This is a genomic window from Stenotrophomonas sp. 1L-E-5-B-C3 (assembly GCF_057292075.1).
The window spans coordinates 1-54,693 of the sequence record NZ_JBXAWS010000009.1 but is presented as its reverse complement, the minus strand read 5'-3'; the positions used below and the strand labels follow the sequence as shown (position 1 = coordinate 54,693).

Sequence of the window (54,693 nt, the reverse complement as noted above, 5' to 3'; positions counted from 1 at the left end):
AAGGCGCGCCGCCGCCGGAAGAGGGTGGTGCTGCCCTGATGCTGAAGGAAGGCCTGTTCGCCGACTTCAAGCCGGAAGCCGTGTTCGGCCTGCACGTCTTCTCCAGCGTGCAGGCTGGGCAGATCGCCGTGCGTGGTGGCCCGTTGATGGCGGCTTCGGATCGTTTCGGGATTAAGGTGATCGGTCGGCAGACGCATGGCTCGGCGCCGTGGAATGGTGTTGATCCGATCGTGGCCACCGCCGACCTGGTCGGCACCGCGCAGACCATCGTCAGCCGCCGCGCCAACCTGTCCAAGCAGCCGGCGGTACTGACCTTCGGCGCGATCAACGGCGGCATCCGCTACAACATCATTCCCGATGAAGTGGAGATGGTCGGCACCATCCGCACCTTCGATGAAGGCATGCGCCAGCAGATCTTCGCCGACCTGCGCAACGTGGCCGAGCACACTGCCGCCGCGCACGGTGCCAAGGCGGTGACCGACATCTACGAGTCTGAAGGCAACCCGGCCACGGTGAACGACCCGGCGCTGACCGCGAAGATGCTGCCGAGCCTGCAGGCGGTGGTGGGCAAGGACAACGTGTACGAGCCGCCGCTGCAGATGGGCGCGGAGGATTTCTCGCTGTACGCGAAGGAAGTGCCGGGGATGTTCTTCTTCGTCGGTTCGACCAGCGTGGGCATCGATCCGGCGACGGCACCGGCGAACCATTCACCGAAGTTCCTGTTGGACGAGAAGGCGTTGGATGTCGGGTTGCGGGCGTTGCTGCAGGTGAGCCTGGATTACTTGAACGGTGCCGGCACTCCTGCGGGGTGAGGGTTTCCGGCAGGGCTTGCAGCCCTGCACCCGCCGAAGCAACGGCAACGTCAGCGGCAAAAGCGGTGCTGGATTTCTGCTGGTTGGGCAGGGCGGTGTGGGCCTGCAGGACACGCCGTAAACCCGTCCATGGGGGCTCGATGGCGCCATCCATGGCGCCAACGGTCCTGCAGGCCCACATCGCCCCGCCCCCGACAGGTTCACGCGGCTGTTGGTGCCCGCTGCTGTTGGTGGGTGCCGACCGTTGGTCGGCACGGCGGACGTCATGAATGTCTGAAGCGTCTGCTTTTGATTTTGATTTTTCTGATCTTTCCCGTGGTGGCGCGGGAAATTGTCCGTGGCCGGGAGGGTGGGTTGGCTGGGGGCGTGAGCCGCATGGGCCCGAGGCGTGCCTCGGGCGGGTTGGGCAGGACGCCCAACCCCGGTCTTGCCGTGTGCGCAGGAAAGCGCACACGAGCAAGCGGCGACCGAGCTTACATGGACGTACTTGCAGCGGCCCCCAGCCAACCCACCCTCCCGGCCGATCCCGAGATCGTGCCCTGAACCACCACGGAGGGGCTCCGCCGTTGGCCGAGCAGGCCGAAGGCCCGCCTTCCGCGCGATACAATAAGCAGCATGAATACCCCCCAGGATTCCAGCCTCGGTCGCGAGGTCAGTTACCCGTCGCAGTACGATCCCGGCCTGCTGTTTCCCATCCCGCGCAGCGGTGCCCGCGCCGAGATCGGCCTCGATGACGCCGCGCTGCCGTTCGTCGGCCATGACCGCTGGCATGCCTTCGAGCTGAGCTGGCTCGACCCGCGTGGCAAGCCGCAGGTCGCCGTCGCTACCGTGCAGGTGCCGTGCACCTCGCCGCGGCTGATCGAATCGAAGTCGTTCAAGCTGTACCTCAACTCCCTCAACAGCACCCGCATCGACAGCGCCGAAGCACTGCGCGAACGCCTGGTGACCGATCTGTCGGCGTGTGCCGGTGCGCCGGTCCAGGTCGCGTTCGGTTTGCCGGGCCTGCGCGAGACGCCGCTGGGCGAATCCATCGACGGGCTGGAGGTGGACATCGACTGCTACGGCCCGCCGCAGGCGGACTTCCTTGCGGCTGATACCAGCCAGGTGGTGGAGGAGACGCTGGTCTCGGCACTGCTGAAGTCGAACTGCCCGGTGACCGGCCAGCCGGACTGGGCCACGGTCAGCCTGCGTTACTGCGGGCCGAAGATCGATCGCGCGGGCCTGCTGCGCTATCTGGTCAGCTACCGCGAACACGCCGAGTTCCACGAGCAGTGCGTTGAGCGGATCTTCAGCGAAGTGTCCGCGCGCTGCCAGCCGCAATGGCTGGAGGTGGAGGCCCGCTATACCCGTCGTGGTGGCCTGGACATCAACCCCTGGCGCGCCAGCCCTGGCATCGCCGCCCCGGCTGCGACCTACCGCGAACTGCGCCAGTAACCGCCGCAGGCGGTTACGGGTAGTGCCGGCCGCTGGCCGGCAACCGCGTGGAACCCGCGTGCAGGCCAAGCCGGCCAGCGGCCGGCACTACCGTGGTGCCGCTCTGTCACAGGTAGCGCCGGGCCATGCCCGGCGAGCGCAGCGGCCAGAGCCAAAGCCGCCGGGCATGGCCCGGCGCTACCGCTTGAGACCCGATTGTTCAGCCGTCCCGGGGGCGGCTTCACATCTGCACCATCCCCATTTAACAACCTCCATGGCACCGTGCGAACCACGTAGTCATGCAGACGGGAGTTGTGGATGAGTACCGAGAAGAAAGCCGATTTCTCCGGCGTCAGTGGCAGTGTCGACAGTACCGCCGAGCAGGTGCCGAAGGCGGACTTCTCTGGCGTCAGCGCTTCGGTGGACAGCACCGCAGACGTCGTCAGCGGCGGCACCTACACCGTGCAGAAGGGTGACTCGTTGTCGAAGATCGCCAAGCAGCATCTGGGCGACGCCAATGCCTGGAAGAAGATCTTCGAAGCCAATCGCGATGTGCTTGACGACCCGGACAAGATCTTCCCGGGCCAGACCCTGAAACTGCCGCCGAAGTAAGCCGGCCGAATGCCGTCCGACAATCCCTGGGAGGAACCCCGAATGATCAAGACCACCCCGCTCCAGACCGCCCTGATCGCCGCCCTGCTGGGCAGCGTTGCCTTGGTTGGTTGCAAGAAGAAAGAAGAGTCGACCGACAGCAATGCCGCGCCCGCCGCAACCGCTCCGGCCGAGCCGGCACCGGCGCCGATGACCGGCGCACCGCCGCCGATGGCTGAGGCCGCTGCTGTCAGCGTCTCGGCGGTCACCGTGGGCAAGACCGCTGCCGCCGACAAGTCGGTTGCAACGGCGGCACTGTTCGCTCCGAAGGATGACGTCATCGTCTCGGTCAAGACCGACGGTGCCGCCAACAACGTGAATGTCGGCGCCAAGCTGACCTTCCAGGACGGCCAAGTGGCCGGCGAACAGAACGCGACCCTGAACACCAGCGGTGCGGAAACCACCAACGTCACCTTCAAGAATGCAAAGGGCTGGCCGGCCGGCAAGTACCGCGCCGAAGTCACCGTCGATGGCAAGGCGGCCGGAACGCCGCAGGAGTTCGAGGTCAAGTAAGTCCTGCCGACTCTCTCCCGGCAGGGCTCACGATGGACGCAGCCGCGAGGCTGCGTCTTTTTTTTGCGCGATGGCGGAGTCTCATCCACGCGTGGCGTGGATCTACTGAAACGGCGGGTTCTTTCTCATCCACGCATGACGTGGGTCTGATGGGAACGCATCATCGCCGCACAAGCCCGGCCGAACGAATCACTGCGTTGCAGTACCGGCGCGTATGGCGCGGCTTTGCCCCGCGCGGCTGAAAACGCGACAATGCAGGGGTTTCCCCGCCGCGCGCCCACCCTGACGGCGGCGGGGGAAGTGACACGGTTGCACGTGGCCCGGCGCTGGCGCCGGCCTTCCCCTGAGCATTGCTACAGAGTCCAAGTCCCCCATGTCCAAGATCCTCTACACGCTGACCGACGAAGCACCGTTCCTGGCCACCCAGTCGCTGCTGCCGATCGTCGACGCCTATACCTCCACCGCCGGCATCGCGGTGGAAACCCGTGACATCTCGCTGTCCGGCCGCATCCTGTCGCTGTTCCCGGAACTGCTGAGCGACGCGCAGAAGGTCAGCGACGACCTGGCCGAGCTGGGCCAGCTGGCGACCACCCCGGACGCCAACATCATCAAGCTGCCGAACATCTCCGCCTCGGTGCCGCAGCTGAAGGCGGCCATCAAGGAACTGCAGGACCAGGGCTATCCGCTGCCGGATTACCCGGAAACCCCGGCTGACGACCAGCAGCGCGACTACAAGGCGCGCTATGACAAGGTCAAGGGCAGCGCGGTGAACCCGGTGCTGCGCGAAGGCAACTCCGACCGCCGCGCACCGCTGTCGGTGAAGAACTATGCGCGCAAGCACCCGCACCGCATGGGCGCCTGGGCGTCGGATTCGAAGTCGCACGTCGCGCACATGGCCGCCGGTGATTTCTACGGCAGCGAAAAGTCGGCCACCCTGGCCAACGCCGGTGCGCTGAAGATCACCTTCCACGGCAAGGACGGCAGCACCGTCGTGCTGAAGGAAAAGACCGCGGTGAAGGCGGGCGAGATCGTCGACGCCGCCGTCATGAGCCGCAAGGCACTGGCCGCCTTCATCGGCGAGCAGATCGCCGATGCAAAGGCCCAGGGCGTGCTGTTCTCGCTGCACCTGAAGGCGACCATGATGAAGGTCTCCGACCCGATCATGTTCGGCGTGGCGGTCAACGAGTTCTACAAGGACGTGCTGGCCAAGCACGCCGACGCGCTGAAGCAGGCCGGTTTCGATGCGAACAACGGCATCGGTGACCTGGCCGCACGCCTGCCGTCGCTGCCGGAAGCCACCCGCGCTGCGATCGAAGCCGACCTCGCCGCCGAGTACGCACAGCGTCCGGGCGTGGCCATGGTCAACTCGGACAAGGGCATCACCAACCTGCACGTGCCGAGCGACGTGATCGTCGACGCCTCGATGCCGGCGATGATCCGCGACTCCGGCAAGATGTGGAACGCCGAAGGCAAGCTGCAGGACACCAAGGCGGTCATTCCCGATCGCTGCTACGCCGGCGTGTACCAGGCCGTCATCGACGACTGCAAGGCGCACGGTGCGTTCAATCCGGCCACCATGGGCTCGGTGCCGAACGTCGGCCTGATGGCACAGAAGGCCGAAGAGTACGGCTCGCACGACAAGACCTTCCAGATCGCCGCCGACGGCGTGGTCAAGGTCACCGATGATGCCGGCACCGTGGTGTTCGAGCACGCCGTGGAAGCCGGTGACATCTGGCGCATGTGCCAGACCAAGGACGCGCCGATCCAGGACTGGGTCAAGCTGGCCGTCGAACGCGCCCGCCTGAGCAGCACCCCGGCCGTGTTCTGGCTGGATGCCGCCCGCGCCCACGACGCGCAGGTCATCGCAAAGGTCGAGCAGTACCTGAAGGACCACGACACCAGCGGCCTGGATATCCGCATCCTGCCGCCGGTGGAAGCCACCGCGTTCTCGCTGGACCGTATCCGCAAGGGCGAGGACACCATCTCGGTGACCGGCAACGTGCTGCGTGACTACCTGACCGACCTGTTCCCGATCATGGAACTGGGCACCAGCGCCAAGATGCTGTCGATCGTGCCGCTGATGGCCGGTGGCGGCCTGTTCGAGACCGGCGCCGGTGGTTCGGCCCCGAAGCACGTGCAGCAGTTCGTTGAAGAGGACTACCTGCGCTGGGATTCGCTGGGTGAGTTCCTGGCCCTGGCCGCGTCGCTGGAACACCTGGGCAACCGCTACGACAACGCTGCCGCCCGCGTGCTGGCCAAGGCGCTGGATGAAGCCAACGGCCAGTTCCTGGACAACGACAAGTCGCCGTCGCGCAAGCTGGGTGGCATCGACAACCGCGGCAGCCACTTCTACATCGCGCTGTACTGGGCGCAGGCCCTGGCCGCGCAGGACGAAGACGCCGCACTGAAGGCCCGCTTCGCCCCGCTGGCCAAGGCGCTGACCGACAACGAGCAGAAGATCGTTGACGAGCTGATCGCGGTGCAGGGCAAGGCCGTGGACATCGGCGGCTACTACCGCCCGGACGTGGCCAAGGCCGCGGCCGCAATGCGCCCGAGTGCGACCTTCAACGCCGCACTGGAGCAGCTGCGCGGCTGATCCATCGCCGCTCGGCCGTGACACAGGAACCCGCGCTTCGGCGCGGGTTTTTTTGCGGGCCGCGGTGGGCTCTGGGGTCGGATCCCTCTGCACCGCAGAGGGCTCTGACCCCAGCCGGAAAGCGTGACATCCATCGGCTGTCGGAATGCCGTCAAAGGGGCATGAAACTTGCCCACGATAGCCGTCGCAGAACCGATAAGAGTGAATCTGCAAGCGCCCTCGATCTGAGCAGTCGATCACGACGGCCGCCGTTGGCGATGCCCTAGCCTTGGCGACGCGAGACCACCGGGGAGGTGGTCGCACGGGGAACACCGATGGCACGCGTGCTGGTAGTGGGAACCGACATCCAGGGTGAGCACGCCCTGTTGCAGCGGCTGCGGTTGGCCTCGGCCTTGCCCGATGGCCAGATCCGCCGCAGCCAGGACCTGGACGACTGTGACCTGCTGGTCATCCGCGATACCCCGGCGCTGCGCAATGCGGCCCAGCGCATGCGCCAGCAACGCCCGCGCCTGCAGTGCTGGATCGAGGACCTGGGTGGCCAGCTGCGTGACGGCGATGGCCACCAGGATGTACTTGATGACGGTGCCATCGGCCGCGCATTGCGCGGCATGCAGTTGGCAGTGGAGCCCCTGGCCATGCACGCACCTGCACCGATCCGCCTGGCCGATGGCGCGCATGCCATCACCCGCCTGCTGCGCGAACGCTTGCCGCTGCGGCAGGGACAGGCCTTGCTCGGCGATGCCGGCGAGCCCTTGCTGCTGATGGATCTGGAACACGACCAGGCGGTGCTGCTGCAGGAGCCGGCGGCCGCCCTCGTGGAACGTCTTGCCGATGGCTTCGAACGCCTGCAGCTGGATGCGTTGACGCCGGCGCGCCTGCAGGCGCTGGCCGGCGAGCGGCCGCGCCAACCGCTGCGGCCGCTGTTGTGGCAATGGGCGCAGCGCAGCCGCCATTGGCAGGTGCTGGATGAACGCCTGCGCAGCGCGTCGGTGAAGCTGCTGCGCTGGCCGGATTTCCGCGTGCTGGGGCACGACCACGATGGCTTCCGCCTGTGCTCGTTGCTGCTCAAGCGCGCGTGCACGGTTGAAGAGTGCGCGATGCTGCTCGAGCTGCCGGCTGCGGCGGTGCGCGATTTCATCCATGCCGCCTACCTGTGCGGCTATGCACAGCTGCAGCTGGCGCCGGCCGCACCGGTAATGTCGATGCGCAGCAACGGAACCGATAGCGGCCTGTTGGCCCGCTTGTGGCGGCACCTGCGCGGGGGCGAGCGCAATGCGTGAGCACAAGGTGGTGGTGCTGGGCGGGATGGGCAGCGGCAAGTCGACCCTGGTGCGCAGTATTGCCGCCGGTGCGGTGATCGACACCGACGTTGCCAACAGTGACCGTATGGGTGCGGACAAGGCCTCGACCACCGTAGCGCTGGACTATGCCGATATCGACCTGCCCAACGGCGAGCGCCTGCGACTGTACGGAACGCCTGGGCAGCAACGTTTTGATTTCCTGTGGCCGATCCTGTTGCAGGGCGCGCGTGGTGCGGTGCTGCTGCTGGATGCGCGCCGCGCGGGCGTGGCGGCCGAGCTGGACGCCTACCTGCAGGTGCTGCGGCCCTTCGCAGGTGGGCTGGCGCTGGTGGTGGCAGTGACTCACCTCGACCAGATGCCGGATGCGTTGCTGGACGATTGGAGTGCCCGCGCCAGCCTGGACGACCAACCGCTGCCGCTGCTGGCGGTGGATGCCCGCGACCGCGAACAGGGATTGCTGCTGATGGATGTGCTGATGAGCGAAATGGAAGCGCACGCGCTGGTGGTTGCGCATGGCTGACGGGCAGGCGGCGGTACTGCCTGATGCCGGCCAGCGAGAGCGCCTGCAGCCCTTGCTGCAGGATCTGCTGCAGCGTGTTGAAGGCGTGCGCACGGTCGTGCTGGCCAGCGTCGATGGTTTTGCGCTGGTGAGTGCCGGTGCCGAAGGGCGCGGCGAGCGGCTGGCGGCGATGACCAGCGCGATGCTGGCGCTGGCCGCGGCAGTTGGCCGCGAACTGCTGCTGGGCGATCTGCAGACGCTGATGCTGGAAGCGGCGGGCGGCAAGGTGCTGATGCTGGCGATCCAGGCTGAAGGGCGCGCACCGCTGCTGCTGATGGCGGCCTGCGACCAGCGCAGCGTGATCGGCCAGGTGCTGTGGCAGAGCAGGGAATGTGGCCAGGCGATCCTGGCCGAACTCGGCGGATCGTGAGCCCGGCCGCAGGGGAACGAGGGGCTCGAACCAACATCGACAAGGGGTACGACGTGGCTGGATTGAATGAATCGTTGAACGCACTGATGGGCATCGACGGCGCGCAGGCAGTAGCGTTGGTCGACTACGAGAGCGGCATGCTGCTGGGCGAGGCCGGTGCCGGCATGGACATGGAAGTGGCCGCCGCCGGCAACACCGAAGTGATCCGCGCCAAGATGAAGACCGCCGCGTCGCTGAACCTCAACGACAGCATCGAGGACATCCTGATCTCGCTGGGCAAGGCGTACCACATCATGCGTCCGGTGGCGAAGAAGCAGGGCCTGTTCTTCTACATCGTGCTGGACCGGACCAAATCCAACCTGGCGCTGGCCCGGCGCAAGGTGCAGGACGTGGAGGCCGAACTGGCGATCTGAGCCGGTAGTGCCGGCCGCTGGCCGGCATCTGCATGGATCCACCGGCGGTCCAGGGGCTGCCGGCCAGCGGCCGGCACTACCTCTGCGCTCGACGGCATCACACACGCCGGCGTATGGTGGATACCCGTCTCCCTGCCGAGCCGTGCATGTCCCAGCCTGTCATCGCAACCGTACTGGCGCCGCGCATCGCCGGCGCCATCCGCGATGGTTTCGAGGATTACCACGCCCGCTTCGCGGCGATCACCGTTCGCGCCCGCCTGCGTTTCGAGCAGCGCGACTGGGCTGGTGCCCGCCAGGATGCGGTCGAGCGCATTGCCCTGTACGACCTGTGCATCGCCGAACAGATGGACGCGCTGCGTCGCCTGGCCGGTGAGGTGATCGGCGAGCGCGCGCTGTGGCTGCAGGTGCACGCGGAGTACAGCGCGCTGCTGCAGGGGCTGATCGACGCTGAGCTGTACAAGACCTTCTACAACACGTTGTCGCGGCGGCTGTTCGCCACTCGTGGCGTGGATCCGGCGCTGGAGTTCATTGCTTTTGATGTCGAACCGTCCGATGCCATCACCCATCCGGTCGCCCGGCATACCTATGCCGTCTCGCCGACGCGACCGGTGGAGGCGCTGCAGAGGGTACTGGCCGATTACCGCTTCGATATTCCCTATGCTCACCAGCTGCGCTGTGCGGCAGCGATCGCCGTACGCCTGCAGGATGACCTCACGCATTGGGGCGACACGCCGGTGCGCAGCATCGAGCTATTGGATACCGTGTTCTACCGCGAGCGCCGTGCTTATCTGGTCGGTCGGGTGTTCGGCGAGCATCGCTTCTCGCCGTGCGTGATCGCCCTGGTCAATGACGAGCGTGGCCTGCGTGCCGATGCGGTACTGACCCGGCGCCGCGATGTCGCCCACCTGTTCGGCGTGTCACGCAGTTATTTCCAGGCCGATCTGGCCACGGTCGGCGATGCCGTGGTGTTCCTGCGCAGCCTGCTGCCGGGCAAGCCGATCGACGAGATCTACACGGTGCTGGGCCGGGCCAAGCAGGGCAAGACCGAGCGCTACCGAACCTTCTTCCGCCACTTCAACGAGCATCCGCAGGAACGCCTGGTGCATGCCGAAGGCACGCCGGGCATGGTCATGGCGGTGTTCACCCTGCCCAGCTACCCGCTGGTGTTCAAGCTGATCCGCGATCGCTTCGCCTGGCCCAAGGCGATGTCGCGGCAGCAGGTGGAAGAAAAGTATGCGCTGGTGTTCAACCTGGACCGTGTCGGCCGCCTGCTGGACGCACAACCGTATCGCCACCTGCGTTTCCCACGTGACCGCTTCGCTCCGGCATTGCTGGAGGAACTGCTGCAGCAGTGCGCGCAGAGCGTGCGGCTGGATGGCGACGAGGTCGAGATCAACCTGTGCTACGTGCAGCGCCGCTTCCGCCCGTTGAATCTCTACCTGCGTGAGCAGGGCGGTGAGGCGGTGCGCGCGGCGGTGCTCGACTACGCGCAGGCAATCACCGACATGGCGCGCAACAACATCTTCCCCGGCGACATGCTGCCGAAGAACTTCGGCGTCTCGCGGCATGGCCGTGCGGTGTTCTACGACTACGACGAGCTCTGCCTGGTCAGTGACTGCGTGTTCCGTGCCTGGCCGCAGCCGCGCACGCCGGAGGAGGCCATGGCCGACGAGCCCTGGTTCCATGTGGGGCCGCGCGATGTGTTTCCCGAGCGCTTCGGCCCGTTCATGGGCCTGCCTGCCGGCGAGCTGGCGGCGGTACGCGAGCACTACCGGCATCTGTTCGATCCGGCGTGGTGGCAGGGTCTGCAGGAACGCTTCGCCCGCGCGGATTATCCGGATACGCCACCCTATGCTGGCGCGCACCGGCTGGCGTAGCCGGGCCGAGCTGTCCCGGGTGTGAAGACTGCGCTACGCTCAGCGCTCATCACCAAGGATCCGGCAATGATGCGTCCCCCCCTGTTCCTCGCTCTCGCGTTGGCCGTTGGTGCCGGCGCTCCCCTGCTTGCTGGCGACGCCAGCGCGCAGACCACGCGCGCGGTGCGTGCCACCGCGGAGATGAGCATGGTGCTCTCTGGCCATATCGAGGTCACGCCCGAGGGCGCGGTCAGTTCGCTGGTACTGGACCAGAAGTCGATGCTGTCTCCGAGCATCGCGTCCTTCGTGGAGGGCACCATTGGTGGCTGGCGCTTCGAACCCACCCTGCGCGATGGCAAGGCGGTGGCGGCGCGTGCACCATTGCGGGTGCGCCTGCGGGGCAAGGCCATGGCCGATGGTGGCTACGAAGTCAGCATGACCAGCGTCAATTTCAGCGAGTACGATGAGAAAGCCACCGATTCGGTGACCCAAGGGCGCATGACACCCCCTCGTTATCCGGAAGAGGTCTATCGGAGCGGTGGGCAGGGTGAAGTGCTGCTGGTGGTCAAGATCGCGCGTGACGGCAGGGTGGCCGATGTCGTTGCCGAGCAGGTGAACATGACCGTGGTCGGACGCGAGCGCACCCTCGCCAAGATGCGCGAGATCCTGGCCAAGGCCGCCGTCAGCAGTGCCCGCAAGTGGACGTTCAACCCACCGACCACCGGCGAGGCCAGCACCCGCGACAGCTGGACGGTACGCATACCGGTGAATTTCGGCCTGAACGATGATCCCAATGGAGCGGAGCGCTATGGCCGCTGGCGTGCCTTCATTCCTGGCCCGCGGCAGACCGTGCCGTGGCGCAAGGCGGACCCGATCGAGCAGGCCGGCAGCGACCTGCTGCCCGAGGGCGGCATCTACATGGTGGACGGCGCCAGGCGCGGCCTGCGCCTGCTGACCCCGCTGGAGCAGGGCTGACGATCACTGCGGAGCCGGCCAGCCCGGCTCCGCGTCAATCCGCGTACGGGTACACCACCACTCGGTTGCGACCCTGTTCCTTGGCCAGGTACAGCGCCTTGTCGGCCAGCCGCAGCGCCTGCTCGGCGTCGACATGGAAGCTGGGGAAATGCGCCACGCCCAGCGACACGGTGATGGTGCCAACTGGCTCGAACGGATGGTCGGCAATGTGCTGGCGCAGGCGCTCGCCGGCCTGTCGCGCCGATTCGGTGCCGATGCCCGGCAGCAACAGCAGGAACTCCTCGCCACCGGCGCGGCAGAGGATGTCGCTGTCACGCGAGTAGCGGCGCATCTGGTCGGCGATGTGGACGATGGCGGCGTCACCGACGTCATGGCCATGGGCATCGTTGATCGTCTTGAAGCGATCGATGTCCAGCGCCAGGATCGCGAACGGGATGCCCTGCACCTGCAGCGCATCCAGCGCCTGCTGCAGGCCGCGGCGGTTGAGCAGGCCGGTCAGCGGATCGGTGCGGCTGGCACGGTTGAGCGTGCCGATCCGGTCCTGCAGCGCGTTGAAGCTGTGCAGCACCGCCTGCTTGAGCTGGGCGACCTCGAAGTACCAGGCGCGGATGCCGCTGACGTGGTTGATCGCGTTGCCGGTGTCCTCGCCGCCCTGCACGTTGCGCGCCAGCTGCCATAGCGGCAGCGAGATGCGACGGGCGAACCACCAGGTGACCAGCAGCGACAGCAGGCCCAGCGGAATCGCATTCCAGATCACCGCCGTCATCAACCGCGACAGCGGCTGCAGGGTGGATTCGGTCGGGCGCTGGGCGATGATGCCCCAGCCGGTGGCCGGCACCGGCGCATAACCGGCCAGCATCGACACGCCGCGGTTGTTGCGCACCTGCTGCGCACCGCGTTCGCCGCGCACCACCGCCTTCACCGCCGGGTTGCCGACCACGTAGTCGCCCACCCGATCGCCATCGGCGTGGTACAGCAGGCGGCCGTGGCGGTCGACCACGTACAGATAGGAGCCGTCGCGGTAGTAGTGCTTGCCCAGCAGCGTATGCAGCGCGCTGCGCTGGCGCAGGTACAGGGTGCCGCTGACGTAACCGCGATAGTGGCCCTGGCGGTCGAAGATCGGGTGCGACAGCGAGACCAGCAGCTTGCCGGTGGCCGACTGGTACGGGTCGCTGATCATCGGCTGGCGCGCTGCCAGTGCCGCGTTGTTGCCGACGCTGTGCAGTATCTCGCCCTGCAGCTGCAGGGTCTGCGGCGAGGTGGCGATCACCAGCCCATCGGCGTCCACCACCAGCGATGAGTTGAAGCTGTTGGTCTGCAGCTGCAGGCGGCTGGCTTCATCCTGGGCCTGCGTCGGATCGAGGTCGCCCTGGCCGAGGCGGGTGGCGGCATAGGCCAGCTCCTGCTGCGCGGCCAGCAGGAAGTTCTGGGTGGTCTCGGCCAGCTTGGTGGCGTAGACGCGGTTGGCTTCCAGGGTGTTGCCGACCAGCTGGTCGCGCTGCACCCGGTAGCTGGCCAGCAGGGTATTGGCCAGGGCGATGATGGCGCTGAGCAGGGCCAGGGCGAGGATCAGCTTGCCCAGGTTGAGGCGGGGAGACAGCGTTGGCATGCGTCGACGGATCCGGCAGGAGGCTGGACCCGACCGGTTCTCCGGAAGGGGCGACAGCGGGAATCGGTGGCCAGGCCGGCATGGCCGGGCAGGGGGCTGGCGGATTATCGCCAAAAGTCGGCGGCGGCGAAGTGAAGTGGGTCGCCCTGCAGGCAAAAAAAAACCTGCCGCAGCGAGCGGCAGGTTTCCTTCCAATGCAGGACCGGGCCGGGGCTCAGCGCTTCATCGAACCGAAGAACTCGTCGTTGGACTTGGTGTTCTTCATCTTGTCGAGCAGGAACTCCATCGCGGCCATTTCATCCATCGGATGCAGCAGCTTGCGCAGGATCCAGATCTTCTGCAGCAGTTCCGGTTCGATCAGCAGGTCTTCGCGGCGGGTGCCGGAACGGTTGATGTCGATGGCCGGGAACACGCGCTTTTCAGCGATACGGCGGCTCAGGTGCACTTCGCTGTTGCCGGTGCCCTTGAACTCTTCGTAGATCACCTCGTCCATCTTCGAGCCGGTGTCGACCAGCGCAGTGGCGATGATGGTCAGGCTGCCGCCTTCTTCCACGTTACGCGCGGCACCGAAGAAACGCTTCGGACGGTGCAGGGCGTTGGCGTCCACACCACCGGTCAGCACCTTGCCCGAGCTCGGCACCACGTTGTTGTAGGCACGGGCCAAGCGGGTGATCGAGTCGAGCAGGATCACCACGTCCTTCTTGTGCTCGACCAGGCGCTTGGCGCGCTCGATGACCATTTCGGCGACCTGCACGTGGCGCGCGGCCGGCTCGTCGAAGGTCGAGCTGATGACCTCGCCGCGCACCGTGCGCTGCATTTCGGTCACTTCTTCCGGGCGCTCGTCGATCAGCAGCACGATCAGGTGCACGTCCGGATGGTTGGTGGTGATGGCCGTGGCCACCTGCTGCATCATCATCGTTTTACCCGCCTTCGGCTGGGAAACGATGAGCGAGCGCTGGCCCTTGCCCTGCGGCGCCATCAGGTCGAGGATGCGGCCGGTGATGTCTTCCGACGAACCGTTGCCACGCTCCAGGGTGAAGCGGCGGCGCGGGAACAGCGCGGTCAGGTTCTCGAACAGCACCTTGTTCTTCGATGCTTCCAGCGGCTCACCGTTGATGGTGTCCACGATCGACAGCGCGAAGTAGCGTTCGCCATCCTTGGGGAAGCGGATGCGGCCGGACAGGTGGTCGCCGGTGCGCAGGTTGAAGCGACGGATCTGGCTGGGCGAGATGTACGTGTCGTCCGGGCCGGCCAGGTAGCTGGCTTCGGCCGCGCGCAGGAAGCCGAAGCCGTCCGGCAGGATTTCCAGCACGCCGTCGGCGGCAACGCCGTCACCATGGCGGGTCAGCACCTTCAGCAGGGCGAAGATCACGTCCTGCTTGCGCGCGCGCGCCACGCCTTCGGAGATCTGCAGCTGTTCGGCGATCTCCAGCAGCTTCTGTGCCGGCATGCGCTTGAGGTCGCTCAGCGAGTAGACCGGGAAACCTTCCGGCACGCTGGCATGCGGACGCGGCACGAAGGGCTGCTGCTCGCCGTTGTCGTTGGGCATGCCGTCATCGCGGAAGCGACCACCGCCGCCGCCGCCATTGCGATCACGATCGCGGCGGTTGCGGAAACGGTCGCGGCGATTGCCCTGACCCTGACCCTGCTGGTTCTGGTTGTACGGGTTCTGGTTCTGGCCACCGCCCTGGTGGTTCTGCTGCCGCGGCTGGCCGGATTCGCGGCCCTCACCACCGTCACCGCCGCCACTGCTGGCAGGGGCCTCGGCGGCGGGCGCGCTCGGCGCGGGGGCCGCTGCGGCCGGTGCCGGCGCTTCGGGCGCGGCTGCCAGCGGCAGGGTGGGCTGCGCCGGTGCGGCGCTGGTTTCGGCGGCGGCCGGAGCGGCAGCCTTGGCTACGCGGGGCTTGCGCACGCGCTTTTCGGCGGGCGCTTCGGCGCTGCCGGTTTCGGGAGTGTTATCGGACAAGAGCGTTATTCCTCGCTTGAAGGTGCGAGCGCCCGGCTGGGGCGGCGAACGTTGGGAATGGGTCTGGAAGAAACTGCGTCCAGAGGGTGCGGCACGCGAACGCGGCCGGATATGCCGACACTATCATCGGCCCGCGGCGCCGTGCAAGGGTCACCGGGAACTGCATTCATGCTGGCGCGGTATGCGCCCACCGGCAGCCGCAGGTGGCGGCCGCCGGTGTGGTCACGCAGGATCAGGCCAACGCCTTGTCCAGCAGGCCGGCCAGCTGGGCCTTGCCCACCGCACCGATCTGCTCGCCGACCTTCTCGCCGTCCTTGAACACGACCAGGTACGGGATCGAGCGCACGTGGTACTTGGCGGCCAGCGCACGGTTGTGGTCGACGTTGACCTTGGCGATCTTGGCGCGGCCCTGGTAGGCATCGGCCAGTTCGTCCAGCGCCGGGGCGATCATCTTGCACGGGCCACACCACTCGGCCCAGAAATCGACCAGCACCGGTTCCTTGGAATTCAGCACTGCGCTATCAAAGTCGGCGTCGCCGACATGTACAACCTTGTCGCTCATCTTGGTTTCTCGTCTTGGATTGCACCCGGCCATGCCGGAGGTGGGTGAACTGGGCCATGCCCGGTGGCGCGACCCTCGTCGTTGCCTCGCGGCGCACTGCCGCGGTGCGTTCGGCGGGATGCCTGGACGCTCACGGCCGGCAGTGTACCCCTATCGCAGGGCAGGGACAGGCGCCGGCTGGAACCCAGCGTATCGTGATCGCTTCGAAGCCTGATATGTGTCGGATTTCACTGTCTTCCTGTACATGGGGCTGGCAGCGGGCGACACCAGCGCTCCCTGCAGGGCCGTTCAAGCCTGGTGTTGCTGGGTGAAGGGCCTGCGTCTCTCTGTTTCATGAGACAGGCCGTTCCGGTTTGTCGGCCCGAGTGCGTTAAACTGGGACATTGAGCGGCGCGCGGACCCGGTGGTCCCGGCCCGCCGACCCGCCGCAGGGGCCGCAGTTTGCGACGGTGCCCCCAGACGATGCAGTGCCGCCCGCCCGCTGGCCGGTGGCCATACCAAGACGGACTCATGAGCGACAAACCGCTGACCGATTTGACCTTTTCCTCCTTCGAGCTGCATCCGGCCCTGCAGGCTGGCCTTGAAGGAGCCGGATTCACCCGCTGCACCCCGATCCAGGCGTTGACCCTGCCGGTCGCGCTGCCCGGCGGTGATGTTGCCGGCCAGGCGCAGACCGGTACCGGCAAGACGCTGGCCTTCCTGGTCGCTGTCGTGAACCGCCTGCTGACCCGCCCGGCCCTGGCCGACCGCAAGCCGGAAGACCCGCGTGCGCTGATCCTGGCGCCGACCCGCGAACTGGCCATCCAGATCCACAAGGATGCGGTGAAGTTCGGTTCCGACCTGGGCCTGCGCTTCGCGCTGGTCTACGGCGGCGTCGACTACGACAAGCAGCGCGAGATCCTGCAGCAGGGCGTGGACGTGATCATCGCCACCCCGGGCCGCCTGATCGACTACGTCAAGCAGCACAAGGTGGTCTCGCTGCACGCCTGCGAGATCTGCGTGCTGGACGAAGCCGACCGCATGTTCGACCTGGGCTTCATCAAGGACATCCGCTTCCTGCTGCGCCGCATGCCCGAGCGCACCACCCGCCAGACCCTGCTGTTCAGTGCCACCCTCAGCCACCGCGTGCTGGAGCTGGCCTACGAGCACATGAACGAGCCGCAGAAGCTGGTGGTCGAAGCCGAGACCATCACCGCCGCCCGCGTGCGCCAGCGCATCTACTTCCCGGCCGACGACGAGAAGATCCCGCTGCTGCTGGGCCTGCTGTCGCGCAGCGAAGGCGCCCGCACCATGGTCTTCGTCAACACCAAGGTGTTCGTCGAGCGCGTGGCCCGTTCGCTGGAAAAGGCCGGCTACCGCGTCGGCGTGCTGTCCGGCGACGTGCCGCAGAAGAAGCGCGAGAGCCTGCTCAACCGCTTCCAGAAGGGCCAGCTGGAAATCCTGGTCGCCACCGACGTGGCCGCGCGCGGCCTGCACATCGATGGCATCAAGTACGTCTACAACTACGACCTGCCGTTCGACGCTGAAGATTACGTGCACCGCATCGGCCGTACCGCGCGCCTGGGCGAAGAGGGCGATGCGATCAGCTTCGCCTGCGAGCGCTACGCGATGGGCCTGCCGGACATCGAGGCCTACATCGAGCAGAAGATTCCGTCCGAGCCGGTCACCAAGGAACTGCTGACCCCGCTGCCGCGCCCGGAACGCCCGGCCCCGGCGGCAGGCGAGGACGGCGAGGACAACGAGAGCGTCGGCCAGATCTTCCGTGAAGCGCGCGAAGCCCGCGCCGCCGAAGAAGAGCGTCGTGGCGGCGGCCGTAGTGGCGGCCGCTCTGGCAGTGGCGGTGGCCGCAGTGGTCGTGACGGCGAGCGCAGCGGCGAACGCCGCCCGCGTGGCCCGCGCAAGCCGCGCGTGGAAGGCGAGCAGGCTGCCGCCGCCCCGGTTGCTGGCGCCGAGGCTGCCGCGGCCCAGGCCCCGCGTCCGCCGCGCCCGCCGCGTGCCGAAGGTGCACCGGATATGGCAGTGGATGGCGAGCACAAGCCGCGCAAGCGTCGTCGTCGTCGCCACGGCCGTCCGGTCGAAGGCGCCGAAGGCGTGCAGGCCAATGCCGGTAATGGTGCCGGCCCGGTTACCCCGGTGCAGGTGGTGGCCAAGCCGGTGCGCACCGCCGCCGATACCGGTGATTCGTTCCTGACCCGCATCGGCCGCAAGATCCGCCGGATGCTGTCGGGCAGCTGATCGGCGCTGCCGATCAGCGGGTAGCACCCGACCGTTGGTCGGGTGACCTTGACCGGTGTGCCGACCAACGGTCGGCACCCACCGATGCAGCAGGTAGCGCCGGGCCATGCCCGGCGAGCGCAGCGGCAGATCGAAAAATCCGCCGGGCATGGCCCGGCGCTACCGATCCGTCGCGCGGCTCCTGCATAATCGGGGCATGAGTGTCCTGCGCTTCGACAATGTCAGCAAACAGTACGCCGGTGGCCACGAGGCGCTGACCGATGTCAGCTTCGAGGTCGCGCCGGGCGAGATGCTGTTCGTCACCGGCCATTCCGGTGCGGGCAAGAGCACCCTGCTCAAGTTGATCCACCTGGACGAGCGGCCCAGCCGTGGCGCGGTGGTGTTCGACGAGCGCAACCTGCTGAAGGTGCGCGGCGGCGATGTGCCCCGCCACCGTCGCGCGGTCGGCGCGGTCTACCAGGACCACCGCCTGCTGATGGACCGCTCGATTGCCGAGAACGTGGCACTGCCGCTGATCCTGCGCGGCACCCGCCGTGGCGACATCAACAAGCGGGTGCGCTCGGTACTGGAACGAATGGGCCTGGGACACCGCGAGAAGGCGCTGCCCTCGCAGCTGTCCGCCGGCGAGCAGCAGCGCGTCGGCATCGCCCGCGCCATCGTCGGCGAACCCAAGCTGCTGGTGGCCGACGAGCCGACCGGCAACCTCGACCCGACCCTGGCGGCGGAGATCATGGCGCTGTTCGCCGAGCTGCCCGCGCGCGGCACCAGCGTGCTGGTGGTCAGCCACGACCTGCCGCTGCTGCGCCGCATGCGCAAGCGCGTGCTGATCCTTGACCACGGCCGGCTGGTGGATGACATCTCGCCGCAGGACCTGGCGGAGTAATCGATGGCGAAGAACGAAAACAGCGAAGCCGCCGCCCCGTCGCGCGTGGGTGTCTGGTTCCAGCACCACGTGCACAGCGTGGTGTTCAGCCTCGGCCGCGCCTGCCGCAAGCCGTGGGCGACCCTGCTGACGGTGATGGTCATGGCACTGGCGCTGGCCCTGCCGCTGGGCCTGTCGATCGCGCTGGACAACCTCAAGCAGTTCGCCGGCAGCGTGCAGCAGTCGCGCGACATCAACGTGTTCCTGAAGGGCAATGTCGATAGCCCCGGCGCGCTGCGCCTGGCCGGGCAGCTGCGCGACCGTGACGACGTTGCCGAAGTGGCTGTGCGTACGCCCGAGCAGGGCCTGCAGGAACTGCGCGATGCCGGCCTCGGCGAGGCGATCGATGCGCTCAACGACAACCCGCTGCCGTCGCTGCTGGTGATCACTCCCGGCCAGGGCAAGGACGATGCGCGCCTGGCGCGCGCGCTGGAAAGCCTGCCCGAGGCCGACCTGGTGCAACACGACGCGCTGTGGCGCCAGCGCCTGGATGCCTGGCTCGCCTTTGGCGCGCGGCTGGTGCAGGTGCTGTCGGTACTGCTTGGCGTCGGTGCCGCATTGGTGGTCGGCAACACCGTGCGCCTGGACATCCAGGCCCGCCGTGAAGAGATCGGCGTGCTGCAGCTGCTGGGTGCCAGCGATGGCTTCATCCGCCGTCCGTTCCTGTACCTGGGCGCCTGGTATGGCCTGGGCGCCGGCGCGGTGGCGCTGGCCCTGATCGCCGCCGCCGGTGCTGCGCTGCGCATGCCGCTGGCCGAACTCTCGCGCAGCTACGGCAGCCCGTTCGTGCTGCACGGCCTGGACCTGCTGCATGGCGGCCTGGTCCTGCTCGGCACGCTGCTGCTGGGCTGGCTGGGAGCGTGGCTGGTGACCGGCCATTTCCTGCGCCAGACCCGACCGACCGACACCTGAGGCCGGCATGCAACCGCAAGCGTTGAAGCACCTTGAGGGGCCCGCGACGCGGGTGATGGTGGTCGATGGCTCGAAGCTGGTACGCAAGCTGATCGCCGACGTGCTGAGGCGTGACCTGCCCGGCGTGGAGGTGATCGGCTGCGACAGCATCGAGGAATCGCAGCAGGCGCTGGCGCAGGGTCCGGTGGACCTGGTGACCACCTCGCTGACCCTGCGTGATGGCGACGGCCTGGCATTGGCGCGGATGATCCGCGAAGCGGCTGGCCAGGCCTATGTACCGGTGATCGTGGTCTCCGGCGACGCCCAGCAGCACCTGGAGCAGCGCCGCTTCACCGAGTACGTCACCGACTATTTCGACAAGGCGTTGGGCCATGAGGCACTGGCGACCTTCATCCGCGGCTATGTGCAGCCGCAGACCATTCCCGGCGCCACCATCCTCTATATCGAGGACAGCCGCGTGGTGGCCGAGGCCACCAAGCGCATGCTGGAGCGCCAGCAGTTGAATGTGCTGCACGTGGTCAGCGCCGAAGAGGCGTTCACCCTGCTCACCGCCGAGTCGCTGGGCCGCAGCCGCCACCGCATCGACCTGGTGCTGACCGACGTCACCCTGAAGGGTGAACTGAGCGGCCGCGACGTGGTGCAGCGCGTGCGCGTGGACTTCGGCTACGGCAAGCGCCGCCTGCCGGTGCTGGTGATGACCGGCGATGGCAATCCGCACAACCAGACCGGGCTGCTGCAGTCCGGCGCCAACGACCTGGTGCTCAAGCCGATCGAAGAACGGCTGCTGGTCACCAAGGTGCTGTTCCAGCTGCGGCTGGCCCGATTGAACGATGGACCCCTGATTCGATGATGGATGAAGTAGCCGACACCCCGACGATCCAGCTGGAACCGAGCTGGAAGCAGCATGTCGGCGATTACCTGCTGCAGCCGCAGATGCGCGAGCTGTCCAGCTTCCTGCGCCAGCGCAAGGCCAGTGGCGCGGCGGTGTTCCCGCCCGGCCCGCAGATCTTCGCCGCGTTCGATGCCACGCCGTTCGAACAGGCGAAGGTGGTCATCCTCGGCCAGGACCCGTACCACGGCCGTGGCCAGGCCCATGGGTTGAGCTTCTCGGTGCCGCCGGGCGTGCCGGTGCCGCCGTCGCTGCTGAACATCTACAAGGAGATCGAGAGCGATCTCGGTATCCCGCGCCCGGACCATGGCTGCCTGATTCCGTGGGCGCAGCGTGGCGTACTGCTGCTCAATGCCGTGCTGACGGTGGAAGAGGGCAAGGCCGGCGCCCATCAGGGGCGCGGCTGGGAAGGCTTCACCGACCACGTGGTGGACGTGCTCAACCGTGAGCGCGAAGGGCTGGTGTTCATGCTGTGGGGCGCCTATGCGCAGCAGAAGGGCAAGGTCATCGATACCCGCCGCCATCGCGTGCTGAAGTCGCCGCACCCGTCGCCGCTGTCGGCCCATCGCGGCTTCCTCGGCTGCCGCCATTTCTCGATGGCCAACGAGTACCTGCAGCGCTGCGGGCAGGCCCCGATCGACTGGTCGCTGCCGCCGCGTTCGGCGCTCTGAGCGTAAGCCGGGCCCGCGCCCGGCCTATGCCACAGGGAGGAGCGATGCAGATTCAGTGGGTTTTGTCGCGGCGGTAGTACGCACGCGCACCATCGGCCAGCACGCTGAGGGCCTGTACCGTACCGTCGCCTCCGCGATGGAACAGCAGTTCCGCACCTGCGCTGCCGGCCAGGAAGCGCACCGGCGTCACGGGCTGAAGTGCGATGGCCTTGTCTCGACCTGGCAGGCGCAGTTCCAGCCCACCTTCATTCGCCTGCACGTCCAGCGTCTGGGCCTCGAACCAGTCGGCCAGTCCGCCGCGGACATCCATCGGCAACGCATCGTCGAGGACAAACCGGCCGCTGAAGCGAGGATAGCTGTCCCGCAGAAACGCTGGGTCCAATGTGCGGATGAGTGGTTTGGCGTTGTGGCCGAGCACATCGGACAGGGCGTTGCGGATTTCTGCGCGAAGCGCCGGCCCGTTGTCACCATTGGTCAGGATGACGAAGCCGTCGCCGCTTTCCGGATATCCCTCGATACCGGCGTGGTAGCTGTCGTTGCTGCCGTTATGGAAGAAGCGCCGGGCGGCGCCGTAGCCGGCGAGCTCCGGCCCCAGTCCCCGGCCGGCCGGGGCCACTTCGCTGACCATCTGCAGGGCCAACGACTGCGGCAGCCATCCATCCTTGGTGCGGATGCTGCGCAGCAAGGCCGCGACGAACAGGCCCATGTCATTGGCGCTGGTCCACAGCCCCGACGCCGCCTGTTCTGGAAAGCTCTGCCAGCCGCGTGGCAGGGCCTCCGGCAGGCCCTTGTTGTCGTGCGCATGGGCAACGTTGCCGTAGCCGGCAGGCAAGGGATTCTGATACGTGCTGCGCGACATGCCCAGTGGCGAGAAAACCTCGCGTTGTGCGACCTCAGCGAATGCTCTGCCGGTCAGATCTTCGATCGCCAGCTGCACCACCGTGTAGCCGCCACCGGAATAGTCGACCTGCTGGCCGGGTGCGTGGATCAGGCGTACCGGCTCATTCTTTGCAGGCGCCAGTCCATCCAGTGTCTGCAGCAAGGTCGGAAGGCGTTCGGCGGGCTGGTAGTCCTGGAAGCCATGCACGTTGAAGCCGGCAGTGTGCGAGAGCAGCATGCGCAGGTTGATCGGCGGGTGCTGTCCCTGCGAATCGGCAGGCAGGTGCCAGCGGCGCAGGCGATGGTCGATGTTCTCCTCCAGCGAGACCTTGCCGGCAGCAACCAGCTTCAGGGTGGTTGCCGCAGTGCCCATTTTGCTGACCGAGCCGACCGAGAACACGGTATCGGCATCCACCGCGTCGCGCGTGCCGGCCTGGCGCAGGCCGTATCCGGCGGCGTACACCACCTTGCCATCGCGGATCACCGCAATGGCGGCACCCGGTACCTTGTAGTGGGTCAGGCGTTCTTCGATCGACCACTGCGGCAGCGCGGCGCCCAGCTGCGCGGTGCTGGGGCGCAGGCCATGGGCCATAGCCTGGGCAAAGCGCGCAGCGTCTTCAGCGCTGGCGTCAGTGGCCATCACGTGGAACGGGGTCAGGCAGACCAGCAGTGAACACAGCAACAGGCGGTTCATCATCGACATCCTTGCAGGAGTGGAAGAGGGGCGGGATCGGCGCACGCGTTGCCACGCACGCCTGTCGCGTCCGGTCGTTGCGGGTGGAACGGGTTACCGCCGCAGCGCAGGAGGCGATGCGGCGGAGGCGTCAGCGTCGTTCGCGGCGGGCGCCCTGCGCCAGCAGGTAATCGCGCACGGCCGCGTTGCCAGCCTGGTTCAGCGGTGTCCGCCAGCGCCCCAGCCAGCCGTCGGCTTCCACGCCCAGGTTGATGTCGGCGCCGTGCGCGAGCAGGAACTGCACGGTGACCAGGTGCCCTTCGCGCGAGGCATTTATCAGTGGCGTCTCGTCATAGGTCACGACCCGGTTGACGTCGGCACCAGCCTGCACAAGTTGCTCGACGATGGGTTGCAGGCCCAGCGCGGAAGCGACGATCAACGGATTGCCTTCGCCCAGTGCGGCACGATCAGGGTCGGCGCCCAGTTGCAGCAGCGTGTCGACCATCGCCGGATCGCGTGCACGGATGGCCTGGATCAGCGCCGTGCCATCACCGAGCACGCGTGCATCAAGATCGACGCCGGCCGCCGCCAACAGACGGACCTGCGCGACGTCATGCGTGCTGGCGGCCTGGAACAGCTTGATGACGCGCGTATCGGAGGCGCTCGCAGCCGGTGATGGGGCGAGCCGTGGTGAGATAGCCACGGCGGTGCCGGTGCAGGCCAGCAGAAGCAGCAGGCCCAGCACCAACAGGCTGCGGTGCCGGGGTGTGGGTGGCCCGGCGTCCACCAGCTGATCAATGCGCTGCGCCAGCTGGCTGCGCGCACTGAACATACCCAGTGCAAGCGTCGGCGCCTCCTCGCGCAGGGCCTGCAGCTGTTCGACGCTGGCCAGCAGCGAACCTGCATAGTCCAGCGGTTCGCGTGCCTGCATCGCAGCGCGTGCATCACAGGCCATCTCGCGCAGTACCGCCAGGCGTGCCTGGGCAAGGTGCAGGAGCGGATTCCACCAGAACAGCGCTGTTCCCGCCCGCAGCAGCGTGCTTGTCCACAGGTCGCGCCGTTGCAGGTGTGCAACCTCGTGGCGGACGATGTCGCGCAGCACGTTGTTGTCCAGGCGTGCCAGCAAGGGACGGGGCAGGAGGATCTGCGGGTGCCACAGGCCGACGACCATCGGCCCGTCGACGGCGCAGGTGGCGATCATCACGTGGGCGGGCACGATGTCGGCCAGGACCGCGCGCAGTCCGGCGGTCGCCGGTTGCGCCAGCCGCCGCAGCCGGCGTGCGTGCAGCATCGCGTCCAGCAGGCGCATGCCCAGCCACAGGGTGCCCAGCAGCCACAGCAGTGCAAGCAGTGTCGGCAGGGTTTTCGGCAGTTCGACGTAGTAGATGTCGGGCTGTCGTCCGGCTTCGAAGATGGCTTCTTCCGCCGTTGCCCCTTCGCCGGGCATGGGGTGGAACGCGGCTGCGGGCGGTGCCGGTGCGGGCAGGGTGGTCGACCAGCCCGGCAGGAACGCGCTGAGTGGCAACAGCAGGGCCGCTGCCATCGCTGCGGTCAGCAGCCAGGAGCGTTGTTCGGCACTGAGGGCCTGCCGCCGTGCCAGCCACAGCGCGGGCAGCAGCACAATTGTGGACAACAGCAACTGTCGTACGCCCAATGCCATTGCCAGGTCGATGAGGTTCATTCCTTCCTCCCGGCCCTGGCATCGCTGACGCGCTGCTGCAGTGCCTGCAGTTCATTGCGGTCGATTTCGCGTTCGTCCACCAAGTGTTGTGCCAGCACGTTCGGTGAGCCGTCGAAGAACTGATGCAGAAGATGGTCAAGCGCTTGCCGGCGGGCCTGTTCGCGGCTGAGCGTGGCGTGATAGATGTAGGCGCGACCTTCCTGGCGATGGCTGACAAAGCCTTTCTTCGCCAGCACGTTGAACATGGTCAGCACCGTGGTGTACGCGACCGGCTTTTGTTGGCCGAGCACATCCGCCACATCGCGCACGGACGCTTCGCCCTTGTCCCAGAGGATGTCCAGGATGGCCTGCTCGGCGGGAGTGGGATTCTGCGAGACAGGGCGGGCCATGCGCTTCTACGTATGAATTAGTTGATGCATCGGAGCATGTCGCCGGGTGGCTGTCAACGGGTTTCTTAGTAGTAAAGGGACGACCCTCAGCCCTCGGGCCTGAACACCGGGCAACGTCTCCTGGCCTGAATGGACCTCCAGGACGGCCCGTTCAGCTCCGCTTGACCGGAAATCGCCGGTTTCCGGTGGGTAATTGATTGAATTCCAAGGGATTGTGAATCCCGAAAAGCGTGCTCGCCACTGTCATCAAATCGCGCTACGGTAGGGCTCTGTTTGGGACCAGTGTTGCATCAATAGGATGCTGGAACTTTTTCCTCCTTTAGCAGTCCAAATCCCGGACTGCTAAGATGGGTGCCTATGAGCCAGAACACCTCTACTGCCCTTGTGGCAAACAATCTCCCGATTCCCAGTGCGCTCGGTTCGCTGGACGCCTACATCGGTGCCGTGCACCAGATCCCGGTGTTGTCGGTCGATGACGAACAGGACCTGGCCCGTCGCTTCCGCGACGGCAACGATCTGGACGCCGCCCGCGAGCTGGTGCATTCGCACCTGCGCTTCGTGGTGCACGTGGCCCGCGGCTACAACGGCTACGGCCTTGCCCTGGGCGACCTGATCCAGGAAGGCAACATCGGCCTGATGAAGGCGGTCAAGCGCTTCGACCCGGAAATGGGCGTGCGCCTGGTCTCCTTCGCGGTGCACTGGATCCGTGCCGAGATGCACGAGTTCATCCTGAAGAACTGGCGCATCGTCAAGGTCGCCACGACCAAGGCGCAGCGCAAGCTGTTCTTCAACCTGCGCAAGTCGAAGACGCGCCTGGGCTGGATGAACGCGGCCGAAGTCAGCGCGGTGGCCAAGGATCTGAACGTGTCCGAGCGCGAGGTCATGGAAATGGAGTCGCGCCTGTCCGGTCGCGATATCGGTTTCGATGCGCCGACCGATGAGGACAACGAGCACGCGCCGCCGTCGCCGGCCGCTTATCTCGTGGCCAATGACGAAGACCCGTCGATGGCCTACGAGCGTGCCGACAGCGAAGACAACCAGATGCAGCTGCTGCGCGAAGGCTTGGCCGAGCTGGATGCGCGTTCGCGTGACATCATCCGCCGCCGCTGGCTGGATGCCGACAGCAAGGTGACGCTGCAGGAGCTGGCCGACGAGTACGGCGTGTCGGCCGAGCGTATCCGCCAGGTTGAAGCCAATGCGCTGAAGAAGATGAAGGCGCTGTTCACCGCGTAAGGCGGGTTGGCGTTGAAGCAATGAAAGGGCCCGGCACTGCCGGGCCTTTTCTTTTTTGGGTGTTCAATCCACGCGTGGCGTGGATCTACCCCAGCTATTCAGAACCAGTAGATCCACGCCATGCGTGGCTGCAGTGCAGCCATGGTCTGACGCGATCAGCTATCGAACTGACGAGCTGATTCTGCTGGGATATGCGAAACGGCGCAGAAGGTGTGCACTCATCATGGCTCCGAAGGGAACGCGTGCAAAAGAAACACTACTGGAGGCGATATACGACGCTGCTGTGAGCCTGCACGGTCATGGCGTCATCGATACGCCTCGTTTGAAGATCTACGAGGCGCTTTGTCTTGGGCGTGATCCGAGTGCGACAGTTCGCGGGCAAGGAAATCGCGGCCGTCCACGGCGCGACCTGATTGAACACAACGACAGTGATTCGGGAGGAGGCCCGGCAAGGCCGGGCCTCCATCCACGCCAAGCGTGGATAACCTGATGCCGGCCTCACCCCTCGCGTGCGATCGCGCGCCAACCGATGTCGTTGCGGTGGAATTCGTTGGCCCAGCTGACCTTGGCCACGCCGGCATAGGCGTTGGCCTGCGCATCGCGCACGCTGTTGCCCAGTGCGGCCACGCACAGCACGCGACCGCCCGCACTGACTACGTGGCCCTGCGCGTCCAGCGTGGTACCGGCATGGAACACCTTGGCACTGGCAGGTACGTCGTCCAGGCCGGAGATCACATCACCGGTGATCGGCGACTCCGGGTATGGGCTGGCCGCCAGCACCACGCCGAGCGACGGCCGCGGGTCCCACTGCGCTTCCACCTGGTCCAGCCGGCCATCGATGGCGGCTTCCACCAGCTCCACCAGATCCGACTGCAGGCGCAGCATCACCGGCTGGGTTTCCGGGTCGCCGAAGCGCACGTTGAATTCGATCACCTTCGGCGCGCCGCTGGCATCGATCATCAGGCCGGCGTAGAGGAAACCGGTGAACGGGATACCGTCGGCAATCATGCCCCGCACGGTCGGGTTCACCACCTCGCGCATCACGCGAGCGTGCACTTCCGGCGTGACCACCGGGGCCGGCGAGTACGCGCCCATGCCGCCGGTGTTCGGGCCGGTATCGCCGTCGCCAACGCGCTTGTGGTCCTGCGAGGTGGCCATCGGCAGCGCATGCACGCCGTCTACCATCGAAATGAAGCTGGCTTCCTCGCCGTCGAGGAATTCCTCGATGACCACGCGTGCACCGGCATCGCCGAACGCGTTGCCGGAGAGCATGTCACGCACCGCGTCTTCGGCTTCGGCCAGGGTCATTGCGACGATCACGCCCTTGCCAGCGGCAAGGCCATCGGCCTTGACCACGATCGGTGCGCCCTTCTCGCGGATGTAGGCCAGCGCGGCGTCTACCTCGGTATGCACGGCGTAGAACGCGGTGGGGATGTTGTGGCGGGCCAGGAAGTCCTTGGCGTAGGCCTTGCTGCCTTCCAGCTGCGCGGCGGCAGCCGTCGGCCCGAAGATGCGCAGGCCGGCAGCGCGGAAGCGGTCGACCACGCCGGCCACCAGCGGCACTTCCGGGCCGACCACGGTCAGCGCTACGCCTTCGGCCTGCGCCAACGCCAGCAGGCCGTCGATATCGGTCACCTTCACTGCCGCGTTGCGGCACTTGTCTTCGCTGGCGGTGCCGGCGTTGCCGGGCGCCACGATCACTTCGGTGACACGGGAGGACTGGGCCAGCTTCCATGCCAGGGCGTGTTCGCGGCCGCCAGAGCCGATGACAAGAATCTTCTTCATTTGGGAAGTATCCGAACTGGGAATCAGGAAGGAAAACGGTGGTGGGGGAGGGGTACTGCTCAATCCTCGCGCTTCGGTGCTGCAGCGATGAGTGCTTTTGCTTCTGCTTCGAGCTGGCGGAGATCCTCATCTACTTCCTGCTCGGACACGATTCGGTCACCACTGCGGCGCTGTTCGTCGAACTGGCGGTAGCGCTCGGCAATGACTGTCGCCATCTGTTGGTGCGAGACCTGCCCCGCGCCCTCCAGAATCGCGCGCTCATTGAAGTCCAGGAACCGATCCGTCTGAGCAATCCAGTCCGACATCCGCATCTCGACGCGACGCTCGGCGCGGTCCTCGGCGAAATCCAGGAACATGGTTACCAAGCGGTTGAGTTGTTCCAGCTCTGGTTGCGCCAGATAGTTCTTGGAGACCAAGGCATCGGACTTCCTGATGCGGTCACCACTCCAGTGGGTCAGGCCGAGGGTCGCCGAGTCCGGATCGGCACGTTCGACGATCAACTGCGCGGCGGTGCGACCGGTGACAGCGTAGACAAGCTTGTTCTGGATCGTGGCGAAGAACGCTTTGGCCGTCTGTGCCGTACCGTCATAGTCGCTGCTGGTAGCTTTGAACAGGTCGCGCAGCGTCTGGTAGAAGCGCTTCTCGGAGCTGCGGATATCGCGGATGCGACGCAGCAGTTCCTTGAAGTAGTCAGCGCGCTCGGCATCCTTCAGCCTTTCATCGTTGAGCAGGAAGCCCTTGAGCAGGTACTCGGCCAGTGCTGAGCCTGCCCAGCGTCGGAACTGGCGACCGCGTGGTGACCGCACCCGGAATCCGACTGCCAGGATCAGTTCAAGTCGATAAAGCTGCGTCCTGTATCGCTTGCCATCGGCAGCAGTAGTCAAGTCAAACTTGACAACTGAATCGGCGGCAAGCTCGCCTTCCTCCAGGATTCTCCGCACATGCAGGCTGATGTTCTGTTTGGTCGTATCAAACAGTTCGGCCATCTCGCCCTGGGTCATCCACACCGTCCCCTCCGCAGCGCGCAGGTGGACCTCCGTCCGGCCGTCGTCGGTGCGGTAGAGGATCAGTTCGCCGAGGAAGCTATTCATGCTGGTCGATTACCTCACTCGCAGCCTTCGCGTCGCAGCGATTCGGGGAAGGAATAGGCCCAGGTCTTCGGGTCCAGGGTGAAGCGGTGTTGTTGCCGGACCTGCTTGCCACCGCAGGTGGTGCCGGTTTCGTCGATCAGCAGCGGCCAGACCCGCGCGCTGCGGTCGCTGTCGTCGAAACGCAGGGCGAAATCGATGCTGAAGCGGCGGGTGCGGCAGTCATTGGCGGTGTCCGGGTCGGTACTGGCGTCGACCGTGTCGCACTCGTACTGGGCGTCATTGTCGATATGGCTGCGCACGCTGCCACTGGCCACCAGGCCGTTCGGGCCCGGCAGGATCAGCGACTGCGAGAGCAGCGAGAAGCCCTGCCCGAACCAGCCGTCCTCGACGCGGAAACCATAGAAGTCACTGCCGGCGCGGATGATGCTGGCGGTGCCGGGCTGGCCGCCGCTACCGAAGCGCTCGCCGGTCAGTTCGCTGGTCACCTCGAAGCCATCGCCCTTGGGGCGCAGCACAAAGAACTCGATGGTTCCCGGGTCGATGTGCGCGCCATCGACCAGCGCACCGCACACGGCCAACAACTGCTGCCAGCTGTCCCCGCTCACCACCGGTTGTTCCGCGCAGACCTGCCAGTCCACCGCATGGGTATCGCCATCGTCGGTCCAGCTGCCGCGCCATTCAGCGGAGAGCGTGGCGTTGCTGCCGTAGCGCTGGACCAGGAAAGCCTGCAGTCGTGCGGTGCGGCTGACATGCTGCGCCGGTGAGGCGGGGGCCATCGCAGGCGCATCTGCCTTCGGGCTCGCGCTGGGCTCGACAGCAGGCTTGCAGCCGGCCAGCATGGCCGCGCCCGCGAGGGCGAGGGCGGCCAGCGATTTCATTGAAACTGTGGACATCCGTGTCGCTCCAGGATCAGTGGCGGAAGTGGCGCACGCCGGTGAACACCATGGCCAGGCCATGTTCGTCGGCGGCGGCGATCACTTCGGCATCGCGCATCGAGCCGCCCGGCTGGATGACCGCCTTGATGCCGGCGGCGGCAGCGGCATCGATGCCGTCGCGGAACGGGAAGAACGCGTCGGAGGCCATCACCGAGCCCTCGACCACCAGGTTCGCATCGGCGGCCTTGATGCCAGCGATGCGGGCCGAGTACACGCGGCTCATCTGGCCGGCGCCGACACCAATGGTGCGGTTGTCCTTGGCATAGACGATCGCGTTGGACTTCACGAACTTGGCCACCTTCCATGCAAACAGCAGGTCGGTGAACTGCTTGTCGGTCGGTGCCAGCTTGCTGACTACCTTCAGTTCGTCGCGGGTCATGCCGCGGTTGTCCGAGGACTGCAGCAGCAGGCCGGAACCCACGCGCTTGTTGTCGAAGTTGTTCAGGCCGTCGCCGTGCGGGATGCGCAGCACGCGCACGTTGGCCTTCTTCTGCGCGTATTCCAGCGCGGCCGGCTCGTAGTCCGGAGCGATCAGCACTTCGACGAACTGGCGGTCCAGGATCACCTTGGCGGTGGCTGCATCCAGCGGCTTGTTGAAGGCGATGATGCCACCGAAGGCACTGGTGGGGTCGGTGGCGTAGGCCAGCTCATAGGCATCGCCGTTGCCGGCACCGACGGCCACGCCGCACGGGTTGGCGTGCTTGACGATGACACAGGCCGGCGCGTCGAACTGGCGCACGCATTCCCACGCCGCATCGGCATCGGCCAGGTTGTTGTAGCTCAGCTCCTTGCCCTGCAGCTGCTGGAAGGTGGCCAGCGTGCCCGGCACCGGGTACAGGTCGCGGTAGAACGCGCCGCTCTGGTGCGGGTTTTCGCCGTAGCGCAGGTCCATCACCTTCACGAAGGTGGAATTCATCTGTGCCGGGTACTCGGCACGCACCGGCACCGCCGTGTCAGTAGCGGTGACCGCCGACAGGTAGTTGCTGATCGCGGCGTCGTACTGGGCGACGCGGTTGAACGCGGCCACCGAGAACGCGAAGCGGGTGGCGGCCGTCAGCTGGCCGTTGTTGGCCTCCAGCGAGGCCAGCAGTTCGGCGTACTGCGACGGGTCGGTGGCCACTGCCACGCGGGCGAAGTTCTTGGCCGCCGAACGCAGCATGGCCGGGCCGCCGATGTCGATGTTCTCGACCGCGTCGGCCAGGCTGCAGTCGGCCTTGGCGGTGACCGACTCGAACGGGTACAGGTTCAGCACCAGCAGGTCGATGGCACCGATGCCGTGCTCGGCCATGACCGCATCATCCAGGCCCGAACGGCCCAGCAGGCCGCCATGCACCATCGGGTGCAGGGTCTTGACCCGGCCGTCCATCATTTCCGGGAAGCCGGTGACGTCGGCCACGTCCTTCACGGCCAGGCCGGCATCGCGGATCGCCTTGGCGGTGCCGCCGGTGGACAGCAGCTCCACGCCGCGTGCCGCCAGCGCAGTGGCCAGCTCGACCAGACCGGTCTTGTCGGAAACGGAGAGGAGGGCCCGGCGGACGGGCAACAGATCAGCAGTCATGGGACAGAATCGGCAGCGGAGCGGGGCCGATATTGTAGGCGGTGGGGGCCGGTGGCGGGCGCCGCAGGAGCAGATTCGCCGCGTTCAAGGCCGGCTTGACCGTGATGGGCACGATTCGCGGGCTTGTCAGCCACCGCCGGGCACGGCACGGTGCCGCCTGTCCCCGTGTGCAGGATGCCGTCCCATGACCGTCGCCAAGCGCCTGCAGGCCGCCCTCGATGCCGAAGGGGCGCTGCTGTTCCTGGCCCGCTATGTGCGCCACGCGCGTTGTGGCCAGGTCGCGGGCTGGTGCGGCTCGGCCGATGTACCGACGCTGCAGGCTGAAGCCGCCGAGCGCTGGGGTGAGCAGGCTGAGATCCTGTCCTGGGACGTGCAGCGCCGTGAACGCCGGCGCTGGCGGCGGCTGGAGTTCAAGGTCTACCTGGACGACAACAAGTGCTGGTATGGCGATGCCATCGCGCCCTACCGGCGCGCGCCGAGCGTGGCCGAACTGCTGCAGGCAATGCACGCGCAGTGCTGGCTGGACCCGTTCGAGCTGTATCTGTACGCCGATGGCCTGGATGAGGGCGCCATCGTGCTGCCTGCCGGCGGCATCATCCACTTCCAGCGCTCGCCCGGCGGTGTGTACCGGCTGCTGGCGCTGCAGGCGGGGTTCGCCGATGTTGGGGCGCGGGAGCGGGCCGTGCAGGCGGTGCGCAATGCCATGCAGCGCAGCCATGACGCGGTCTGGTCGCGCTGCCATATTGATCCGCAGCTGCCATGGCAGGACTGGCTGGGCCCGGCGGAACTTGCCGGTACCCGTATTTGATGGGGTAGGCTGTGCCCGCACTGCCAAGGATCAGCGGGTACGGATCATGTCGATCTATGCATTGAAAGGACGTTTCCAGGACCTGTTGCGTCCAGCCGTACGCGGTTTGTACCGCATGGGGATCACCGCCAATACGGTGACCGTGGCCGCCGCCGTGGTCTCGCTGCTGGTGGCTGCCGCCGTGTGGTGCTGCGCGCCGGCCCAGCCCCTGCTGTACCTGCTGCTGCCGCTGTGGATGCTCCTGCGCATGGCACTCAACGCCGTGGATGGCATGCTGGCCCGCGAGTTCGGCCAGCAGTCGCGGCTGGGCGCCTATCTGAACGAGCTGTGTGACGTTATCGCCGACGCGGCGCTGTACCTGAGCCTGCTCAGCGTGCCGGGCGTGCGCCCGGAAGCGCTGTGGCTGCTGGCCTGGACGGCGGCCCTGAGCGAGTACGCCGGCGTGCTGGGGCTGATGGTCGGTGCCAACCGCCGCTATGACGGCCCGATGGGCAAGAGCGACCGCGCGTTCGTCATCGGCGTGCTGGGCCTGCTGCTGGCGTTTGAGTGGGTTGGCGCGACGACGGTCACTGGCGTGGCCGCGGCCATGGCGGTGCTGTGCGTGCTGACGATGATCAATCGCGTCCGTCGCGGACTGCGGGAAGCGGCGGTTTCGCCGAACTAATCAAGCAGATACAAGAAGACAATCAGGAGATTGCATGCGTCAGGCGCAGGAACGGGAATTCCACAGCTTCGACCAGGTACCGCTGTTCTACCGGTACTGGGCGGGCACCACTGCAACGCCGGCCACCAAGGCCATCGTGCTGCTGCACCGCGGCCACGAGCACTCCGGGCGGGTCACCCACCTGGTCGATGAGCTGGATCTGCCCGACACCGCCTTCTTCGCCTGGGATGCACGCGGTAATGGCCGTTCGCCCGGCGCGCGTGGCGATGCACCGGGCTTCCCGGCGCTGGTGCGTGATCTGGACAGCTTCATTGCCCACATCGGCGCTGAGCACGGCATCGCGGTGGAAGACATCGTGGTGATCGCGCAGAGCGTGGGTGCGGTGGTCGCCGCGACCTGGGTGCACGATTACGCACCGCGCCTGCGTGCGCTGGTGATGGCATCGCCGGCGTTCAAGGTGAAGCTGTACGTGCCGTTCGCTCGTGCTGGGCTGACGCTGATGCAGAAGCTGCGCGGCAACTTCTTCGTCAACAGCTACGTCAAGCCGCAGTGGCTCACGCACGATCCGGCACGGGTGGAAAGCTACCGCACCGATCCGCTGATCACCCGGCCGATCTCGGTGCGTGTGCTGCTGGGCCTGTATGAAGCCGCCGACCGCATCGTCGCCGACGCACAAGCGATCAGCGTGCCGGTGCAACTGCTGGTGTCCGGCTCTGACTTCGTGGTCCATCGCGGCCCGCAGGATCGCTTCTACGAGCGCCTGTCCAGCCCGATCAAGGAGCGCGTGCACCTGCCCGGCTTCTTCCACGACACCTTGGGCGAGCGCGACCGTGCACCGGCGCTGGCGCGCATCCGCAGCTTCATCCAGGCGCGCTTCGCCGAGCCGCCGCGCGAACTTTCACGGCGCGACGCGCACCGGCATGGGCCGACCTTCGAGGAATCGGAGATCCTGGCCTGGCCGCCAGAGCGCAACAGCCTGGCCGACCTGCGCTGGCGTGTGGTGCGCGGCGGCCTGCGCTTCGGTGGCACGCTGTCTGAAGGCATCGCGCTGGGCCTGGAGACCGGTTTCGATTCGGGCAGCACGCTCGACTACATCTACCGCGACGAAGCACGCGGCAAGGGCCCGCTGGGGCGCATGATCGACCGCAACTACCTGGATGCGATCGGCTGGCGCGGCATCCGCGTGCGTGGCAAGCACCTGCAGGAGCTGCTGCGCGATGCCGCCCAGCGCCTGCGCGGGCAGGGCGCGCCGGTACGCGTGCTGGACGTGGCCGCTGGTCATGGCCGCTACGTGCTGGAAGCGCTGGGAACGGGCGAGCAGCGTGCGGACCGCATCGTGCTGCGCGATTTCAGCGATCTGAACGTGACCCAGGGCAGGGCGCTGATCGAACGCCTCGGCGCGACCGATATCGCCCGCTTCGAACAGGGCGATGCGTTCGATCCGGCGCAGCTGGCCAAGGTCGATCCAGCACCGACGCTGGCGGTGGTGTCTGGGCTGTATGAACTGTTCCCGGACAACGATGCGGTGCTGCGATCGCTGCAGGGGATTGCCGCGACGGTGCCGGTCGGCGGCTACCTGGCCTACACCGGCCAGCCGTGGCATCCGCAGCTGGAGTTCATCGCGCGCGCGCTGACCAGCCATCGCGATGGCGTGGCATGGGTGATGCGCCGTCGCACCCAGCACGAGATGGATGAGCTGGTGCGCCTGGCCGGCTTCCAGAAGGTTGCACAGCGCATCGACGACTTCGGCATCTTCACCGTGTCGCTGGCGCGCCGGGTCGCGTGATGGCGACGCTGGCAGCGACCCCACTGGCCAGCGAGGCGCGTCCCTGGCGACGCGCCCTGCTGTGGCTGGCCCTGCTGGGGCCGTTCTTCTTCGCCAGCTATGGTTTTGCCAACTGGATGGCCGGGCGCCATGCCGAACTGCCGGTGATGGCGTTCGGCTGGGAAACGCAGATTCCGTTCGTGCCGTGGACGATCGTGCCGTACTGGTCGATCGACCTGTTCTATGCGGTCTCGTTCTTCCTGTGCAGGCGCCGGCTTGAACTGGACCGGCATGTGCTGCGCCTGCTCAGTGCGCAGCTGATCGCCGTGGCCTGCTTCCTGCTGTGGCCGCTGCGCTTCAGCTTCCAGCGGCCCGAGATCGATGGTGTGTTCGGCTGGTTGTTCGATGTGCTGCTGGGCTTTGACAAGCCGTTCAACCAGGCGCCCTCGCTGCACATCGTGCTGCTGATCGTGCTGTGGGTGAAGTTCGCGCAGTACCTGCATGGCGCCTGGCGCGGGGTGCTGCACGTCTGGGCACTGCTGATCGGCATCTCGGTGCTGACCACCTTCCAGCATCACTTCATCGATATTCCCACCGGGCTGCTGGCCGGCTGGCTGTGCGTGTGGCTGTGGCCGGAGCAGGGCACGCCGCCGCTGCGCGCCTGGCAGACCGCTCGCGACCCCCGGCGTTGGCGATTGGCAGCGCTCTACGCGATTGGCGCCGGCCTGCTGCTGGTGCCGGTGGTGATGCTGCGCGGTGCCGCGCTCTGGCTGTTGTGGCCGGTAGTGTCACTGTTGCTGGTCGCGCTGGCCTATGCGGGGCTGGGCACGGCCGTTTTCCAGAAGCGCAGCGATGGCCGGCTGACGATGGCTGCGCGCTGGTTGCTGGCGCCGTATCTTGCCGCCGCCTGGATCAATTCACGGCTGTGGACGCGACGCGCGCCGCAGCCGGTCCAGGTGACCGATGAGGTCTGGCTGGGACGCCTGCCGTGTACCGCGCTGCCGGCGCCGCTGCGGGGCGTGGTCGATACCTGTGCCGAGCTTTCCTGCTGCGCGCCGGGTGCAGCGTATGCCAGCGTGCCGATGCTGGACCTGGTGGTGGCGACCCCCGCGCAGCTGCGCGACGCTGCCGATGCCATCGAGCGCCTGCGCACGCACGGGCCGGTGCTGGTCTGCTGTGCGTTGGGTTATTCGCGCAGTGCGGCCAGCGTGGCGACCTGGTTGCTGCGCAGTGGTCGTGCGTGCAACGTGGTCGATGCCGTGGCGATGGTGCGCGCGGCGCGGCCGTCCATCGTGCTGCACGAGGTTCATCTGCAGGCCATCGCGGCCGCCGCCACGCAGGAGAGAACAGCATGAGTGCCGGACCCGATCTGCCGATGATGCACCTGCTGCTGCGCCAGGGACGCCTGCCTGCGGCATTGTCGCTGGGCCTGCTGCTGGTGGCGCTTCTGCTGTTGGGCATCGAGCCTGGGCTGGCGATGGTCGCTGCCGGCCTGCTGTTGCTGAGTGTGGTTGCCGGCGTACTGCAGGCGTACTACGCGGTGCGTGTGCAGCTCGATGCCAGCCTGTTGCGGCTGTTGCAGCAGGAAGCGCTGCAGGGTGAGCAGGCCGCGCAACGGGTGGATCAGGCGCTGCACACGGCCGGCCTGCGCAGGCTGGACGCGCAGGCGCCGCTACGCGGCTGGGACGCACGCTGGATGGGCATGCGCCGTCTGCTGGTACGCCAGTTCGCGGCAACGCTGCTGCAGTTTGCCGCGCTGCTGCTGGCCGTGCTGTGGCCGCAGACCTGAGGGGAGACGATGATGTTTGCTGAGTTGATCGCCCGGGCCTGCAGTGCGGCCATCCATGTGGTGACCGGTGCACGCGCGCTGTGGGTCGGCTGTGCGCCGTCCAGCGAGCATCGCGTGTACTACGGCAACCATGCCAGCCACGGCGACTTCGTGCTGATCTGGTCGTCGATGCCGCCGGCACTGCGGCGGCAGGTGCGGCCGGTGGCTGCCGCCGAGTACTGGCAGCGCGATGGCCTGCGCAGGTACCTGATCGATGCGGTGTTCAATGGCGTACTGGTGGAACGCGAGGCGGGCAACCGCCATCAGGATCCGCTGCAGGTACTGCGTGATGCGGTGGACGAGGGCTGTTCGTTGATCCTGTTTCCAGAAGGTACGCGCAACATCGGCGACGAGCCGCTGCTGCCGTTCAAGAGCGGCATCTATCACCTGGCACGGCAACGGCCGGAGCTGGAGTTCGTACCGGTGTGGATCGACAACCTGAAGCGGGTGATGCCCAAGGGCCGTTTCCTGCCGCTGCCATTGCTGTGTACGGCCACCTTCGGTACGCCGCTACGGCTGCGGGCCGATGAGGACAAGGCCGCCTTCCTGGCACGCAGCAGGCAGGCGCTGCTGGACCTGGCGCCGAACGGGGGCAAGGCATGAGCTTCCTGATCGATGTGTCTGGTGACCTGGCTACGCAGAGCGTCGGCCAGCAAACCAGTCTGCTGTTCGCTGGCGTCGGTGCGGTGCTGGTGTTGGCCACGCTGGTGGCCGAGACATTGCGGTGGCGCCAGCGCGGCGCGCCCAGCGCGGTGATCGCCAACCTGGTCTCGCGTATCCGCGCGTGGTGGGTGATGGCGATCGTGGTCGGGCTGGCGCTGTTCTTCGGGCGTGCCGGGGTGATCGTGCTGTTCGCGATCATCTCGCTGTTCGCACTGCGCGAGTTCATTACCCTGGCACCCACGCGGTCAGGTGACTATTACGCGTTGCTTGCCGCCTTCTACATCGTGCTGCCGTGGCAGTACTACCTGGTGTGGATCGACTGGTACGGCATGTACACGCTGCTGATCCCGGTCTACGCGTTCCTGTTCCTGCCGATCCTGGCCACCATCGGCGGCGACACCACCCACTACCTGGAACGTACCTCCAAGGTGCAGTGGGGCCTGATGATCTGCGTGTTCTGCATTTCGCACGTGCCGTTGCTGCTGAACCTGCGTGTGCCCGGTTACGACCCGGCGCGCAACGTGCTGCTGTTCGCCTTCCTGGTGATCGTGGTGCAGTCCTCGGACGTGCTGCAGTACATCTGGGGCAAGCTGCTGGGCAGGCGCCTGATTGCACCGAAACTGTCGCCGTCGAAGACGGTGGAGGGCTTCGTGGGCGGCGTGCTGAGTGCCAGCGCGCTGGGCGCGGCGCTGTGGTGGATCACCCCGTTCACGCCGCTGCAGGCGTTCGGCCTGTCGCTGCTGATCAACCTGATGGGATTCTGGGGCGGCCTGGTGATGTCGGCAATCAAGCGCGACCGTGGCATCAAGGACTGGGGCCACATGATCGAGGGCCATGGTGGCATGCTCGACCGGCTGGATTCAGTGTGCTTCGCGGCGCCGGTGTTCTTCCACGTGGTGCGGTACTACTGGAAGGCGGGCGGGGGGGGGTGATGCCGCTGGGCCGTCATCCACGCATGACGTGGATCTACCGGTAGTGCCGGCCGCTGGCCGGCAACTGCAACATCCTGCCATCGTTCATGGGGTTGCCGGCCAGCGGCCGGCACGACCCTCGTGCGCGCTTACGCGCTGATGCCGTATTCCTTCAGCTTCTTGCGCAGGGTGGCGCGGTGGATGCCCAGCATCGCTGCAGCCCGGCTCTGGTTGCCTTCGCAGTGGTTGAGCACTTCCACGAACAGCGGGATCTCCATCTCGCGCAGCACGATCTCGTAGACATCGTCCGCGTCGCAGCCATCAAGGTCACGCAGGTAACGGCGCACGGACTGGGCGACATGTTCACGCAGCGGTGGCCGGGCAGCGCCACGACTGTTGTCAGGACGAGAAAGGACAGCGTTCAAGGGGGTTCCCGATTCGGTTGGCCCGTGCGCGCGGAGCGCGCGGCCGGACGAGGTGGTGGCGGTCAGTCTAGCGCGAGCGTGCCCGACCTGCCACGGCCAGTCGTGTCCATCCTGGTCACAGGAAGTCGAAGGTGAATGCGACGGTGGACGCAGCCGGCTCCTGTACACGGAAGGCAATACGCGCGCTCTGTCCCGGTTCCAGCAGGGCCGCACCGGGGTCTTCACCCAGATACTGCGCCGGCGTGAAAACTGCGCTGCCGATCACCCGGCCATCCGCATCGGACAGCGACAGGCGCAGTGCCGGCCAGGCCTGCGCCCAGCGTGCATCGTTGCGGATGCTGGCCTGCACCTGCAGGACACCCGCCTGGTTGGGCAGCGGCCGGATCTCGCGGCTGGTCATGGTGAACGCGGTCGGTTCATGCCAGGCGGGCAGGGTGCAGCGCAGGACGCCACACAGCGCCCCGAGCCACGCACGATTGCCGGCGTCGGCGGCCAGTCGCGCGCGATCGGCAAGCACGCTTTGCAGGACCAGCAGCAGGGCCAGCCCGGCGACCAGCAGCCAGTGCCAGCGCGTCGTCGGCAGCCTGCGCGCGCGTGCGGCACCGAGGAAGCTGGGCGCGTCGCTGGCAACGGCGGTTGCCTGTACCGCAGCCGGTACGGGCTCGATGCGCACTGCCTCATCGGCAATGACAGTGTCATCGTGGTGGTGCTTCATCGCTGCCGGTTGCGATACAGGGTCGATAGGTTCAGCCGGTGCTGCAGCAATGGGCACCGGCGCGGCTGCGTCCGGCGTGTGCGCTTCGGTCGCAGGCGCGGCATCACCTTCCGACGTGGGGCGCAGGAAGGTGGCCAGCGGACGGCGCGGTGGGTTCGGCTCGGACATGCTCAGGGCGCGGGCTCGGATCCAGCGGTCATTCAACCACGATCAGGCGCGGCGCACGCCGGTGATGCGCATCCAGTCGCCATCCTGGGTCGCCTGCAGGTCGTCGAACCACGGCGCATAGCGCTGCAGCAGTTCGCCTTCCTGGCCGTGCAGGATGCCCGACAGGGCGATGCGACCGCCGGCAGCGACGCGCGCGGCCAGCAGTTCGGCCAGCGCATCCAGCGCCGAGGCAAGAATGTTGGCGACCACGACCGGATAGGTCGCGACGGGTTCGTCCTGTGGCAGGTACACGTGCATGCGTGCCTGTTCGCCATTGCGCTCGGCGTTGTCGGCGGTCGCCACCAGTGCCTGCGGGTCGTTGTCGACGCCGATTGCCTCAGCCGCGCCCAGCTTCAGTGCGGCCAGCGCGAGGATGCCCGAACCACAGCCGAAGTCGAGCACGCGCTGGCCCTGCAGCAGGCCATCCACGGCCAACTGGTCCAGCCAGCGCAGGCACAGCGCGGTGGTCGGGTGGGTGCCCGAACCGAACGCCAGGCCCGGATCCAGTCGCACCACGGCGGCATCGGCGGCCTGCGCGGCCTCCGGAAGTTCATGGTTCCATGGCACGATCCAGGTCCGGCTGCCGAAATCCATCGGCTGGAACTGGTCCAGCCAGGCGCGTTCCCAGTCCTCGTCCTCGACCGCGCGGAAGCTGCCGCCGCTCCAGTCCAGTTCCGGATCGAATGCTTCCAGTGCGGCCAGCAGCAACAGCGCATTGCTGTCGGCGGGGAACAACGCGCTCAGCACCAGGGTGTCCCACAGAGGCGTTTCGCCCACGCCCGGCTCGAGAATGGCCTGCTCGTTGCTGGTATCGGCCTCGGCATCAAGCAGGGTCACGGCCAGTGCGCCGACGTCCTCCAGCGCGTTTTCATAGCGGGGCTGGGTCGCTTCGGTGCAGCGCAGGGTCAGTTCCAGGAACGGCATGGCAGTGGGGGCAATCGCGGGAAAGGGGGCCATGCTAGACCATCGGGGCGTCTCCGTATTGCCTGAGATGCCGACCTGGGATGAACGACGCCGGTTCAGACAGGCCTGCCGGGCCTTGCTAAACTCCGTGCTTTCCTGTGCGCCGTGATGCTCCACCGCCGCCAATGGCCTTTGCTCCGACCCTGAAAACCTGGTTGCTCGTGCTGCCGGCGGTGGCCGTGCTGGGCGTGGCCGGGTATCGGGCCAGCGGCCATGTGGCGCCGTCCACGGTGGAGGCAGACCTGCCGGGCGTCGCGGTCGCCGATGGCAGCGCAGCAGCGTTGCAGGTGATGCCGGAAGCACTGGCGCGCCGGCTGGCGGCCTTCGAGCGCGGCAACGCGCTGCCTTCAGGCCTGCCACTGGATCTCCGTGCCGATATCGAAGATGCCACCGATCTGTATGCCTACGCGCAGCGCCTGCGCGTGCAGGCCGATGAAGGCAACCACGAGGCGCGCTGGATGCTCAGCAGGGTCTATGACTACTGCGCACAGTATGCGGTCGACCCGGGCGGCTACCGCCTGGACAACAACGTGCTGGCCGGATCGGGGCTGACCGCCGCGCCGGCGATGGTGCAGGCACGCGAACGTGTCGCGCAGCGCTGCGGTGGCTTCGTGCCCGGCGACAAGCTGGGGCCGCCGCTGGTGCTGGCCGAGCGCCGCAAGGCGGCTGTGCAGGGCAACCTTGCGGCCGAGGCAGCATTGTTCGCCGAAGGCGAGCCGCTGCAGGACAGCCCCGAGTACCGCCGCGACCTGGTCGAGCGGGTGCGCACTTCGCGCGATCCGGAGGCATTCATGGCCATCGCGCCGGGCATGGGCGTGCGCGCCTCGGGCGATCGCGCGCTGAACGGCCTGGTGGCCGGCGAACAGCTCAGTGAACTGGCATGGCGGCTTGCGGCCTGCGAACTCGGTCTACCGTGTGGAGCAGACAGCGTGCTGGTCAACAGCTTTTGTGCGAACGGAGGGATCTGTTCGCAGGATGGAACGCAGGATTTCCGGGATTTCGTGTATGACGCTGCGGTTTCGCGGCAAGGTGCGGGGAAGATGAGGCAATGGATCAAGCGATTGGTTGGAAAGAGGGACGGGCAATGAATTACCGTCGATTCCTGCATGGGGCCAAATTCTGGTTCTGGGTGGCGCTGTTCGTGGCCTATTCGGCCGGTGCGGTTGGCCTGTTGATGATCGACACCTATGAAGATCGTTACCGGCATCTGTCAAAGGTGGAGCTGACCACGGTGAAGGCGCAGGAAGACGTGCGCCGCGCGGGCGCCAGCCAGGTCGCAGCGGTGTATCGCGCGCAGAGCGGCATGCCGTTCGCCTCGCTGCCGGCCGGCAGCACCTTCCAGGTGGTGTGGCCCGACGGCTCGACCGAGACCATGGTGATCGTCGACCCGACCTCGCCCAATGGTGTCCGCCCGTTGGCGAAATCGCAGATTCCGGCGACGGCGGCCGACGCGCGCTGAACGTAGCGCCGGGCCATGCCCGGCGGCCTCGCGCTTCGTTGCCATTTCGCCGGGCATGGCCCCGGCGCTACCGGAAGAGAAACAGAAAAGGGCGGGGATATCCCCGCCCTTTTCATGTCCAGCACCTGGTGCCGATCAGGTCAACGCGATCGGCTTGTTCTTGCGTTCGGCAAGGCGCTTTTCCAGGTAGTGGATGTTCTGGCCACCGGCCTGGAAGCCCTTGTCGCGCATGATCCGCTGCTGCAGCGCGATGTTGGTCTTGATGCCGTCCACCACCATTTCGCTCAGTGCCACCCGCATGCGGGCGATGGCGGTCTCGCGGTCCGGGCCGTGCACGATCAGCTTGCCGATCATCGAGTCGTAGTTCGACGGCACGCGGTAGCCACTGTAGATGTGGGTGTCCACGCGCACGCCGGGGCCGCCCGGCGGATGGAAGCCGGTGATGGTGCCCGGGCTCGGCACGAAGGTTTCAGCATCTTCGGCGTTGATGCGGCACTCGATGGCATGGCCGGTCAGCACCACGTCGCTCTGCTTGATCGACAGCTTCTGGCCGGCGGCGATCTTCAGCTGCTCAGCCACCAGGTCGATGCCGGTGACCATTTCGGTGACCGGATGCTCCACCTGGATGCGGGTGTTCATTTCGATGAAGTAGAAGCGGCCGTCCTCGTACAGGAACTCGAACGTGCCGGCGCCGCGGTAGCCGATGCGCACGCAGGCCTCGGTACACACCTTGCCGATCTGCTCGCGCTGTTCGGCGCTGATACCCGGCGCCGGTGCTTCTTCCACCACCTTCTGGTGGCGGCGCTGCATCGAGCAGTCGCGCTCACCCAGGTGGATGGCGTTGCCCTGGCCGTCGGCCAGCACCTGGATCTCCACGTGGCGCGGGTTCTCCAGGAACTTCTCCATGTAGACCTCACCATTGCCGAACGCGGCCTTGGCCTCGCTCTTGGTGGTTTCGATGGAGGTCTTCAGCGAGGCTTCGGCGTGCACCACGCGCATGCCGCGGCCACCACCGCCACCGGCCGCCTTGATGATGACCGGGTAGCCGATCTCACGGGCGATCTTGGTGTTGGCGACGATGTCATCGCCCAGTGGGCCGCCCGAGCCGGGCACGCACGGCACGCCGGCAGACTTCATCGCGCGGATGGCTTCGACCTTGTCGCCCATCATGCGGATGGTGTCCGCCTTGGGGCCGATGAAGATGAAGCCGGACTCTTCCACGCGCTCGGCGAAGTCGGCGTTCTCCGACAGGAAGCCGTAGCCCGGGTGGATGGCCTGGGCGTCGGTGACTTCAGCCGCGGCGATCAGCGCCGGGATGTTGAGGTAGCTCTGCGGCGACGGCGCCGGGCCGATGCAGACCGACTCGTCGGCCATGGCCACGTGCTTGAGGTTGCGGTCGACCGTGGAATGCACGGCCACCGTGCGGATGCCCAGGGTATGGCACGCGCGCAGGATGCGCAGCGCGATTTCCCCTCGGTTGGCAATGACGACTTTGTCGAGCATGGCGTGCCCCTCAGCCGATCACGAACAGCGGCTGGTCGAACTCCACCGGCTGGCCGTTCTCGCCGAGGATGGCGACGATGGTGCCGGACTTGTCGGCCTCGATCGGGTTGAACATCTTCATCGCTTCGATGATGGCCAGGGTTTCGCCTTCCTTGACCTGCTGGCCAACGCTGACGAAGGCCGGCTTGTCCGGGGCGGCCGAGGCATAGAAGGTGCCGACCATCGGCGAGCGCAGCACGTGGCCTTCCGGCAGCGCCGGGCCCGGCTTGGCGGTGCCGCCGGTGGAGGCTTCGGTCGGCGACTGCATCGGCATCGCCTGCGGTGCGGGGGCGGCCGGGGCGGCATACACCGGTGCCGGCATCGGTGCGGCATAGCCGGCCACCGGGGCACGCGACAGGCGCACCGACTCTTCGCCTTCCTTGATTTCGATTTCGGCCAGGTTCGACTCTTCCAGCAGGTCGATCAGCTTCTTGATTTTGCGGAGATCCATGGTGGCCTCTTTGCTCTTGATGTCAGTGTGGTGGGAAGCGCGTCGCGCTCGGGTCAAAGCAGTTCGTAGAACTCGCGCAGCTGCCGCGTACGGTCGCGCGCGAGGGTGATCAGGCAGCGCATCTGTGCGCCGTTGCGCGCCGTGCCATCGGAATTGAGTGCGTAGACGGCGTTGCAGTCGTGATCGCGCAGCTGCATCCACGCACGCTGAGCCAGCACCAGCTGCTGTTCGGCCTCGCCGCAGTAGCTGCAGCTGCCACCGTGGTCCGGCGTGCGCAGCTGCTGGCGCGCCTGGGCGTACACGGTATTGAGTTCAGCGTCGGCAGCCGCCGCTACGTCCGAGGCGCACAGGTCGCTCTCCATCGTAGTGGTCGGGTGCGCACAGTCGATGCCTTCGTCCTTGCGGTCGAACGCCGTGGCCGCGCCGCAGATGCCGGCCCACAGCACGACGCTGGCAAGCACGCGCGGCAGCATCATCACGCGCCGGCTGCCTGCACGCGTGCCAGCGCCGCATCCATCGCATAGCGATAGCTGTCGGCACCGAAGCCACAGACCACGCCCACCGCCTTGTCGCTGAAATAGCTGTGCTGGCGGAACGGCTCGCGGGTATGCGGGTTGGACAGGTGGATCTCGATGAACGGCACCGCCACCGCGGCCAGCGCATCGCGCAGGGCCACCGAGGTGTGGGTGAAGGCGGCGGGGTTGATCAGGATGAAGGCGGTTCCGTCATCGCGCGCAGCCTGCACGCGGTCCACCAGGATGTGCTCGGCATTGGACTGCAGGCTCTCCACCGCGTGCCCGGCAGTGGACGCCTGGGCGGCCAGCGCCTGGTCGATGTCGGCCAGCGTGGTGTGGCCGTAGACCTCCGGCTCGCGGGTGCCGAGCAGGTTGAGGTTGGGGCCGTGCAGGACCAGCAGCTTCGCCATGGGATCCGGAAGACGGGAAAGGGCGGCAGTCTGGCGGAACCGGCGGATGCTGTCCAGTTCGGCGAAGTTTGGCGCGTTTCAATCGAACGTTTGAAATCTGCCGAAGGGCTTGTGGCCGTATGGCGGGCGCTGGATCAAGGCGCGCTGAACGCCGTGCAGGCGGGGGATGCGTGCACGTAGGCCGACGATGGCGTCAGGGTGGGCGATGGCTGACGCTGCGATGGGCCGTGATGCCGTAGATCCACGCCATGCGTGGATGTGGGAGTTCCGTGTGCATCAAGCTACGCGCCCATCACTGAGCCATCTGGCACCCCTCACGTCTCCAGCGGCACCGTCGGCACCACGTTCGGAAACACTTCTTCCAGCGGCTCCTGCTCGCCCGGCTTCGGCGCCGGCCAGTTGTAGGCGTTCACCGGCTGTGCGCGGTTCACCCACAACGCGTAATGGAGGTGGTCAGCGCGGCCATCGCCAGTATTGGGATGGATCAGGATCGTCAGGCCCAGGCTGTTGAGCTGCAGCCACGGCACCAGTACCGGCAGCAGGTCGTTGGTGAAGCCGAAGTAGAACGAGGGCGTGACGTGCGGGCCGCGCGGCTCCAGGTTCCAGTTGCCCAGCTCCACCGGGAAGCGCTCGGCGGCCCAGCGTCGCAGCAGTGCGGCTTTCTCGAAACTGTCTTCATCGAAGTAGATATGCGCGTGATAGCTCTTGATGTCGGTGTAGGCACGCGGGGTGGCCGGCAGGGTGGCCTCGCCGGGGCGCACGCTGGCCGGACGCGGCGTCGGCTCGCTGGCCGTGGCCTCGCCCCAGGGGCTGCGGCCCTGGGGCGCGGGCGGAACAAGGGCGCGGAAACCGGGGCGGCCCGGCTCGGTCGTGTTCACAGCGGCCTCGGCGCGCGGCGGCGCGGCGGCAGCGGTAGCGCTGGCCAGGCCACCGGCGGCCAGCCCGGCCGAGGCGATCAGCCGCCGGCGCGTGGGCGAGAGCAGGTCGGCCCACTGGGCGTCGTCGTCGGCATCGAACAAGGCGTCGGTAGCGGAAGTCTGTGGGTCCGGGTGCATGAAGGGCTCCATGGCAGCGTGCGGCGGGGGCAGGCAAGCACGCTCAGGCACCTGCCTCGGCAGCGTCCAATAAGCAGGCAGCATCACCTCATGCCCGTTCACCCGCGATGTCATTGAGCGCGGCCGATCGGCGGGCTAGGGTGCAGGTCTGCCGCCCTGGAGCCCGTCATGACCTCGCCCGATGCCGACACCCGGCGCAAGCGCGCGACCTTCCGCCAACTGCATGCACAGGGTTGTTTCGTGCTGCCCAATCCGTGGGATGTGGGCAGCGCCCGCTACCTGCAGCGGCAGGGCTTCCAGGCGCTGGCCACGACCAGCGCCGGCTGTGCCTGGAGCGAGGGGCGGTCGGACGGCGCGGTTTCGCTGCAGGCCACGCTGGAACATCTGCGGCTGATGGTGGCGGCGACGCCATTGCCGTTGAACGCCGATTTCGGTGATGGCTTTGGCGCCACACCGCGCGCGGTGGAGGAGGCCGTGGCGGCGGCAATCGATACCGGCGTCGCCGCGTTGTCGATCGAGGACGCCAGTGGCGTGGCCGATGCGCCGTTGAGGCCGATCGACGAGGCGGTCCAGCGCCTGCGTGCAGCGCGCGCGGCCATCGACCGTGCCGGCGGCGAGGTGCTGCTGATCGGCCGGGCGGAGAACTTCTTCGTCGGCGTGCCCGATCTGCAGGACACACTGCAGCGGCTGCGCGCCTATGCCGAAGCGGGTGCCGATGTGCTGTATGCACCAGGCATCAGTACGCGCGAACAGATCAGTACGGTGGTCGCCGCTGCGGGCTCGAAGCCGGTGAACCTGCTGGTCGGTGGGCCGACGCCGCTGAGCCTGCAGGACATCGCCGCACTTGGCGTGCGCCGGGTCAGCCTCGGCGGTGCGCTGGCGCGTGCGGCGTGGGGTGGCTTGATGCAGGCCACCCAGCCGATCGTGCAGGACGGCCGCTTCGATGGCCTGCAGCAGGCGGCCTCGGGCGCGGCGTTGAACGCGTTGTTCCGCCGCTGACGGCACCCCGGTGCAGGCCCAGGTGAACTGACTGGCAGTAGATTCACGCCATGCGTGGACGGATGAGGCCGTGACTACAGCGCCTCCATCCCGCCCTTGGGCATGGACACTTCCGGCTCCAGCGCCGGCAGCAGTTGCCGCAGCAGCCCGGGGTTGTCCAGCAGCGCGGTGCCATCGAGATAACGCCAGTCCGCAGTTCCCACGCGGCGTACAGCGACCATGAACGAGGTGCTGCGTATCGGCGACTCGCGCACGCGCAACAGTGACTGGCGTGGCACGAAGCTGACCTCTTCGTCGCCAGCGGCGTAGGTGCGGCCGGGCATGCCGGCTTCGTCGCTGATGACGGTGACCGACTTGCGCAGTTCCTTCACGGTATCGCGGGTCATCCGTGCATAGGCGTCATCGCCGCCGGCCAGCTGCTTCAGGCTGGGGTGGGTGCGCGCGATGATCAGCTCCGCATCGCCGCGACCGAACGCATCCAGCATCGCCTGCACGTCCTGACGCAATGCTTTTGAATCACTGGGGCTGAGTTCGCCTGCGAAGGCCGATGGCAGCACGACCGACAGCAGCAGGGCCAACAAAGGGAGAAGCAGGCGTCGATCCATTCTCGGCTGTCTCTGGGGGAACCGCCGCACTATACGGCGGATGCGGAAACAGCGTCCCACACATGGCGCTGGTATCCTGGCCGCCACTACTTACTATTGGTAGTTAGTGAATTCCGGACATCCCCCATGCACAGCCTCATCGTTACCGCCCATCCTGAATCCGGCTCGTTGACCCATGCCATCGCCAAGCGCATCGGCGAAGCCATCACCGCGACGGATGCCGCCAACACCGTGATCCACGCCGACCTGATGGCCGAAGGTTTCGATCCACGCTTCAACCCACAGGACCAGGCCCTGTTCCGTGGCACCGGCGCAGTTCCGGCCGACGTCGCCGCCGAGCAGGCGCGGCTGGACGCCACCGACACACTGGTACTGGTCTACCCGCTGTACTGGTGGTCGTTCCCCGCCCTGCTGAAGGGTTGGATCGACCGCGTGTTCACCCAGGGCTGGGCCTACCAGGACGGTGCCGACGGCAAGGTACAGAAGAAGCTGCAGCGTTTGCGCGTGCACCTGGTCGGCATCGGCGGCGCGGGTGCGGAGATGATCGAGCGGCGCGGCTACGGCGCGGCGATGAAGGCCCAGATCGACATGGGCATCTTCGACTACTGCGGCGCGCGCGTACTGTCTTCGGAACTGCTGCTGGACGCCGATTCCGGCGCAGCCGAGGGGCATCTGCAGTCGGCAGGCGAGATCGGTCGTAAAATCGGCACTCCGATGCACTGATGCCCTGTTCCGCCGATGCCCGCCAACGCCGCTCCCACGCGCCGCCGATTGACCCGTGAGCAACGCGCCCGCCAGTTGCTGGACGTGGCCTGGGCGCTGGTCGGAGACGAAGGTACCGACGCGCTGACGCTGGGGCGGCTGGCCGAGACCGCAGGCGTGACCAAGCCGGTGGCCTACGATCACTTCGTGACCCGCAATGGTCTGCTGGCCGCGCTCTATGACGACTACGACGGCCGGCAGACGGTGGTGTTCAACGAGCGCATCGGCCGCGCCAGGGCGCAACTCACCGATCGTGCGGCGGCCATCGCCTCGGGCTACATCGACTGCATCCTCAGCCAGGGCAGTGAAGTGCAGGGCATCCTTGCAGCGCTGGTCGGCGCACCGGAACTGCACGAGGTGCGGCGGCGTTACCAGCAGGACTTCATTGACAACTGCGACGCCTGGCTGGGCCCGTTCGCCGCCGATGGCAGCGTACCGGTAGCGGGACGCTGGGCGATTCTCGGTGCGGCTGAAACTCTTTCAGAGGGCGTGGCTGCCGGCGCGCTGGACAAGGCCGGTGCCGAGGCCGAGCTTCAGCGGCTGATCGTGGCGACGGTCAAGCGGCGCTGAGCCGCGCGAGCGGTCAGCCGTCGGCCAGCGCGGCGAATCCTGCCGCCAACTGATCGCGCACCAGTGCGTCGCGTGCGTCGCGGCTTCCAGACCCCAACACCACGGTAATCAGGCGTACCGGCTGGTCCCGCCCCGGCACTGCCCGGCATGCGGTGGCGGCCAGGCAGAAGCCTGCGGCCTGGGTGTAACCGGTCTTCAATCCATCCACGCCGTCTTCGCCAAGCAACGCGTTCTGGTTGTTGCGGTTGAAGCTGCCGTGCGCGAACGCGCGCTGCGCGGTGATCGACAGTATCTGCGGATGATCGTTCAGCAGGCAGGCCGCCAGCACTGCCATGTCGCGCGCGCTGGATGCATGGTGTGGCGTGGTGATGCCGGAGACGCTGGCGAACCAGGTGCTGCGCAGGCCGAGCTGACGCGCATGTCGGTTCATGCGGTCCAGGAATGCAGAGTGTGATCCGTCCAGATGGCGCGCGATCGCCAGCGCCGCATCATTGCCGGAGACGATCATCAACCCTTCCAGCAAGCGCGCGAGGGTGATTGTTTCGCCGGGCGCCAGGCCCATGTGCGTTTCATCATCGGCCACGGCATGCACGTCGTCGGCGGCGATGGTGACTGTCTCGTCCCACGTGCGCCCGTTATCTTCGACGCACGCGTAGGCGGCGTAGGCGGTCATCAACTTGGTCAGCGATGCGGGCTGCCGTGCGGTTTCAGCGTTGTGCTGGTGGATCACCGCAAAGGTACTGGCTTCGATGGTGATGGAGGAGAGCGCGGTCGGCGGTGCTGGCATGTCGGGAAGGTTGTACGGGAACGCCGCAGGAGGATAGCGGATCACGGGTGTGTGGATCGGCTTCCGGCATGAATCTTGCCTGTGCGTTGCCCCGTACGAATGTGCCAGCAAGTACGGTAACGTTGCGCCTCCGCCGGGCCGGAAAGCCCGATTTTTCAGTAGCGAAGGGACATCCATGAAGAAGCGTCTGATCGTCACCGGCCTGGCCTGCCTGATGCTGGTGGCATGCGCCAACCCGAAGAACACGGTGATTCCGCAGGACGTGGACCAGTTGGCCACGATCAAGCCCGAGCTGGAGAAGCTCACCCCTGAAGAACAGCAGTTGGCCGCCGCCTACATCGTGCGTGTGACCCTGACCTCGAAGATGGCCGGTGTGTTCGGCGGCAAGGAAGGCCAGGGTATTCCAGCGGGCATGACGCTGGGCAAGGCCGTGGAAGAGCAGCGCCGCTTCATCGAAGAGCGCAAGGCCGAGGAAGCGCGCCAGGCCGCGTTGAAGGCGGAACTTGAAACGCGTCGCGAAGCCGCGATGAAGCCGCTGCGCGAGGCGGTCACCGTCACCGTGGTGTCCAAGGACATCGAAGTGCAGCGTTCGCACGGCATCACCACTGACGAACTGCTGGTCGTGGATTTCGGGTATCAGAACAACACCGGCAAGGACATCGCCGGCGTGAAGGGCTATGTGTCGGTACGCGACTTGTTCGGCGAGGAAATTTCCGGATTCGCCATCACCAATGACGTGACCATTCCGGCCGGCCAGAGCGTGATCTGGCAGGGCAGCCGTTCGGTGCGCTTCGCGCAGACCAAGAGCAATGACCGCAAGCTGGCCAGCCTGGACGAGAGCAAGTACACGGTGGTATGGACGCCGGAAGCCGTGGTGTTCGTTGATGGCAGCTCGCTGACGTTGCCGCAGGACGCGGCATCCTGAGGCCGTCGGCCGGATCCGACGGCGGGTCCGGCCCCTTGGGCGCTGCCGCAGTGGCACCCGCATACTCCTGCAATATAGCAATGCTATAACGTTACAAAAGCGACGCGATCCGTCGCTGATCCGTCTGCAGGAGACCATGACCCGACCCGTTGCGCGACGTTGGCTGTGCCCGTCGATCCTGGCCGTACTGGCCACCCTGAGCGGCTGCCAGCCGAATCTGCGCGCCGATGCTGTTCCCCCTGCCGAAGCCCGCCCGCACAACGTGATCGTGATGATCAATGACGGTGCCGGCTGGGGCACCTGGGACGCTGCTGCCTACTGGCAATACGGCAGCCGCGAAGGCGCCCCCTATGCGGACTTCCCGCAGCGCCTGGCGGTGGCGACCTTCCCGTTGAACGCCAGCAGCCAGCCGACCCGCGACAATGCGCAGACCCTCGGCTACGACGCGGCCAAAGCGTGGGATGACTCCCCGGTGCCGGCGCAGGATCTGCCGTTCGCCGGCTACCAGTACCTGGCCGCAGTCGCCACCGACAGTGCAGCGGCGGGCACGGCGTTGTCCTCGGGCATCAAGACCTACAACAACGCCATCAACTACAACAATGACGGCAACGCGGTCGAGTTCAACACGCTGCGTGCCAAGCGCCTGGGCATGGCCACCGGCGTGGTCACCTCGGTGCCGTTCGCACATGCCACGCCGGCCGCGTTCGCTGCGCAGAACGAGTCGCGCAACAACTACCACGCCATCGCCCATCAGATGCTGGCGCAGGGCCACATGGACCTGGTGATGGGCACCGGTGGTCCCGGCTACAGCGTTGATGGCCGTGCCTGCGGCGGGGATGCGGGTGCGGCGAAGGCCGAGGGCTGCGCGAATCCGTGGGAATGGGTGTCGCAGCAGGATTGGCAGCAGCTGCAAGCCGGCACCTCCATTGGCGGCAATCCGGCGGGACCGTGGCGCCTGATCCGCAGCAAGGAGGAATTCGCTGCACTGGCGCAGGGACGGCTGCCGGCTGACCGGCCGCTGATCGGCGTGCCGCGCGTGGCCAACACGCTGCAGCAGGCGCGGCAGCTGCAGGTGGTGGGCAAGGATGCGACCACGCCTTCCGGTGTGAGGAAGATCGACAGCGTGCCGGATCTTGCGAGCATGACCCGCGGTGCGTTGCGGTTCCTGCAGCAGCGTTCATCCAAGGGCCTGTTCCTGATGGTTGAAGGTGGCGCTACCGACTGGGCCGCGCACACCAGCGCCTGTGGCACCGAATGGCATTACGGGCAGTGCAGCGACCAGCCGCAGTACGGCCGGCTGATCGAAGAAACCGTAGAGTTCAACGACGCGGTGACGGCAGTGATCGAGTGGATCGAACGCAACGGTGGCTGGGAACACACCCTGCTGATCGTCACCACCGACCACGACAACAGCATGCCGATGGGCCCGGATGCACAGAGCGTGGCCTTCGAACCGGTGCGCAACAACGGCCGCGGGCACATGCCAGGAATGAGCTTCCGGCCCACCGGCAACCACTCCAATGCACTGGTGCCGCTCTGGGCCAAGGGCGCAGGTGCGGAACTGCTGGGCAAGCGCGTGCGTGGTGTCGATGCGGGCTACCGCCAGCATGTGCGCTGGAATGACGGCAGCTACATCGACAACACCGACGTGGCTGCGGCGGTGCAGGAAGCGCTGCAGCGCTAGGGGTGCGCCGGCCGCTGGCTGGCAGCTGCAGGTTTCCCGGTCGACGAGGTTGCCGGCCAGCGGCCGGCACTACCGGGGGCGGTGCTGGGGGACGGGGGTGGGCAGGCCAGCTGCCGCGCCAGCTCGGCGTTGGTCACGTGGCCATGCAGGAACAACAGGCCGCTGAAGATGTTCATGTGCGTACCTCCACTTGAGTGGATTGCACGATACGGGCAGCATGGAGGGGCAAAAAGCGACATTTCCGCAAGCTTGCCTTGAGAGGAATTCAAGCCTGATGTCCCGCCCACCTCTCCACGCCCTGCAGGGCTTCGTGGCCGCCGCCCGGCTGGGCAACCTGTCGCGCGCCGCCGCGTCGATGAACCTGACCGTCAGCGCACTCAGCCACCAGATGCGCCAGCTGGAGGAGCGACTCGGGCAGCCGCTGCTGATCCGCCAGCCACGTGGCGTCACCCTCACCCTGGAAGGGCAGCGCCTGCTCGACCAGGTCGGTCCGCATCTGGATGCGATCAATGACGCCTTCCAGCCCTATGCGGCGCGTGCCGAGCACGTGCTGACGATCAGCGCGGTGCCATCCATGGCCTCGGCGTGGCTGGTGCCGCGGCTGGGACATTTCGTCGCTGCGCACCCGCAGATCGAGATCAACCTGCAGTCGAGTGAACGCCTGATCGATTTCGAGCGGCAGCGGCAGTTCGATGCGGCGTTGCGGCTGGGCAGCGGGCACTGGCCGGGGCTGGTGGTGGAGCCCTTGTTTGACGAGTGGCTGCTGCCGATGGCCAGCCCGGCGCTGATCGAACGCATGGGCGGTATCGACCGTGTGCCGCTGACCCAGTGGCCACTGCTGGGTGATCCCGACGGCGCGTGGGGCGCGTGGTTCGCCTTGAGCGGGCAGAGCCCGCCGCCGCGCTTCGTAGCGGTGCTGGATGATTCGGAAGCGCATCATCGCGCCGCACTGGATGGCGTGGGCGTGGCGCTGGGACGTGTGACCCGGGCGCGCTTGCTGCTCGACTCCGGCCAGCTGGTCGCGCTGTCCAGCCAGCGCCTGAAGACCGCCTGGCCGCACTGGCTGGTGTACCCGCAGCGCTCTGCCAGTCATCGTGGTTTTCTCGCCTTCCGCGACTGGTTGCATGCGCAGGCCGCCGAGCACGTGCGGCACATGGCAGACGCGCATTTGTAGCGTCGAGCCATGTTCGACTGCTTGTGCTCTACAGTCATCGCACCAGCGTGACCGCCTGTCCGGCGCGGGCGAATGCTTCAGCCAGCAACGGGCCTGCCTTGATCGCCTCCACTTCCTCGAACAATGCCTGCAGCGCATCGGGCGGGCGTGACGCAGGTGCCGCGACCGCCTGCCGGATCGCGGTGAAACGGTCGGCCAGCACGCGGTGGCCAGGATGGGCCTGTGCCCATGCCGCCAACGGCTGGCGCACGCCAGCGGCGGCATCCAGACGCCGCTGATCGAACAGGGTGATGGCGGCCGCCGAAGTGTCCGCTCGCTCGATCATGGCGTGGCGCAGCTCGCGGCTGAGGAACAGGTCGTAGGCCGCACCACGACCCACCGCGATGCGCAGGCCGTCGCGGTCCAGGTCGGCCACCTGTTGCGCAGGGCTGTCCTCGCGCACCAGGTAGGTGCCTTCGATCTCCACGTATGGGGCACTGAAGGCGATGCGGTCGGCCCGCGCCGGATCAATGGCCAGGAAGGCCAGGTCCCAGGCATCTTCGGTTGCTGCGGCGACTACCGACGCCGCTGCGTCGTGGCAGGTGAAACGTGCCTGCACGCCGATCCGCTGCGCCAACGCTGTGGCCAGTTCCAGCGAGGGGCCGCGCGGTGAGCGTGCATCGCCCTGCGCCAGCACCGGATTGCCCAGGTTGATCGCCACGCGCAGGAAACCCTGCGGTGCCAGTGTGCTTCGATGATCGGCCAGGGACATGCAGGGCTCCGCGGAACAGGGGGGCGTCCAGCATGCCAGTGCTGCTGCGCAGGCGATGTCAGCGTCCGGTTATCCTGCGCGGATGAACCCGATCCTGCATGTCGAGATCCCGTCCAGTGACCTGGCCCGTGCCATCACCTTCTACCAGCAGTGGTTGCAGGTGCAGGTGGACGAACCGATCCTGCTGCACGATTGCCGGATGGCCTACCTGCCATTCGCCGATGAAGCGGCAGGGGCCAGCATGGCGCTGGTGCAGGGGGCGGACTACCGGCCGTCAGAACAGGGCGCGCGCATCTACATCGGGGTCGATGACCTTGATGCCAGCCTCGAGCGAGCATTGCAGGCTGGAGCCGAACTACGTTTCGGCCCCGCCGATGCCGGCGACTGGCGCGTGGCCGAGATCCGCGACAGCGAAGGCAACCGCATTGCGTTGCAGGCGCACAGGATTCTGTAGAGCCGAGTCTATGCTCGGCTGCTGTTGGCAATCGCGAAAAGGCCTCAGCCGAGCGTAGGCTCGGCTCTTGTGTCTTGGATCGTGCCCTGATCAGGCACAATCCCCCGGTGACCCGGGAGGCTCCGATGACGCTGCCTCGGCTCTTAAGCCTT

At 66.9% G+C, this 54,693-nt stretch carries 55 protein-coding genes (1 of these 55 only partly in view); 33 read left to right on the top strand and 22 right to left on the bottom strand.

The genetic code is table 11. The annotated features are described in order from the left end of the window. From AC0Z6F_RS13225 to AC0Z6F_RS13175, 11 genes are all read left to right on the top strand, one after another. Positions 1-812: the 3' portion of a M20 family metallopeptidase gene (locus AC0Z6F_RS13225; RefSeq protein ID WP_032973396.1), read on the top strand. It extends 508 nt beyond the left edge of the window; the window shows 812 of its 1,320 coding nt (coding positions 509-1,320); the start codon falls outside the window, past its left edge; its stop codon occupies positions 810-812. Between the two features lie 615 nt (positions 813-1,427). Beyond that, positions 1,428-2,246 (top strand): NADPH-dependent 7-cyano-7-deazaguanine reductase QueF, encoded by an 819-nt coding sequence (queF, locus tag AC0Z6F_RS13220; RefSeq protein WP_032973391.1) that lies wholly within the window; start codon positions 1,428-1,430, stop codon positions 2,244-2,246. Between the two features lie 297 nt (positions 2,247-2,543). Continuing rightward, entirely contained in the window at positions 2,544-2,837 is a 294-nt protein-coding gene (locus AC0Z6F_RS13215) for a LysM peptidoglycan-binding domain-containing protein (RefSeq protein WP_005419771.1), read from the top strand. 42 nt (positions 2,838-2,879) lie between these two features. Further along, positions 2,880-3,389 carry a hypothetical protein gene (locus AC0Z6F_RS13210; RefSeq protein ID WP_006398268.1) on the top strand — a complete coding sequence of 170 codons (510 nt, stop codon included), beginning with the start codon at positions 2,880-2,882 and terminating at the stop codon, positions 3,387-3,389. A 373-nt stretch (positions 3,390-3,762) separates the two neighbouring features. After that, a complete protein-coding gene (locus AC0Z6F_RS13205) occupies positions 3,763-5,985 on the top strand; it encodes an NADP-dependent isocitrate dehydrogenase (protein WP_006398194.1) in 2,223 nt (740 codons plus the stop codon). A gap of 314 nt (positions 5,986-6,299) precedes the next feature. Next, positions 6,300-7,265, top strand: coding sequence for a hypothetical protein (locus tag AC0Z6F_RS13200; protein ID WP_012512294.1), 966 nt, complete (start codon positions 6,300-6,302; stop codon positions 7,263-7,265). Continuing rightward, the gene (locus tag AC0Z6F_RS13195; RefSeq protein ID WP_006398059.1) at positions 7,258-7,806 is read left to right on the top strand and encodes a GTP-binding protein; all 549 of its coding nucleotides are present in this window, start codon (positions 7,258-7,260) and stop codon (positions 7,804-7,806) included. Before AC0Z6F_RS13200 ends, AC0Z6F_RS13195 begins: the two co-directional genes overlap by 8 nt. Further along, entirely contained in the window at positions 7,799-8,215 is a 417-nt protein-coding gene (locus AC0Z6F_RS13190; protein ID WP_006398057.1) for a roadblock/LC7 domain-containing protein, read from the top strand. Before AC0Z6F_RS13195 ends, AC0Z6F_RS13190 begins: the two co-directional genes overlap by 8 nt. Positions 8,216-8,268: 53 nt before the next feature. Then, a complete protein-coding gene (locus AC0Z6F_RS13185) occupies positions 8,269-8,628 on the top strand; it encodes a hypothetical protein (RefSeq protein WP_012512293.1) in 360 nt (119 codons plus the stop codon). A gap of 146 nt (positions 8,629-8,774) precedes the next feature. Beyond that, positions 8,775-10,505 (top strand): bifunctional isocitrate dehydrogenase kinase/phosphatase, encoded by a 1,731-nt coding sequence (gene aceK, locus AC0Z6F_RS13180; protein ID WP_032973371.1) that lies wholly within the window; start codon positions 8,775-8,777, stop codon positions 10,503-10,505. Positions 10,506-10,571: 66 nt separating this feature from the next. Then, on the top strand, positions 10,572-11,459 hold the full coding sequence (locus AC0Z6F_RS13175) for an energy transducer TonB (protein ID WP_006398039.1): 888 nt from the start codon (positions 10,572-10,574) through the stop codon (positions 11,457-11,459). Between the two features lie 34 nt (positions 11,460-11,493). Here AC0Z6F_RS13175 and AC0Z6F_RS13170 read toward each other — a convergent pair whose 3' ends face one another. From AC0Z6F_RS13170 to trxA, 3 genes are all read right to left on the bottom strand, one after another. Further along, the gene (locus AC0Z6F_RS13170; protein WP_012512290.1) at positions 11,494-13,068 is read right to left on the bottom strand and encodes a sensor domain-containing diguanylate cyclase; all 1,575 of its coding nucleotides are present in this window, start codon (positions 13,066-13,068) and stop codon (positions 11,494-11,496) included. Positions 13,069-13,282: 214 nt separating this feature from the next. Next, positions 13,283-15,034 carry a transcription termination factor Rho gene (gene rho / locus AC0Z6F_RS13165; protein ID WP_065723569.1) on the bottom strand — a complete coding sequence of 584 codons (1,752 nt, stop codon included), beginning with the start codon at positions 15,032-15,034 and terminating at the stop codon, positions 13,283-13,285. 232 nt (positions 15,035-15,266) lie between these two features. Beyond that, positions 15,267-15,596, bottom strand: coding sequence for a thioredoxin (gene trxA, locus AC0Z6F_RS13160; RefSeq protein WP_005411275.1), 330 nt, complete (start codon positions 15,594-15,596; stop codon positions 15,267-15,269). A gap of 510 nt (positions 15,597-16,106) precedes the next feature. On the opposite strand from trxA, the gene rhlB reads away from it, so the two are divergent. From rhlB to ung, 5 genes are all read left to right on the top strand, one after another. Beyond that, on the top strand, positions 16,107-17,831 hold the full coding sequence (gene rhlB / locus AC0Z6F_RS13155) for an ATP-dependent RNA helicase RhlB (RefSeq protein WP_100435346.1): 1,725 nt from the start codon (positions 16,107-16,109) through the stop codon (positions 17,829-17,831). A 196-nt stretch (positions 17,832-18,027) separates the two neighbouring features. Continuing rightward, the gene (gene ftsE, locus AC0Z6F_RS13150; RefSeq protein ID WP_019338976.1) at positions 18,028-18,714 is read left to right on the top strand and encodes a cell division ATP-binding protein FtsE; all 687 of its coding nucleotides are present in this window, start codon (positions 18,028-18,030) and stop codon (positions 18,712-18,714) included. Positions 18,715-18,717: 3 nt separating this feature from the next. Further along, positions 18,718-19,665 carry a permease-like cell division protein FtsX gene (gene ftsX / locus AC0Z6F_RS13145; RefSeq protein ID WP_100435345.1) on the top strand — a complete coding sequence of 316 codons (948 nt, stop codon included), beginning with the start codon at positions 18,718-18,720 and terminating at the stop codon, positions 19,663-19,665. 7 nt (positions 19,666-19,672) lie between these two features. Beyond that, positions 19,673-20,515, top strand: coding sequence for a response regulator (locus AC0Z6F_RS13140; RefSeq protein WP_448123484.1), 843 nt, complete (start codon positions 19,673-19,675; stop codon positions 20,513-20,515). After that, positions 20,512-21,225, top strand: a complete 714-nt coding sequence (ung, locus tag AC0Z6F_RS13135; protein WP_485618040.1) for a uracil-DNA glycosylase — start codon at positions 20,512-20,514, stop codon at positions 21,223-21,225. The genes AC0Z6F_RS13140 and ung overlap by 4 nt, the downstream gene beginning before the upstream one ends. Before the next feature lie 52 nt (positions 21,226-21,277). Here the strand turns inward: ung and AC0Z6F_RS13130 are convergent, their stop codons facing one another. The 3 genes from AC0Z6F_RS13130 to AC0Z6F_RS13120 all read right to left on the bottom strand — a co-directional run bounded on the left by AC0Z6F_RS13130 (position 21,278) and on the right by AC0Z6F_RS13120 (position 24,847). Further along, positions 21,278-22,798, bottom strand: a complete 1,521-nt coding sequence (locus AC0Z6F_RS13130; protein ID WP_485618042.1) for a serine hydrolase domain-containing protein — start codon at positions 22,796-22,798, stop codon at positions 21,278-21,280. Between the two features lie 130 nt (positions 22,799-22,928). Then, positions 22,929-24,458 carry a M56 family metallopeptidase gene (locus tag AC0Z6F_RS13125; RefSeq protein ID WP_012512283.1) on the bottom strand — a complete coding sequence of 510 codons (1,530 nt, stop codon included), beginning with the start codon at positions 24,456-24,458 and terminating at the stop codon, positions 22,929-22,931. Beyond that, on the bottom strand, positions 24,455-24,847 hold the full coding sequence (locus AC0Z6F_RS13120; RefSeq protein ID WP_012512282.1) for a BlaI/MecI/CopY family transcriptional regulator: 393 nt from the start codon (positions 24,845-24,847) through the stop codon (positions 24,455-24,457). The genes AC0Z6F_RS13125 and AC0Z6F_RS13120 overlap by 4 nt, the downstream gene beginning before the upstream one ends. Before the next feature lie 357 nt (positions 24,848-25,204). On the opposite strand from AC0Z6F_RS13120, the gene rpoH reads away from it, so the two are divergent. Further along, a complete protein-coding gene (gene rpoH / locus AC0Z6F_RS13115) occupies positions 25,205-26,080 on the top strand; it encodes an RNA polymerase sigma factor RpoH (protein WP_006397457.1) in 876 nt (291 codons plus the stop codon). 498 nt (positions 26,081-26,578) lie between these two features. Here rpoH and purD read toward each other — a convergent pair whose 3' ends face one another. From purD to purH, 4 genes are read right to left on the bottom strand one after another with little or no spacing between them, the layout of a single operon-like run. Next, positions 26,579-27,865, bottom strand: coding sequence for a phosphoribosylamine--glycine ligase (gene purD, locus AC0Z6F_RS13110; protein WP_012512281.1), 1,287 nt, complete (start codon positions 27,863-27,865; stop codon positions 26,579-26,581). Between the two features lie 59 nt (positions 27,866-27,924). Beyond that, positions 27,925-28,956: a RhuM family protein gene (rhuM, locus tag AC0Z6F_RS13105; protein ID WP_006397453.1), complete on the bottom strand. Its 1,032-nt coding sequence runs from the start codon at positions 28,954-28,956 to the stop codon at positions 27,925-27,927. Between the two features lie 14 nt (positions 28,957-28,970). Continuing rightward, positions 28,971-29,849: a hypothetical protein gene (locus tag AC0Z6F_RS13100; protein WP_071229356.1), complete on the bottom strand. Its 879-nt coding sequence runs from the start codon at positions 29,847-29,849 to the stop codon at positions 28,971-28,973. A 16-nt stretch (positions 29,850-29,865) separates the two neighbouring features. After that, positions 29,866-31,449 (bottom strand): bifunctional phosphoribosylaminoimidazolecarboxamide formyltransferase/IMP cyclohydrolase, encoded by a 1,584-nt coding sequence (gene purH / locus AC0Z6F_RS13095; RefSeq protein ID WP_012512279.1) that lies wholly within the window; start codon positions 31,447-31,449, stop codon positions 29,866-29,868. A 184-nt stretch (positions 31,450-31,633) separates the two neighbouring features. On the opposite strand from purH, the gene AC0Z6F_RS13090 reads away from it, so the two are divergent. Genes AC0Z6F_RS13090 through AC0Z6F_RS13060 form a run of 7 tightly spaced genes read left to right on the top strand, consistent with a single transcriptional unit; the run spans position 31,634 to position 38,109 of the window. Continuing rightward, positions 31,634-32,257, top strand: a complete 624-nt coding sequence (locus AC0Z6F_RS13090) for a hypothetical protein (RefSeq protein WP_065723559.1) — start codon at positions 31,634-31,636, stop codon at positions 32,255-32,257. A gap of 46 nt (positions 32,258-32,303) precedes the next feature. After that, entirely contained in the window at positions 32,304-32,921 is a 618-nt protein-coding gene (locus tag AC0Z6F_RS13085; RefSeq protein ID WP_100469733.1) for a CDP-alcohol phosphatidyltransferase family protein, read from the top strand. 34 nt (positions 32,922-32,955) lie between these two features. Then, positions 32,956-34,707 (top strand): bifunctional alpha/beta hydrolase/class I SAM-dependent methyltransferase, encoded by a 1,752-nt coding sequence (locus AC0Z6F_RS13080; RefSeq protein WP_100469730.1) that lies wholly within the window; start codon positions 32,956-32,958, stop codon positions 34,705-34,707. Then, on the top strand, positions 34,707-36,041 hold the full coding sequence (locus AC0Z6F_RS13075; RefSeq protein ID WP_100469727.1) for a phosphatase PAP2/dual specificity phosphatase family protein: 1,335 nt from the start codon (positions 34,707-34,709) through the stop codon (positions 36,039-36,041). The genes AC0Z6F_RS13080 and AC0Z6F_RS13075 overlap by 1 nt, the downstream gene beginning before the upstream one ends. Continuing rightward, on the top strand, positions 36,038-36,475 hold the full coding sequence (locus AC0Z6F_RS13070; RefSeq protein WP_006397202.1) for a hypothetical protein: 438 nt from the start codon (positions 36,038-36,040) through the stop codon (positions 36,473-36,475). The genes AC0Z6F_RS13075 and AC0Z6F_RS13070 overlap by 4 nt, the downstream gene beginning before the upstream one ends. Before the next feature lie 12 nt (positions 36,476-36,487). Continuing rightward, a complete protein-coding gene (locus tag AC0Z6F_RS13065) occupies positions 36,488-37,117 on the top strand; it encodes a lysophospholipid acyltransferase family protein (RefSeq protein ID WP_100470161.1) in 630 nt (209 codons plus the stop codon). Further along, complete coding sequence (locus AC0Z6F_RS13060; RefSeq protein WP_012512273.1) at positions 37,114-38,109, top strand: phosphatidate cytidylyltransferase; 996 nt, start codon at positions 37,114-37,116, stop codon at positions 38,107-38,109. The genes AC0Z6F_RS13065 and AC0Z6F_RS13060 overlap by 4 nt, the downstream gene beginning before the upstream one ends. Before the next feature lie 128 nt (positions 38,110-38,237). Here AC0Z6F_RS13060 and fis read toward each other — a convergent pair whose 3' ends face one another. From fis to prmA, 3 genes are all read right to left on the bottom strand, one after another. Then, on the bottom strand, positions 38,238-38,513 hold the full coding sequence (fis, locus tag AC0Z6F_RS13055; protein ID WP_006397198.1) for a DNA-binding transcriptional regulator Fis: 276 nt from the start codon (positions 38,511-38,513) through the stop codon (positions 38,238-38,240). Between the two features lie 115 nt (positions 38,514-38,628). After that, complete coding sequence (locus AC0Z6F_RS13050; RefSeq protein ID WP_485618049.1) at positions 38,629-39,396, bottom strand: DUF3426 domain-containing protein; 768 nt, start codon at positions 39,394-39,396, stop codon at positions 38,629-38,631. A 42-nt stretch (positions 39,397-39,438) separates the two neighbouring features. After that, entirely contained in the window at positions 39,439-40,359 is a 921-nt protein-coding gene (gene prmA / locus AC0Z6F_RS13045) for a 50S ribosomal protein L11 methyltransferase (protein WP_012512271.1), read from the bottom strand. A 164-nt stretch (positions 40,360-40,523) separates the two neighbouring features. Here prmA and AC0Z6F_RS13040 point away from each other — a divergent pair, with 164 nt between their 5' ends. Beyond that, positions 40,524-41,486, top strand: a complete 963-nt coding sequence (locus AC0Z6F_RS13040) for a hypothetical protein (protein ID WP_006397195.1) — start codon at positions 40,524-40,526, stop codon at positions 41,484-41,486. Further along, complete coding sequence (locus AC0Z6F_RS13035) at positions 41,483-41,857, top strand: hypothetical protein (protein WP_065723554.1); 375 nt, start codon at positions 41,483-41,485, stop codon at positions 41,855-41,857. The genes AC0Z6F_RS13040 and AC0Z6F_RS13035 overlap by 4 nt, the downstream gene beginning before the upstream one ends. Positions 41,858-41,992: 135 nt before the next feature. Here AC0Z6F_RS13035 and accC read toward each other — a convergent pair whose 3' ends face one another. The 5 genes from accC to AC0Z6F_RS13010 all read right to left on the bottom strand — a co-directional run bounded on the left by accC (position 41,993) and on the right by AC0Z6F_RS13010 (position 45,830). Next, the gene (gene accC, locus AC0Z6F_RS13030) at positions 41,993-43,360 is read right to left on the bottom strand and encodes an acetyl-CoA carboxylase biotin carboxylase subunit (protein WP_006397186.1); all 1,368 of its coding nucleotides are present in this window, start codon (positions 43,358-43,360) and stop codon (positions 41,993-41,995) included. A 10-nt stretch (positions 43,361-43,370) separates the two neighbouring features. Beyond that, a complete protein-coding gene (accB, locus tag AC0Z6F_RS13025) occupies positions 43,371-43,850 on the bottom strand; it encodes an acetyl-CoA carboxylase biotin carboxyl carrier protein (protein ID WP_006397184.1) in 480 nt (159 codons plus the stop codon). A gap of 53 nt (positions 43,851-43,903) precedes the next feature. Next, on the bottom strand, positions 43,904-44,326 hold the full coding sequence (locus AC0Z6F_RS13020; RefSeq protein WP_006397182.1) for a lysozyme inhibitor LprI family protein: 423 nt from the start codon (positions 44,324-44,326) through the stop codon (positions 43,904-43,906). Next, a complete protein-coding gene (gene aroQ, locus AC0Z6F_RS13015; protein ID WP_006397180.1) occupies positions 44,326-44,775 on the bottom strand; it encodes a type II 3-dehydroquinate dehydratase in 450 nt (149 codons plus the stop codon). The genes AC0Z6F_RS13020 and aroQ overlap by 1 nt, the downstream gene beginning before the upstream one ends. Positions 44,776-45,089: 314 nt before the next feature. Next, on the bottom strand, positions 45,090-45,830 hold the full coding sequence (locus AC0Z6F_RS13010) for a DOPA 4,5-dioxygenase family protein (RefSeq protein ID WP_012512267.1): 741 nt from the start codon (positions 45,828-45,830) through the stop codon (positions 45,090-45,092). A 168-nt stretch (positions 45,831-45,998) separates the two neighbouring features. Here AC0Z6F_RS13010 and AC0Z6F_RS13005 point away from each other — a divergent pair, with 168 nt between their 5' ends. After that, a complete protein-coding gene (locus tag AC0Z6F_RS13005; protein ID WP_100469721.1) occupies positions 45,999-46,829 on the top strand; it encodes an isocitrate lyase/PEP mutase family protein in 831 nt (276 codons plus the stop codon). A gap of 74 nt (positions 46,830-46,903) precedes the next feature. On the opposite strand, the gene AC0Z6F_RS13000 is transcribed toward AC0Z6F_RS13005, so the two are convergent. Then, positions 46,904-47,434 carry a hypothetical protein gene (locus AC0Z6F_RS13000; RefSeq protein ID WP_012512265.1) on the bottom strand — a complete coding sequence of 177 codons (531 nt, stop codon included), beginning with the start codon at positions 47,432-47,434 and terminating at the stop codon, positions 46,904-46,906. Between the two features lie 126 nt (positions 47,435-47,560). On the opposite strand from AC0Z6F_RS13000, the gene AC0Z6F_RS12995 reads away from it, so the two are divergent. Next, positions 47,561-48,157, top strand: coding sequence for an NAD(P)H-dependent oxidoreductase (locus AC0Z6F_RS12995; RefSeq protein ID WP_100469718.1), 597 nt, complete (start codon positions 47,561-47,563; stop codon positions 48,155-48,157). A 15-nt stretch (positions 48,158-48,172) separates the two neighbouring features. Next, a complete protein-coding gene (locus tag AC0Z6F_RS12990; RefSeq protein ID WP_100435333.1) occupies positions 48,173-48,766 on the top strand; it encodes a TetR/AcrR family transcriptional regulator in 594 nt (197 codons plus the stop codon). Between the two features lie 13 nt (positions 48,767-48,779). Here the strand turns inward: AC0Z6F_RS12990 and AC0Z6F_RS12985 are convergent, their stop codons facing one another. After that, positions 48,780-49,553, bottom strand: coding sequence for a D-alanyl-D-alanine carboxypeptidase family protein (locus tag AC0Z6F_RS12985; protein WP_032973319.1), 774 nt, complete (start codon positions 49,551-49,553; stop codon positions 48,780-48,782). A gap of 175 nt (positions 49,554-49,728) precedes the next feature. Here AC0Z6F_RS12985 and AC0Z6F_RS12980 point away from each other — a divergent pair, with 175 nt between their 5' ends. Both AC0Z6F_RS12980 and AC0Z6F_RS12975 read left to right on the top strand, forming a co-directional pair. Beyond that, positions 49,729-50,478, top strand: coding sequence for a hypothetical protein (locus AC0Z6F_RS12980; RefSeq protein ID WP_448123476.1), 750 nt, complete (start codon positions 49,729-49,731; stop codon positions 50,476-50,478). A 136-nt stretch (positions 50,479-50,614) separates the two neighbouring features. Further along, on the top strand, positions 50,615-52,162 hold the full coding sequence (locus AC0Z6F_RS12975) for an alkaline phosphatase (protein WP_012512260.1): 1,548 nt from the start codon (positions 50,615-50,617) through the stop codon (positions 52,160-52,162). Here the strand turns inward: AC0Z6F_RS12975 and AC0Z6F_RS12970 are convergent. Then, entirely contained in the window at positions 52,159-52,338 is a 180-nt protein-coding gene (locus tag AC0Z6F_RS12970; RefSeq protein WP_100469712.1) for a hypothetical protein, read from the bottom strand. The genes AC0Z6F_RS12975 and AC0Z6F_RS12970 overlap by 4 nt on opposite strands. Before the next feature lie 98 nt (positions 52,339-52,436). Here AC0Z6F_RS12970 and AC0Z6F_RS12965 point away from each other — a divergent pair, with 98 nt between their 5' ends. Continuing rightward, the gene (locus AC0Z6F_RS12965; RefSeq protein WP_006397123.1) at positions 52,437-53,336 is read left to right on the top strand and encodes a LysR substrate-binding domain-containing protein; all 900 of its coding nucleotides are present in this window, start codon (positions 52,437-52,439) and stop codon (positions 53,334-53,336) included. 34 nt (positions 53,337-53,370) lie between these two features. Here AC0Z6F_RS12965 and AC0Z6F_RS12960 read toward each other — a convergent pair whose 3' ends face one another. Then, the gene (locus tag AC0Z6F_RS12960; RefSeq protein ID WP_012512259.1) at positions 53,371-54,087 is read right to left on the bottom strand and encodes a transporter substrate-binding domain-containing protein; all 717 of its coding nucleotides are present in this window, start codon (positions 54,085-54,087) and stop codon (positions 53,371-53,373) included. Positions 54,088-54,169: 82 nt separating this feature from the next. Here AC0Z6F_RS12960 and AC0Z6F_RS12955 point away from each other — a divergent pair, with 82 nt between their 5' ends. Then, the gene (locus AC0Z6F_RS12955) at positions 54,170-54,541 is read left to right on the top strand and encodes a VOC family protein (RefSeq protein WP_012512258.1); all 372 of its coding nucleotides are present in this window, start codon (positions 54,170-54,172) and stop codon (positions 54,539-54,541) included. Positions 54,542-54,693: the final 152 nt, after the last annotated feature.

Excerpts from the sequence above, each read along its gene's own strand:
- ftsX (WP_100435345.1), top strand. The coding sequence starts at position 18,718 with ATGGCGAAGAACGAAAACAGCGAAGCCGCCGCCCCGTCGCGCGTGGGT.
- AC0Z6F_RS12970 (WP_100469712.1), bottom strand. The coding sequence starts at position 52,338 with ATGAACATCTTCAGCGGCCTGTTGTTCCTGCATGGCCACGTGACCAAC.
- AC0Z6F_RS13010 (WP_012512267.1), bottom strand. The coding sequence starts at position 45,830 with ATGCACCCGGACCCACAGACTTCCGCTACCGACGCCTTGTTCGATGCC.
- AC0Z6F_RS12960 (WP_012512259.1), bottom strand. The coding sequence starts at position 54,087 with ATGTCCCTGGCCGATCATCGAAGCACACTGGCACCGCAGGGTTTCCTG.
- AC0Z6F_RS13125 (WP_012512283.1), bottom strand. The coding sequence starts at position 24,458 with ATGAACCTCATCGACCTGGCAATGGCATTGGGCGTACGACAGTTGCTG.
- AC0Z6F_RS13000 (WP_012512265.1), bottom strand. The coding sequence starts at position 47,434 with ATGGATCGACGCCTGCTTCTCCCTTTGTTGGCCCTGCTGCTGTCGGTC.
- AC0Z6F_RS13100 (WP_071229356.1), bottom strand. The coding sequence starts at position 29,849 with ATGTCCACAGTTTCAATGAAATCGCTGGCCGCCCTCGCCCTCGCGGGC.
- AC0Z6F_RS13020 (WP_006397182.1), bottom strand. The coding sequence starts at position 44,326 with ATGATGCTGCCGCGCGTGCTTGCCAGCGTCGTGCTGTGGGCCGGCATC.
- accB (WP_006397184.1), bottom strand. The coding sequence starts at position 43,850 with ATGGATCTCCGCAAAATCAAGAAGCTGATCGACCTGCTGGAAGAGTCG.
- AC0Z6F_RS13085 (WP_100469733.1), top strand. The coding sequence starts at position 32,304 with ATGTCGATCTATGCATTGAAAGGACGTTTCCAGGACCTGTTGCGTCCA.
- AC0Z6F_RS13205 (WP_006398194.1), top strand. The coding sequence starts at position 3,763 with ATGTCCAAGATCCTCTACACGCTGACCGACGAAGCACCGTTCCTGGCC.
- AC0Z6F_RS13140 (WP_448123484.1), top strand. The coding sequence starts at position 19,673 with ATGCAACCGCAAGCGTTGAAGCACCTTGAGGGGCCCGCGACGCGGGTG.
- rhuM (WP_006397453.1), bottom strand. The coding sequence starts at position 28,956 with ATGAATAGCTTCCTCGGCGAACTGATCCTCTACCGCACCGACGACGGC.
- trxA (WP_005411275.1), bottom strand. The coding sequence starts at position 15,596 with ATGAGCGACAAGGTTGTACATGTCGGCGACGCCGACTTTGATAGCGCA.
- AC0Z6F_RS13200 (WP_012512294.1), top strand. The coding sequence starts at position 6,300 with ATGGCACGCGTGCTGGTAGTGGGAACCGACATCCAGGGTGAGCACGCC.
- AC0Z6F_RS13175 (WP_006398039.1), top strand. The coding sequence starts at position 10,572 with ATGATGCGTCCCCCCCTGTTCCTCGCTCTCGCGTTGGCCGTTGGTGCC.
- AC0Z6F_RS13210 (WP_006398268.1), top strand. The coding sequence starts at position 2,880 with ATGATCAAGACCACCCCGCTCCAGACCGCCCTGATCGCCGCCCTGCTG.
- AC0Z6F_RS12985 (WP_032973319.1), bottom strand. The coding sequence starts at position 49,553 with ATGCCAGCACCGCCGACCGCGCTCTCCTCCATCACCATCGAAGCCAGT.
- rpoH (WP_006397457.1), top strand. The coding sequence starts at position 25,205 with ATGAGCCAGAACACCTCTACTGCCCTTGTGGCAAACAATCTCCCGATT.
- queF (WP_032973391.1), top strand. The coding sequence starts at position 1,428 with ATGAATACCCCCCAGGATTCCAGCCTCGGTCGCGAGGTCAGTTACCCG.
- AC0Z6F_RS13035 (WP_065723554.1), top strand. The coding sequence starts at position 41,483 with ATGAATTACCGTCGATTCCTGCATGGGGCCAAATTCTGGTTCTGGGTG.
- purD (WP_012512281.1), bottom strand. The coding sequence starts at position 27,865 with ATGAAGAAGATTCTTGTCATCGGCTCTGGCGGCCGCGAACACGCCCTG.
- AC0Z6F_RS13130 (WP_485618042.1), bottom strand. The coding sequence starts at position 22,798 with ATGAACCGCCTGTTGCTGTGTTCACTGCTGGTCTGCCTGACCCCGTTC.
- AC0Z6F_RS13190 (WP_006398057.1), top strand. The coding sequence starts at position 7,799 with ATGGCTGACGGGCAGGCGGCGGTACTGCCTGATGCCGGCCAGCGAGAG.
- prmA (WP_012512271.1), bottom strand. The coding sequence starts at position 40,359 with ATGCCGTTCCTGGAACTGACCCTGCGCTGCACCGAAGCGACCCAGCCC.
- purH (WP_012512279.1), bottom strand. The coding sequence starts at position 31,449 with ATGACTGCTGATCTGTTGCCCGTCCGCCGGGCCCTCCTCTCCGTTTCC.
- AC0Z6F_RS12965 (WP_006397123.1), top strand. The coding sequence starts at position 52,437 with ATGTCCCGCCCACCTCTCCACGCCCTGCAGGGCTTCGTGGCCGCCGCC.
- accC (WP_006397186.1), bottom strand. The coding sequence starts at position 43,360 with ATGCTCGACAAAGTCGTCATTGCCAACCGAGGGGAAATCGCGCTGCGC.
- aceK (WP_032973371.1), top strand. The coding sequence starts at position 8,775 with ATGTCCCAGCCTGTCATCGCAACCGTACTGGCGCCGCGCATCGCCGGC.
- ung (WP_485618040.1), top strand. The coding sequence starts at position 20,512 with ATGATGGATGAAGTAGCCGACACCCCGACGATCCAGCTGGAACCGAGC.
- AC0Z6F_RS13170 (WP_012512290.1), bottom strand. The coding sequence starts at position 13,068 with ATGCCAACGCTGTCTCCCCGCCTCAACCTGGGCAAGCTGATCCTCGCC.
- AC0Z6F_RS13075 (WP_100469727.1), top strand. The coding sequence starts at position 34,707 with ATGGCGACGCTGGCAGCGACCCCACTGGCCAGCGAGGCGCGTCCCTGG.
- AC0Z6F_RS13195 (WP_006398059.1), top strand. The coding sequence starts at position 7,258 with ATGCGTGAGCACAAGGTGGTGGTGCTGGGCGGGATGGGCAGCGGCAAG.
- AC0Z6F_RS13070 (WP_006397202.1), top strand. The coding sequence starts at position 36,038 with ATGAGTGCCGGACCCGATCTGCCGATGATGCACCTGCTGCTGCGCCAG.
- AC0Z6F_RS13080 (WP_100469730.1), top strand. The coding sequence starts at position 32,956 with ATGCGTCAGGCGCAGGAACGGGAATTCCACAGCTTCGACCAGGTACCG.
- rhlB (WP_100435346.1), top strand. The coding sequence starts at position 16,107 with ATGAGCGACAAACCGCTGACCGATTTGACCTTTTCCTCCTTCGAGCTG.
- AC0Z6F_RS12980 (WP_448123476.1), top strand. The coding sequence starts at position 49,729 with ATGAAGAAGCGTCTGATCGTCACCGGCCTGGCCTGCCTGATGCTGGTG.
- AC0Z6F_RS13120 (WP_012512282.1), bottom strand. The coding sequence starts at position 24,847 with ATGGCCCGCCCTGTCTCGCAGAATCCCACTCCCGCCGAGCAGGCCATC.
- AC0Z6F_RS13090 (WP_065723559.1), top strand. The coding sequence starts at position 31,634 with ATGACCGTCGCCAAGCGCCTGCAGGCCGCCCTCGATGCCGAAGGGGCG.
- AC0Z6F_RS13050 (WP_485618049.1), bottom strand. The coding sequence starts at position 39,396 with ATGTCCGAGCCGAACCCACCGCGCCGTCCGCTGGCCACCTTCCTGCGC.
- AC0Z6F_RS13040 (WP_006397195.1), top strand. The coding sequence starts at position 40,524 with ATGGCCTTTGCTCCGACCCTGAAAACCTGGTTGCTCGTGCTGCCGGCG.
- AC0Z6F_RS13005 (WP_100469721.1), top strand. The coding sequence starts at position 45,999 with ATGACCTCGCCCGATGCCGACACCCGGCGCAAGCGCGCGACCTTCCGC.
- AC0Z6F_RS12975 (WP_012512260.1), top strand. The coding sequence starts at position 50,615 with ATGACCCGACCCGTTGCGCGACGTTGGCTGTGCCCGTCGATCCTGGCC.
- AC0Z6F_RS12995 (WP_100469718.1), top strand. The coding sequence starts at position 47,561 with ATGCACAGCCTCATCGTTACCGCCCATCCTGAATCCGGCTCGTTGACC.
- AC0Z6F_RS13215 (WP_005419771.1), top strand. The coding sequence starts at position 2,544 with ATGAGTACCGAGAAGAAAGCCGATTTCTCCGGCGTCAGTGGCAGTGTC.
- AC0Z6F_RS12955 (WP_012512258.1), top strand. The coding sequence starts at position 54,170 with ATGAACCCGATCCTGCATGTCGAGATCCCGTCCAGTGACCTGGCCCGT.
- aroQ (WP_006397180.1), bottom strand. The coding sequence starts at position 44,775 with ATGGCGAAGCTGCTGGTCCTGCACGGCCCCAACCTCAACCTGCTCGGC.
- AC0Z6F_RS13065 (WP_100470161.1), top strand. The coding sequence starts at position 36,488 with ATGTTTGCTGAGTTGATCGCCCGGGCCTGCAGTGCGGCCATCCATGTG.
- AC0Z6F_RS13060 (WP_012512273.1), top strand. The coding sequence starts at position 37,114 with ATGAGCTTCCTGATCGATGTGTCTGGTGACCTGGCTACGCAGAGCGTC.
- AC0Z6F_RS12990 (WP_100435333.1), top strand. The coding sequence starts at position 48,173 with ATGCCCGCCAACGCCGCTCCCACGCGCCGCCGATTGACCCGTGAGCAA.
- ftsE (WP_019338976.1), top strand. The coding sequence starts at position 18,028 with ATGAGTGTCCTGCGCTTCGACAATGTCAGCAAACAGTACGCCGGTGGC.